General features: G+C 66.0%; 50 protein-coding genes and 1 tRNA gene (1 of these 51 cut by a window edge). 24 read left to right on the top strand and 27 right to left on the bottom strand.

Annotation, left to right across the window (positions count from 1 at the left end; genetic code table 11):
- The 3 genes from ACWGPT_RS04675 to ACWGPT_RS04665 all read right to left on the bottom strand — a co-directional run.
- A protein-coding gene (locus ACWGPT_RS04675; RefSeq protein WP_452604414.1) for a TIGR03862 family flavoprotein crosses the window boundary here: on the bottom strand, positions 1–481 show its 5' end (the start). 731 nt of this gene lie to the left of the window's left edge; only the first 481 of its 1,212 coding nucleotides appear in the window; it begins with the start codon at positions 479–481; the stop codon falls past the left edge of the window.
- Between the two features lie 176 nt (positions 482–657).
- A complete protein-coding gene (locus ACWGPT_RS04670; protein WP_452604413.1) occupies positions 658–2,388 on the bottom strand; it encodes a catalase in 1,731 nt (576 codons plus the stop codon).
- A 127-nt stretch (positions 2,389–2,515) separates the two neighbouring features.
- A complete protein-coding gene (locus ACWGPT_RS04665) occupies positions 2,516–6,130 on the bottom strand; it encodes a hydantoinase B/oxoprolinase family protein (RefSeq protein WP_452604412.1) in 3,615 nt (1,204 codons plus the stop codon).
- A 198-nt stretch (positions 6,131–6,328) separates the two neighbouring features.
- Between ACWGPT_RS04665 and ACWGPT_RS04660 the strand changes: the two genes are divergently transcribed.
- The 5 genes from ACWGPT_RS04660 (at position 6,329) to ACWGPT_RS04640 (ending at position 10,695) form a co-directional block, all read left to right on the top strand.
- Positions 6,329–6,913: a TRAP transporter small permease gene (locus ACWGPT_RS04660; protein WP_452604411.1), complete on the top strand. Its 585-nt coding sequence runs from the start codon at positions 6,329–6,331 to the stop codon at positions 6,911–6,913.
- 2 nt (positions 6,914–6,915) lie between these two features.
- Entirely contained in the window at positions 6,916–8,232 is a 1,317-nt protein-coding gene (locus ACWGPT_RS04655) for a TRAP transporter large permease (RefSeq protein WP_452604410.1), read from the top strand.
- A gap of 18 nt (positions 8,233–8,250) precedes the next feature.
- Entirely contained in the window at positions 8,251–9,240 is a 990-nt protein-coding gene (locus ACWGPT_RS04650) for a TRAP transporter substrate-binding protein (RefSeq protein WP_452604409.1), read from the top strand.
- Positions 9,241–9,294: 54 nt separating this feature from the next.
- Complete coding sequence (locus ACWGPT_RS04645) at positions 9,295–9,816, top strand: winged helix DNA-binding protein (protein WP_452604408.1); 522 nt, start codon at positions 9,295–9,297, stop codon at positions 9,814–9,816.
- Between the two features lie 186 nt (positions 9,817–10,002).
- On the top strand, positions 10,003–10,695 hold the full coding sequence (locus ACWGPT_RS04640; protein ID WP_452604407.1) for a L,D-transpeptidase: 693 nt from the start codon (positions 10,003–10,005) through the stop codon (positions 10,693–10,695).
- Between the two features lie 17 nt (positions 10,696–10,712).
- Here the strand turns inward: ACWGPT_RS04640 and ACWGPT_RS04635 are convergent, their stop codons facing one another.
- Entirely contained in the window at positions 10,713–11,537 is an 825-nt protein-coding gene (locus tag ACWGPT_RS04635) for an alpha/beta hydrolase (protein ID WP_452604406.1), read from the bottom strand.
- A gap of 219 nt (positions 11,538–11,756) precedes the next feature.
- Here ACWGPT_RS04635 and ACWGPT_RS04630 point away from each other — a divergent pair, with 219 nt between their 5' ends.
- From ACWGPT_RS04630 to ACWGPT_RS04605, 6 genes are all read left to right on the top strand, one after another.
- Positions 11,757–13,385 carry an AMP-binding protein gene (locus tag ACWGPT_RS04630; RefSeq protein WP_452604405.1) on the top strand — a complete coding sequence of 543 codons (1,629 nt, stop codon included), beginning with the start codon at positions 11,757–11,759 and terminating at the stop codon, positions 13,383–13,385.
- Positions 13,386–13,561: 176 nt separating this feature from the next.
- Positions 13,562–14,701, top strand: a complete 1,140-nt coding sequence (locus tag ACWGPT_RS04625) for an ABC transporter substrate-binding protein (protein WP_452604404.1) — start codon at positions 13,562–13,564, stop codon at positions 14,699–14,701.
- A 9-nt stretch (positions 14,702–14,710) separates the two neighbouring features.
- On the top strand, positions 14,711–15,634 hold the full coding sequence (locus ACWGPT_RS04620; protein ID WP_452604403.1) for a branched-chain amino acid ABC transporter permease: 924 nt from the start codon (positions 14,711–14,713) through the stop codon (positions 15,632–15,634).
- Between the two features lie 7 nt (positions 15,635–15,641).
- The gene (locus ACWGPT_RS04615; RefSeq protein ID WP_452604402.1) at positions 15,642–16,616 is read left to right on the top strand and encodes a branched-chain amino acid ABC transporter permease; all 975 of its coding nucleotides are present in this window, start codon (positions 15,642–15,644) and stop codon (positions 16,614–16,616) included.
- Entirely contained in the window at positions 16,609–17,358 is a 750-nt protein-coding gene (locus ACWGPT_RS04610; protein ID WP_452604401.1) for an ABC transporter ATP-binding protein, read from the top strand. Before ACWGPT_RS04615 ends, ACWGPT_RS04610 begins: the two co-directional genes overlap by 8 nt.
- Positions 17,358–18,041, top strand: a complete 684-nt coding sequence (locus ACWGPT_RS04605; RefSeq protein ID WP_452604400.1) for an ABC transporter ATP-binding protein — start codon at positions 17,358–17,360, stop codon at positions 18,039–18,041. Before ACWGPT_RS04610 ends, ACWGPT_RS04605 begins: the two co-directional genes overlap by 1 nt.
- On the opposite strand, the gene ACWGPT_RS04600 is transcribed toward ACWGPT_RS04605, so the two are convergent.
- From ACWGPT_RS04600 to ACWGPT_RS04575, 6 genes are read right to left on the bottom strand one after another with little or no spacing between them, the layout of a single operon-like run.
- Complete coding sequence (locus tag ACWGPT_RS04600) at positions 18,026–20,002, bottom strand: 3-hydroxyacyl-CoA dehydrogenase NAD-binding domain-containing protein (protein WP_452604399.1); 1,977 nt, start codon at positions 20,000–20,002, stop codon at positions 18,026–18,028. The genes ACWGPT_RS04605 and ACWGPT_RS04600 overlap by 16 nt on opposite strands.
- 3 nt (positions 20,003–20,005) lie before the next feature.
- Positions 20,006–20,401: a RidA family protein gene (locus ACWGPT_RS04595; protein WP_452604398.1), complete on the bottom strand. Its 396-nt coding sequence runs from the start codon at positions 20,399–20,401 to the stop codon at positions 20,006–20,008.
- Positions 20,394–21,593 carry an acyl-CoA dehydrogenase family protein gene (locus ACWGPT_RS04590; RefSeq protein ID WP_452604397.1) on the bottom strand — a complete coding sequence of 400 codons (1,200 nt, stop codon included), beginning with the start codon at positions 21,591–21,593 and terminating at the stop codon, positions 20,394–20,396. Before ACWGPT_RS04590 ends, ACWGPT_RS04595 begins: the two co-directional genes overlap by 8 nt.
- A 1-nt stretch (position 21,594) precedes the next feature.
- On the bottom strand, positions 21,595–22,440 hold the full coding sequence (locus ACWGPT_RS04585; RefSeq protein ID WP_452604396.1) for an enoyl-CoA hydratase family protein: 846 nt from the start codon (positions 22,438–22,440) through the stop codon (positions 21,595–21,597).
- Positions 22,437–23,228, bottom strand: a complete 792-nt coding sequence (locus tag ACWGPT_RS04580; RefSeq protein ID WP_452604395.1) for an SDR family NAD(P)-dependent oxidoreductase — start codon at positions 23,226–23,228, stop codon at positions 22,437–22,439. The genes ACWGPT_RS04585 and ACWGPT_RS04580 overlap by 4 nt, the downstream gene beginning before the upstream one ends.
- A gap of 10 nt (positions 23,229–23,238) precedes the next feature.
- Positions 23,239–25,551 (bottom strand): bifunctional salicylyl-CoA 5-hydroxylase/oxidoreductase, encoded by a 2,313-nt coding sequence (locus tag ACWGPT_RS04575; protein WP_452604394.1) that lies wholly within the window; start codon positions 25,549–25,551, stop codon positions 23,239–23,241.
- A 168-nt stretch (positions 25,552–25,719) separates the two neighbouring features.
- Between ACWGPT_RS04575 and ACWGPT_RS04570 the strand changes: the two genes are divergently transcribed.
- Together ACWGPT_RS04570 and ACWGPT_RS04565 are read left to right on the top strand one after the other, a co-directional pair.
- Positions 25,720–26,232: a MarR family winged helix-turn-helix transcriptional regulator gene (locus ACWGPT_RS04570; RefSeq protein ID WP_452604523.1), complete on the top strand. Its 513-nt coding sequence runs from the start codon at positions 25,720–25,722 to the stop codon at positions 26,230–26,232.
- An 8-nt stretch (positions 26,233–26,240) separates the two neighbouring features.
- Positions 26,241–27,170: a glutaminase gene (locus ACWGPT_RS04565; RefSeq protein WP_452604393.1), complete on the top strand. Its 930-nt coding sequence runs from the start codon at positions 26,241–26,243 to the stop codon at positions 27,168–27,170.
- A 60-nt stretch (positions 27,171–27,230) separates the two neighbouring features.
- On the opposite strand, the gene ACWGPT_RS04560 is transcribed toward ACWGPT_RS04565, so the two are convergent.
- From ACWGPT_RS04560 to ACWGPT_RS04545, 4 genes are all read right to left on the bottom strand, one after another.
- A complete protein-coding gene (locus ACWGPT_RS04560; protein ID WP_452604392.1) occupies positions 27,231–28,748 on the bottom strand; it encodes a tripartite tricarboxylate transporter permease in 1,518 nt (505 codons plus the stop codon).
- A gap of 24 nt (positions 28,749–28,772) precedes the next feature.
- On the bottom strand, positions 28,773–29,267 hold the full coding sequence (locus tag ACWGPT_RS04555; RefSeq protein WP_452604391.1) for a tripartite tricarboxylate transporter TctB family protein: 495 nt from the start codon (positions 29,265–29,267) through the stop codon (positions 28,773–28,775).
- Complete coding sequence (locus ACWGPT_RS04550; RefSeq protein ID WP_452604390.1) at positions 29,264–30,208, bottom strand: Bug family tripartite tricarboxylate transporter substrate binding protein; 945 nt, start codon at positions 30,206–30,208, stop codon at positions 29,264–29,266. The genes ACWGPT_RS04555 and ACWGPT_RS04550 overlap by 4 nt, the downstream gene beginning before the upstream one ends.
- A 223-nt stretch (positions 30,209–30,431) precedes the next feature.
- A complete protein-coding gene (locus ACWGPT_RS04545; protein ID WP_452604389.1) occupies positions 30,432–31,502 on the bottom strand; it encodes an ABC transporter substrate-binding protein in 1,071 nt (356 codons plus the stop codon).
- A gap of 107 nt (positions 31,503–31,609) precedes the next feature.
- Between ACWGPT_RS04545 and ACWGPT_RS04540 the strand changes: the two genes are divergently transcribed.
- The gene (locus tag ACWGPT_RS04540; protein ID WP_452604388.1) at positions 31,610–32,287 is read left to right on the top strand and encodes a response regulator; all 678 of its coding nucleotides are present in this window, start codon (positions 31,610–31,612) and stop codon (positions 32,285–32,287) included.
- Positions 32,284–33,669, top strand: coding sequence for a sensor histidine kinase (locus ACWGPT_RS04535; protein ID WP_452604387.1), 1,386 nt, complete (start codon positions 32,284–32,286; stop codon positions 33,667–33,669). Before ACWGPT_RS04540 ends, ACWGPT_RS04535 begins: the two co-directional genes overlap by 4 nt.
- Here the strand turns inward: ACWGPT_RS04535 and nagA are convergent.
- The 4 genes from nagA to ACWGPT_RS04515 are packed head-to-tail and all read right to left on the bottom strand — an operon-like array spanning position 33,657 to position 37,471.
- On the bottom strand, positions 33,657–34,814 hold the full coding sequence (gene nagA / locus ACWGPT_RS04530; RefSeq protein WP_452604386.1) for an N-acetylglucosamine-6-phosphate deacetylase: 1,158 nt from the start codon (positions 34,812–34,814) through the stop codon (positions 33,657–33,659). The genes ACWGPT_RS04535 and nagA overlap by 13 nt on opposite strands.
- Complete coding sequence (locus ACWGPT_RS04525; RefSeq protein ID WP_452604385.1) at positions 34,811–35,833, bottom strand: SIS domain-containing protein; 1,023 nt, start codon at positions 35,831–35,833, stop codon at positions 34,811–34,813. Before ACWGPT_RS04525 ends, nagA begins: the two co-directional genes overlap by 4 nt.
- 1 nt (position 35,834) lies before the next feature.
- Positions 35,835–36,596, bottom strand: coding sequence for a GntR family transcriptional regulator (locus ACWGPT_RS04520; protein WP_452604384.1), 762 nt, complete (start codon positions 36,594–36,596; stop codon positions 35,835–35,837).
- Positions 36,593–37,471: a BadF/BadG/BcrA/BcrD ATPase family protein gene (locus tag ACWGPT_RS04515; protein ID WP_452604383.1), complete on the bottom strand. Its 879-nt coding sequence runs from the start codon at positions 37,469–37,471 to the stop codon at positions 36,593–36,595. The genes ACWGPT_RS04520 and ACWGPT_RS04515 overlap by 4 nt, the downstream gene beginning before the upstream one ends.
- A 205-nt stretch (positions 37,472–37,676) precedes the next feature.
- On the opposite strand from ACWGPT_RS04515, the gene ACWGPT_RS04510 reads away from it, so the two are divergent.
- From ACWGPT_RS04510 to ACWGPT_RS04485, 6 genes are all read left to right on the top strand, one after another.
- Positions 37,677–38,591, top strand: a complete 915-nt coding sequence (locus tag ACWGPT_RS04510; protein WP_452604382.1) for an N-acetylmuramic acid 6-phosphate etherase — start codon at positions 37,677–37,679, stop codon at positions 38,589–38,591.
- A gap of 25 nt (positions 38,592–38,616) precedes the next feature.
- Positions 38,617–39,873 (top strand): ABC transporter substrate-binding protein, encoded by a 1,257-nt coding sequence (locus ACWGPT_RS04505; protein ID WP_452604381.1) that lies wholly within the window; start codon positions 38,617–38,619, stop codon positions 39,871–39,873.
- A gap of 188 nt (positions 39,874–40,061) precedes the next feature.
- Positions 40,062–41,012 carry a carbohydrate ABC transporter permease gene (locus tag ACWGPT_RS04500; RefSeq protein ID WP_452604380.1) on the top strand — a complete coding sequence of 317 codons (951 nt, stop codon included), beginning with the start codon at positions 40,062–40,064 and terminating at the stop codon, positions 41,010–41,012.
- Between the two features lie 10 nt (positions 41,013–41,022).
- Positions 41,023–41,862 carry a carbohydrate ABC transporter permease gene (locus tag ACWGPT_RS04495; RefSeq protein WP_452604379.1) on the top strand — a complete coding sequence of 280 codons (840 nt, stop codon included), beginning with the start codon at positions 41,023–41,025 and terminating at the stop codon, positions 41,860–41,862.
- Positions 41,859–42,923, top strand: a complete 1,065-nt coding sequence (locus ACWGPT_RS04490; RefSeq protein WP_452604378.1) for a Gfo/Idh/MocA family protein — start codon at positions 41,859–41,861, stop codon at positions 42,921–42,923. Before ACWGPT_RS04495 ends, ACWGPT_RS04490 begins: the two co-directional genes overlap by 4 nt.
- Positions 42,924–42,934: 11 nt before the next feature.
- Entirely contained in the window at positions 42,935–43,939 is a 1,005-nt protein-coding gene (locus ACWGPT_RS04485; RefSeq protein WP_452604377.1) for an ABC transporter ATP-binding protein, read from the top strand.
- Between the two features lie 8 nt (positions 43,940–43,947).
- On the opposite strand, the gene ACWGPT_RS04480 is transcribed toward ACWGPT_RS04485, so the two are convergent.
- The 3 genes from ACWGPT_RS04480 to ACWGPT_RS04470 form a co-directional block, all read right to left on the bottom strand.
- Positions 43,948–45,204, bottom strand: a complete 1,257-nt coding sequence (locus ACWGPT_RS04480; RefSeq protein WP_452604376.1) for an alpha/beta hydrolase — start codon at positions 45,202–45,204, stop codon at positions 43,948–43,950.
- Positions 45,205–45,335: 131 nt separating this feature from the next.
- Positions 45,336–45,411, bottom strand: a tRNA-Ala gene (locus tag ACWGPT_RS04475).
- Between the two features lie 150 nt (positions 45,412–45,561).
- Entirely contained in the window at positions 45,562–45,945 is a 384-nt protein-coding gene (locus tag ACWGPT_RS04470; RefSeq protein WP_452604375.1) for a TIGR02300 family protein, read from the bottom strand.
- 218 nt (positions 45,946–46,163) lie between these two features.
- Here ACWGPT_RS04470 and aroA point away from each other — a divergent pair, with 218 nt between their 5' ends.
- The 3 genes from aroA to rpsA all read left to right on the top strand — a co-directional run bounded on the left by aroA (position 46,164) and on the right by rpsA (position 50,025).
- Positions 46,164–47,531 carry a 3-phosphoshikimate 1-carboxyvinyltransferase gene (aroA, locus tag ACWGPT_RS04465; protein ID WP_452604374.1) on the top strand — a complete coding sequence of 456 codons (1,368 nt, stop codon included), beginning with the start codon at positions 46,164–46,166 and terminating at the stop codon, positions 47,529–47,531.
- Complete coding sequence (cmk, locus tag ACWGPT_RS04460) at positions 47,531–48,166, top strand: (d)CMP kinase (protein WP_452604373.1); 636 nt, start codon at positions 47,531–47,533, stop codon at positions 48,164–48,166. Before aroA ends, cmk begins: the two co-directional genes overlap by 1 nt.
- Positions 48,167–48,318: 152 nt before the next feature.
- On the top strand, positions 48,319–50,025 hold the full coding sequence (rpsA, locus tag ACWGPT_RS04455) for a 30S ribosomal protein S1 (protein ID WP_452604372.1): 1,707 nt from the start codon (positions 48,319–48,321) through the stop codon (positions 50,023–50,025).
- 87 nt (positions 50,026–50,112) lie between these two features.
- On the opposite strand, the gene ACWGPT_RS04450 is transcribed toward rpsA, so the two are convergent.
- The 6 genes from ACWGPT_RS04450 to exbB form a co-directional block, all read right to left on the bottom strand.
- Positions 50,113–51,735, bottom strand: coding sequence for a hypothetical protein (locus ACWGPT_RS04450; RefSeq protein WP_452604371.1), 1,623 nt, complete (start codon positions 51,733–51,735; stop codon positions 50,113–50,115).
- A 199-nt stretch (positions 51,736–51,934) separates the two neighbouring features.
- Positions 51,935–52,939, bottom strand: coding sequence for a hypothetical protein (locus ACWGPT_RS04445; RefSeq protein ID WP_452604370.1), 1,005 nt, complete (start codon positions 52,937–52,939; stop codon positions 51,935–51,937).
- A gap of 82 nt (positions 52,940–53,021) precedes the next feature.
- Positions 53,022–53,645, bottom strand: a complete 624-nt coding sequence (locus ACWGPT_RS04440; protein ID WP_452604522.1) for a ribonuclease D — start codon at positions 53,643–53,645, stop codon at positions 53,022–53,024.
- A 414-nt stretch (positions 53,646–54,059) separates the two neighbouring features.
- On the bottom strand, positions 54,060–54,989 hold the full coding sequence (locus ACWGPT_RS04435; protein ID WP_452604369.1) for a TonB family protein: 930 nt from the start codon (positions 54,987–54,989) through the stop codon (positions 54,060–54,062).
- A complete protein-coding gene (gene exbD / locus ACWGPT_RS04430) occupies positions 54,986–55,474 on the bottom strand; it encodes a TonB system transport protein ExbD (protein WP_452604368.1) in 489 nt (162 codons plus the stop codon). Before exbD ends, ACWGPT_RS04435 begins: the two co-directional genes overlap by 4 nt.
- Positions 55,475–55,477: 3 nt before the next feature.
- Positions 55,478–56,638 (bottom strand): tonB-system energizer ExbB, encoded by a 1,161-nt coding sequence (gene exbB, locus ACWGPT_RS04425; RefSeq protein WP_452604367.1) that lies wholly within the window; start codon positions 56,636–56,638, stop codon positions 55,478–55,480.
- Between the last annotated feature and the right edge of the window lie 117 nt (positions 56,639–56,755).

Raw genomic sequence — 56,755 nt, 5'->3', positions numbered from 1 at the left:
CAAGAAGTGCCGCGTCGGGACGGATGACGACCTGCCCCTCCGGGGTCTGCAGCAGATAGCCGTCGGCGGAAAAGCCGATCCAGCGATGCCGCGTCAGGACGCGCACGCCCTGCGCCTCCAGCCGGCGAAGCCATGAGCGGAGCAGCGGCGAGGCCTTCATCGCCTTCGGAAAGACCCGGCCCGAGGAGCCGACAAAGGTTTCCGTGCCGAGACCGGCGGCCCAGGAGCGGACGTCGTCGGGCGTGAAGGCGTCGAGCGCCGGCCGCAGCCTTTGGCCCGCGTCTCCGAAGCGCGTCCGGAAACTCTCGAAGGCCTCCGAATGGGTGATGTTGAGCCCGGACTTGCCGGCGAGCAGGAATTTTCGCCCGACGGTCGGCATGGCCTCGTAGACCGTTACCGAAAAGCCGTCCGCAGACAGCACGTCTGCCGCCATGAGGCCCGCGGGCCCGCCGCCGATGATCGCGATCGTCTTGCCGTTCATGCGGGCCCTCTACCACGCCGGTCGCGGCGAGGGCAGGCATTTTTAAACCGGCCTGGAAGCGTCGCTCCCATCGCGATCCGGTGCGTCAACCGAAAAGGCGCGTCAGCCGCATCGGCGGGGAGGGGCCACCCTCCCGGAAGGGAAAGAGCCGGCCTCGCAAAGGACCGGCCCTCGTCTTACTCGGCCGCCTGGCTCCGGGTGGCCGCCTGGCTCGGCAGCTTGCCCATCAGGATCTCCTCGGCGGAGGCCTGGTGGTCCTTCACCGAACCCGTCAACTGGCCCCAGGCAGCAGGGTCGATCCGGTCGCCGTTGTTGCCGAGGTTCTGGAGGCGGCGCTGGTCTTCGTCGGTCAGCACCTGTTTCGGCAGCGGACCGAGGTTTCTCACGTCGCCGGCGCTGATGCCGAGCTTTTCGCCGACACGGCGACCGTAGTCGTCATGGACGAGGAAGAAGTGCCAGACCATGCGCTCCTGCACGTCGCGCTCGCACTGGCCGAGCAGGTCGCCCATGTTGAAGACCAGGTCGTCGCGTTCCCAGTCCATCATCGTGCAATAGCGGCCGCGGGCCTGAACGTAGTCGTTGCGGCGCTCGAGGACGCTCCGCGTCAACCGCCCGTGAATCTCCGGCGGATTGTTCGGTTGCGCGATCGGGCTTTCCGTGAGGCCGTCGTGGATCGACGGCTCGTAGTTGACATGCGGGTTCTGTCCCGGCGCGAGGTCGCGCTGGAAGCTCATCTGCCCGCCGGAAAGGTTGGTGGCGACCTTGGCGTTCTTTGCCTGGTTGACCGGCAGCTGCAGGTAGTTCGTGCCGACCCGGTGGCGTTGCGTATCGGAATAGGAGAAGGTCCGGCCGACCAGCATCTTGTCGTCGGAGAAATCCAGCCCGTCCACCAGCACGCCGGTGCCCATGGCGATCTGCTCGTTCTCGTTGAAGAAGTCCTCGACGTTGCGGTTGAGCGTCATCACGCCGATGTGGCGGAGCGGGAAGTCGTTTTCCGGCCAGGTCTTCGTGTCGTCCAGCGGATCCCAGTCGAGTTCGGGGTGGTCGTTGTCCTCCATGATCTGCACATACATGTCCCACTGCGGATATTCGCGGCGCTCGATCGAGGTGAAGAGATCCTTGGAGGCCGAGCCGAAATCCAGGCCCTGCACGGTGGCGGCCTGCGCGGCCGTGAGGCTGGCGACGCCGGCGCGCGGGTGGAAATGGTATTTCACCAGCACCGTGTCGCCGTTGGCGTTCACCATCTTGTAGGTGTTGACCCCGAACCCTTCCATGTGACGGTAGCTCGCCGGAATGCCGCGCGGCGAGAAGAGATGCGTCAGCATATGCATGGATTCCGGCGTCTGGGACATGAAGTCGAAGATGCGGTTCGGCTCCTGGCGGAAGGTCACCGGGTCCGGCTTCAGGGAATGGATGACGTCCGGGAACTTGATGGCGTCGCGGATGAAGAAGACCGGAAGATTGTTGCCGACGAGGTCCCAGTTGCCGTCCTCGGTATAGAACTTGACGGCAAAGCCGCGCGGATCGCGGGCGACCTCGGAAGAATCGCGGCCGCCGATGACCGTGGAGAAGCGGATCGCGAGCGGCGTCTTCTTGCCGGCCTGCTGGAACAGCCTGGCACGGGTATATTTCGAGGCCGGTTCGTCGCCGATCTTGCCGGTTGCCTCGAGTTCGCCATAACAGACGAAGCCGCGGGCATGCACGACCCGCTCCGGGATGCGCTCCCGGTCGAAATGGGTGATCTTCTCGAGGAAGTGGTAGTTTTCCAGCGTCGCCGGCCCGCGCGATCCGACCGTGCGCTGCGACTGGTTGTTGGCGATCGGATGGCCCTGCCGATTTGTCAGGACCCGTTCGTCGCTGCCGGAGGGCATGTCGGTGCCGCCCTGAGACCTGTTCTTCTCATCCATGGTCTTCCCTCCATCTCCTGGATTGACGAGGGAGCGGCATGAACGCACTCCCCCGCCGGTAAACCCGCAGGGCGCCGTCGGGTTCCAGAAAGATGGAAAATCGCCGGGCGGTCCCGCCCGGGATCGATCAGTCGCGCGGCCCGTAACCGCCGCCCGTCGGGGTGACCACCGTTACAGCCTCGCCGGCCTCGAGGACCGTCTGGCCGCAACCGCCGAGATCCTCCAGGCGTCCGTTGAGCCTTCGGACGATGGTCTGGCCGAGTTCCCCGGCCTCGCCGCCGGCAAGGCCGTGGGGACGGATGGTCCGGTGGGAGGAGAGGATGGCGCAGTCCATCTTTTCCAGGAATCGGATCGTGCGCTTCGTGCCGTTGCCCGCCGACCATCTGCCCCTGCCGCCCGACGCCTTGCGGATGTGGAAGTCTTCGAGCAGGACGGGGTAGCGCGTTTCCAGGATTTCGGGGTCCGTGAGGCGGGAATTGGTCATGTGGACATGCACCGCATCCGTCCCGCTGAAGCCGGTGCCGTCGTTGAAGACGCCGGCCGGCGAACCGGAGCAGAGCGTCTCGTAATACTGGTAGGTGGCGTTGCCGAAGGTGAGGTTGTTCATCGTGCCCTGGCTGGCGGCCATCGCTCCCAGCGCGCCGAAGAGCGCATTCGTCACGTGCTGGCTGGTTTCGACATTGCCGGCGACGACCGCCGCCGGATATTGCGGCTTCAGCATCGAGCCGTCCGGGACGACGATGCGGATCGGCCGAAGGCAGCCGGCGTTCATCGGGATCGAGCTTTCCACCATGACGCGGAAGACATAGAGCACGGCGGCGCGGGTGACCGGCTCCGGCGCGTTGAAATTGTTCGGCTTCTGGGCACTGGTGCCGGTGAAGTCGACCGTCGCCTCGCGGTTTGCCTTGTCGACCGTGATCTTCACCCTGATCGTGCTGCCCTGGTCGGTGTCGTAGGAAAACTCGGAATTGCCGAGCTTCTCGACGACCCGCCGGACGCTCTCCTCCGCATTGTCCTGGACATGGGCCATATAGGCCTGCACGACGGGAAGGCCGAATTGCGCGATCATCCTGCGCATTTCGTGCACGCCCTTTTCGTTGGCGGCGATCTGCGCCCGAAGGTCTCCGACGTTCTGGGCGACGTTGCGGGCGGGATAGGGATGCTCGGACAGGAGACGGGTGATGCCGTCCTCGTCGAAGCGCCCGCGGTCGACCAGCAGAACGTTGTCGAACAGCACGCCCTCCTCGTCGACGGTCGTCGCAAGCGGCGTCATCGAGCCAGGCGCGGTGCCGCCGACATCGGCGTGGTGCCCGCGCGAGGCCACATAGAAGAGGATGCCTTCGCCCTTCTCGTCGAAGACCGGGGTCACCACGGTGATGTCCGGCAGATGGGTCCCGCCGTTATAGGGCGCGTTGAGCGCGAAGACGTCGCCCGGCCGGATCCGGCCGCTGTTCTGGGCGATGATGGATTCGACCGAGCGGTCCATCGAGCCGAGATGCACCGGCATGTGCGGTGCATTGGCGACGAGCGCGCCGTTCTCGTCGAAGATCGCGCAGGAAAAGTCCAGCCGTTCCTTGATGTTGACGGAGGAGGCGGTGTTCTGGAGCGTCACGCCCATCTGCTCGGCGATCGACATGAAGAGGTTGTTGAAGACCTCCAGCAGAACGGGATCGGCTTCCGTCCCCACGGCCTTGCGGCGGGCGAGTGCTGCGACGCGCTTCAGGACGACGTGGTCCAGCGCCGTGATCTCGAACGCCCAGCCGTCCTCGACGACGATCGTCTGGTGCGGCTCGACGATCAGGCAGGGGCCGAGCGCCCTCGCGCCCGGGCGGATGTCGGCGCGGCGGTAGACGGGCGCGTCGCGCCATTCCCCGCCGGAAAAGAAGCGCGTTTCCTCGGTCGAGGCGGGCGCTGCGTCGTCGAGCGGATGGGTCGGCTCGGTCGATTCCGCACCGCCGCCGATTGCCTCCACCTCGTAGGATTCAAAGACGATCTCGCGGTTTTCGAAGATGAAGCCGAACTGCTTGCGATGAAGCGCCTCGAAGACCTCCGTCATCTCGGCGACGGAGGAAAGCGGAACGGCAAGCGTCGTATCGGTGCCCTGGTAGCGCAGGTGGGCGCGATGCAGCACGTCGGCATCGGCGTTCGAGACGCCCTGGGCGGCCATTTCCTGCAGCACGCTCGCCGTCAGTTCGTCGCGCACCGGGGGAAGACCTTCAAGCGCCTTGCCGAGCCCGACCGACACCGTCTTCTGGCGGGTGGCGCGGATGTCGGCAAGCCCCATGCCATAGGCGGACAGGATGCCGGAGAAGGGGTGGATCATCACCGTCGAGATGCCCAGCGCATCGGCGGTGAGGCAGGCGTGCTGGCCGCCGGCGCCGCCGAAGCAGGTCAGCACGTAATTGGTGACGTCATAGCCGCGCTGCACGCTGATCTTCTTGACGGCATTGGCCATGTTTTCGACGGCGATGGCGAGGAAGCCGTCCGCCACCTCTTCAGGCGTGCGGCCGTCGCCGATCGTGGCGGCCATCTCCTCGAAGGCGGCGCGGACCGCATCCGCATCGAGGGGCTGGTCGCGGTCCGGTCCGAATATCTTCGGGAAGAGGTCGGGGGACAGCTTTCCGAGCATGACATTCGCGTCGGTCACCGTCAGCGGCCCGCCGCGGCGATAGGCCTTCGGGCCGGGATTGGCGCCGGCCGAGTCCGGTCCGACCCGGAAGCGGCCGTTCTCGAAATGCAGGATCGAGCCGCCGCCGGCCGCGACCGTGTGGATCGACATCATCGGTGCGCGCATCCGCACCCCGGCGACCTCCGTCTCGAAGGAGCGCTCCAGTTCGCCGTCATAGTGGGAGACGTCGGTCGACGTGCCGCCCATGTCGAAACCGATCATCCGTTCGAAGCCCGCAAGCCTCGATGTCTCCACCGCGCCGACCACGCCGCCGGCGGGGCCGGAGAGGATGGCGTCCTTGCCCTGGAACAGGTCGGCAGCCGTCAGGCCGCCGGAGGACTGCATGAACATCAGCCGGGCGCCGTCCTCGGCATCGGCGCCGAGTTCGCTCGCCACCTGCTCGACGTAGCGGCGCAGGATCGGCGACAGATAGGCATCGACCACGGTCGTGTCGCCGCGGCCGACGAGCTTGATCAGTGGCGAGACCTCGTGGCTGACGGAAACCTGGGTGAAGCCGATCTCGCGGGCGATCCGGGCGGCCATCTGCTCGTGCTGCGGGAAGCGGTAGGCATGCATGAAGACGATGGCGACGGCCCGAAAGCCGGCATCGAACTGCGCCTGGAGATCGCGGCGGATCGCGCCCTCGTCCGGGGCGGTCTCGACTTCGCCGTCGGCGCGGACGCGCTCGTCCACCTCGACGACGGCGCTGTAGAGGAGTTCCGGCTTGATGATCTTCTTCGCGAAGATGTCGGCGCGCGCCTGGTAGCCGATCTCCAGCGCGTCACGGAAGCCGCGCGTCGTGACGAGCAGCGTCCGCTCGCCCTTGCGCTCGAGGAGGGCGTTGGTGGCAACCGTGGTTCCCATCTTGACCGCACCGATGAGGCCGGACGGCACCGGTTCGCCGGGCGCAAGTTCCAGCAGTTCGCGAATGCCCTGGACGGCCGCATCGCGATAGGCCTCCGGATTGTCGGACAGGAGCTTGTGCGCGACCAGCGAGCCGTCCGGCCTGCGCCCGACGATGTCGGTGAACGTGCCGCCGCGATCGATCCAGAAATCCCACTTGCCGCCGGTCATGACCTGCCCCTCGTTGTCCGTCTGTCTTTACGAAAACAGTTCGTCGATAAAACGTCAATGATTGATTGACAGCAAATTGCACATTGCTGCATCATGCCTCCATAACGGGCAAACGAGCCGCCAGAGCTCGGTCCGGCCACGGCAACCGAGGGGAGCCGATGATGTTCGAATGCCGTATGCCATGCGGGAGGGCGACCTGTGTCCTCCATTGATCCGCGTCACAGCATCTTCCCCGAGTGGCTGAGGAAGTCGCTCGATGGCCTCTACCTTCTGGCCGGCTGGCTCGCCGGCGTCTTCCTCGTCGCGATCTTCGTGATCATGCTGGCGCTGTCCGCCGGTCGCCCGCTCGGGATAGACGTGCCGGCCGGCGACGATTTCGCCGCCTGGTGCATGGCCGCGACGGCATTCCTGGGGCTTGCCCATACGTTCCGCTCGGGGGAGCTGATCCGCATGGGACTGATGATCGACCGGCTCGGCGGCCTGTCGCGCAGGCTCGTCGAGATTGCCTGCACCACGATCGGTGCCGCCGCGGTCAGCTACTTCGCCTGGTACGCGATCGAGATGACCCTCTTCTCCTGGCGCTTCAACGACGTCTCCATGGGCGTGATTGCGGTGCCGCTGTGGATCCCGCAGCTCGGCATGTCGGCCGGCCTTGCCATCCTCGCCATAGCCTTCCTCGACGAGCTTCTTCATCTGCTCTTCGGGGGCGCCCCCCGCTACGAGAAGCCGAAGGCGGAGAGCGAAGAGGAAATCATCGAACGCGTCATGGAAAGCGGGGTCTGAGGATGGAAGCGGTGTCACTCGTGGAGGTCTCCGGCCTTATTCTCGGAGCCCTGCTTTTCCTGCTTATCGGCGGCGTCTGGATCGGCATCGCCCTTCTGGTCTGCGGCTTCGTGGCCATGCAGTTCGCGCCCGCCGGCATCCAGATCGGCGCAGCACTTGCCACCAACGCCTGGAGCGGCTCGGCCTCGTGGAGCCTGGCGGCCCTGCCGCTCTTCGTCTGGATGGGCGAGATCCTCTACCGCACGAGATTGTCGGACGAGATGTTCCGGGGCCTCTCCCCGTGGCTGAACTGGCTGCCGGGCCGGCTCGTGCATGTGAACGTGCTCGGCTGCGGCCTGTTCGGCGCGGTCTCCGGCTCGTCGGCGGCAACGACGGCGATGGTCGCCAAGATCACCCTGCCGGAACTCAAGAAGCGCGGCTATGACGAGATGATCAGCCTCGGGTCGCTCGCCGGCGCCGGAACGCTCGGCTTCCTCGTGCCCCCGTCGATCACGATGATCGTCTATGCGGTCGCCGCGAACGTGTCGATCATCCAGATGTTCATCGCCGGGCTCATTCCGGCCGTGATCGTCATGGCCCTCTACATGGCGGCGATCGTCGTCTGGGCATTGCTCAATCCCGACAAGTCCCCGCCGCCGGCGCCGAGGACAAGCCTTGCCAGCAAGCTGAAGGAAACCCTCAACCTCATTCCGCTGGCGCTCCTGATCATGACCGTCTTCTCGGCCCTGCTGATGGGGTGGGCGACCGCCACCGAATGCGCCGCCTGGGGCGTGCTGGGTTCGCTGGTGATCGCCGCGTGGCAGAAGGCGCTGACCTGGACGAGCTTCAAGGAAAGCGTCATGGGCGCGACGCGCATGACCGCGATGATCATGCTGATCCTCACTGGCGCCGGCTACATGTCCATCGCCATGGGCTATACCGGCATCCCCGCGGCGCTCGCCGCCTGGGTGGCGGGCTTCGAACTCAGCCCCTACGCGCTGATCGCGGTGCTGACGGTGATGTACATCCTGCTCGGCTGTGCGATCGACGGGTTGTCGATGATCGTCCTCACCACCGTCGTCGTCCTGCCGATGATCCAGCAGGCCGGCTTCGACCTGATATGGTTCGGCGTCTTCCTGGTGCTGATGGTCGAGATGGCGCAGATCACGCCGCCGGTCGGCTTCAACCTCTTCGTGCTGCAGACGATGAGCGGCCGCGACAGCCTCACCGTTGCCCGCGCCGCGCTGCCGTTCTTCTTCCTGCTTGTGGCAACCGTCGTCATCATCACGGTCTTCCCGGACATCGTGATGGTCCTGCCGCGAATGGCGTTTCCGGGGTAACGTAAAAGGGGAATGACAATGGACTTTCACATGCGATCGATCGCCCGCTGGGGAATGACCGTGGCAGCGCTTGCCCTGGGAGCGGGCGCGGCGATGGCCCAGACCGCCTGGGTTCTGCCCTCGGCCTATCCTCCGGCGAACTACCACACCGAGAACCTGATGCAGTTCGCATCCGACGTGGACGCCGCAACGAGCGGCGCGCTGAAGATCACGGTGCATCCGGGGGCGGCGCTCTTCAAGGCGCCGGAAATCAAGCGCGCCGTGCAGACGGGCCAGGCGCAGGCGGGCGAGGTGCTGATCTCGCTGCACGAAAACGAGAACCCGGTCTTCGGCATCGACGTCGTGCCCTTCCTCGCCACCAGCTTCGAGGATTCAAGGAAGCTCTGGGAGGCATCGAAGCCGACCGTGGAAAAGGCGCTCGACGAGCAGGGCCTGAAGCTTCTCTACACGACGCCGTGGCCGCCGCAGGGCATCTACACCAAGAAGGACGTCAACAGCGTCGCCGATCTCCAGGGCCTGAAGTGGCGCGCCTATAACGTCGGCACGTCGCGCATTGCCGAGATCGTCGGCGCCCAGCCGGTGACCGTGCAGGCGGCTGAACTGCCGCAGGCGCTGGCGACCGGCGTGGTCGACGGCCTGATGACCTCCAGCGCCACCGGCGTCGATTCCAAGATCTGGGAATCGCTCACCCACTATTACGACACGCAGGCGTGGATCCCGAAGAACGTCATCTTCGTCAACAAGGACGCCTTCGCCGCGCTCGACCCCGCCCTCCAGACCGCCGTCACGGAGGCTGCCGCAGCAGCCGAGGAGCGCGGCTGGAAGCTCGGCGTCGAGAAGACTGCCGCCTACATGGAAACCCTGAAGCAGAACGGCATGCAGGTGATCGCGCCGAGCGACGAGCTGAAGACCGGCCTGGCGGACGTCGGCGCCAAGCTGACCGAGGACTGGCTCTCCAAGGCCGGCGACGACGGGAAGGCAGTCATAGACGCCTACAGGAAGATGTGATCAACAGGCGCCGCCGGGATATCCGGCGGCGTCTTTCGTTCGGGAGGAGACATCATGGCGGCTGAAAAGGATGAGCTGGGACCCATCGTTTCGTCGGGGCATCTCGCCACCGGCGCCCTGCCGGCGCTGTCGGAGATCGAGTTCGGCCTGATCATGCTGAACCATGCCTTCAACCGGTGGATGGTCCGCTGCATGGCGGCTGCCGGCGTGCCGGACCTCTCGCCGGTCGATATCATCGTACTTCACAACATCAACAGCCGCGACAAGCCGAAGACGCTTGCCGACATCTGCCTCGTGCTCAACATCGAGGACACCCATGTCGTCACCTATGCACTGAAGAAGCTGGAGCGGCTGAAGCTCATCAGGTCCGGGCGCCGCGGCAAGGAGAAGCTCGTCATGGTGACGCAGGAAGGCGCCGAAGCCTGCGCCCGCTACAAGGCGATGCGCGAGAGCCTGCTCGTGAAGTCGGTGCTGGCGACGGAGGTTTCCGCCGACAACCTTTCCGACGTTGCGGCCCGACTGAGGGCGCTCTCCGGGCATTACGACCAGGCGGCGCGCGCCGCGGCTTCTCTCTAGGCCCGGCCATCCTCACCAGGGGTGCGGCCACTGGACCGCCAGTCACCTGTGCCTTTCCCGCAACAGCGGGCGATATTGGCGCTCTGACCACAGGATCGGCAAGAAGCGACACAATTGGGACAGCACTTTGTGGTGCTCCGGGGGCGGGAGGTCATCCAGCGATGTGCCTAGCGCACGGGAAGAACCATGAAATTGAATAGCTTGCGCCAGCGTAGTCTGGCATTCCTGCTCCTCGTTGCACCGCTTTCCGCCTGCACCACCCTCTCGACCCAGCCCGCTCCTCCTCCCGCCGTTGCAGCCCCTTCGTTCGAAGCTCCCGTCGAAGCGGAGGAGCCCGCAGATCCTGCCATCATGTATGGCGAGAAGCTGGATCACGGCTTCCGGATCGACGCCATCGACGTGTCGAAGCTGCCGGACGAGCGGCGCCGCCAGGAGGTCGATTACGCGACCACCGAGGCTCCCGGCACGGTCGTTGTCGATCCGTCCGCCCGCTACCTCTACTTCGTCATGCCTGGGGGCAAGGCGATGCGCTACTCGGTTGCCGTCGGCCCTGCCAGCCGCAACTTCACGGGCGAGGCGATCATCGACCGGAAGGCGGCATGGCCCAGATGGACACCAACGGACAACATGATCAAGCGGAGCCCCGAACACTACGGCCGGTTCAAGGATGGCGTGGACGGCGGGCCGGGCAACCCGATGGGCGCCCGGGCGCTATACATCCAGAAGGACGGCGTCGACACCTACTACCGTGTCCACGGCACGAACGACCCATCCTCGATCGGCAAGGCCGTATCGGCCGGCTGCATCCGCCTGCTGAACCAGGATGTGATGGATCTCTACAAGCGGGTGAATATCGGCGCGCGGATCGTCGTGCTCTAGGGTCGCGGACTCCGGCTCTAGGAGAGGAGCGCCTGCGTCAGCGGGTGGTGGGGGTCGGCCAGTCCGTCGAGGATGTTGAAGTGATGCCGGTCGGGCTCCTCGACCGCGTCCGTTTCCGCGCCGAGCCCTTTCCAGATATTGGCGAGCAAGGCGTTCTGGCGGAGGAATTCCGAACGCTCGGCGGCGCCCACCCAGCAGGTGAGCCGGGTCCCCGGGATCGGCTCGAGAAGCGCCGGGCTCTCCCGCCACGCTTCCTGCCGGTCGATGTGGAGCTGCCGGTTCATCGCCGTATGCATAAGCGGCCTCAGGTCATGCAGTCCGGAAAGGGAGACGGTATTGACGATCCTGCTGCGCACATCCTCGGTGAGCGGCGAGGTAAGGGTGATCATCCGCGTCACCAGATGGCCGCCGGCGGAATGTCCGACGAGACGGATCGGCCCCGCAACCTCCCCAGCCGCCCGCGCGATCGCAGCCGCGACTTCCAGGGTTATGCCGGCGATGCGGGTGTCCGGGCAGAGCGTATAGGACGGGATCGCAACGGCATGGCCCTGTTCCACCGCACCGCGGGCGAGATGGGACCAGTAGGACTTGTCGAGCCTCAGCCAGAAGCCGCCATGCACGAAGACGACGAGTCCTGCAGGCTTCGTGGCCGGCAGGAAGAGATCCATCCTGTTGCGCTCGGCCTCGCCATAGCGGATGTCGAGTTCCGCATGGCCGGCTTCGTGCAGCGCCTGCCGGTATTCCCGCGCCGGATCGACCCACAGTCCCGGCCAGCGCTCGCCTCCCGGAATGTTCGGGCCATTCGCATAGGCATCGTCCCAATCGGAAATCCGGTGTCGCATCTGGCCCTCGGCATTGTCATGACGTGCCGCATAGTCGCATCCGCCGACCGGCAACGGAAGGGGTGAATGACGGCGCGCCCAAAATTATTACAAACTTAAAATTTCTCTCTTGCCAGCACGCAGGCGCGGTGCTTTTCTGGTGAAAAGGCAAAAATGCCACGGCCGCCGCACCCGGAAACCTCGGGGTGGCGGACCAGAAGAACGCATGGGAACATCGTGATGAAACTGGGACCGACAGGCCATCTGGATACGTTTGCGCGCGACCATCTTCCGCCACCGGATCAATGGCCGGAGCTTCTGCTCAACGGCTTCGACTATCCCGAGTGGCTGAACGCCGGCGTCGAGCTGACCGACCGCATGGTCGAGCGCGGCTTCGGCGATCATACGGCGCTGATCGGCAACGGACGCCGGCGCACCTACAAGGAACTCTCCGACTGGACGAACCGCATCGCCCGGGCGCTGACGGAGGACTATGGCCTCAAGCCCGGCAACCGGGTGCTGATCCGCTCCGCGAACAACCCGGCAATGGTCGCCTGCTGGCTGGCGGCGACGAAGGCCGGCGCCGTGGTGGTCAACACCATGCCGATGCTTAGGTCCGGCGAACTCGCCAAGGTGGTGGACAAGGCGGAAGTGTCCCTCGCCCTCTGCGACACCCGCCTGATGGACGAACTGGTGGCGGTCGCCAAGGAAAGCCGCTTCCTGAAGCAGGTGATCGGCTTTGACGGCACCGCCAACCACGACGCCGAACTCGATCGCGCCGCCCTCGACAAGCCGGTGCGGTTCGAGGCGGTGCGGACCGGGCGCGACGATGTGGCGCTCCTCGGCTTCACGTCCGGATCGACCGGCGTGCCCAAGGCCACCATGCACTTCCACCGCGACATCCTGATCATTGCGGACGCCTATGCGAGGGAAGTGCTGGACGTCACGCCGGACGACGTCTTCGTCGGCTCGCCGCCGCTTGCCTTCACCTTCGGGCTCGGCGGCCTGGCGGTGTTTCCCCTGCGCTTCGGTGCGGCGGCGACGCTGCTGGAACAGGCGACGCCCGCCAAGATGATCGAAATCATCGAGAACTACCGGGCAACCATCTGCTTCACCGCGCCCACCGCTTATCGCGCGATGCTTTCGGCGATGGACGAGGGGGCGGACCTTTCCTCGCTGCGCGTCGCGGTGTCGGCCGGCGAAACCCTGCCCGCCCCGGTCTACGAGGACTGGGTCCGCAAGACCGGCAAGCCGATCGTCGACGGCATCGGGTCGACGGAAATGCTGCATATCTTCATCTCCAACAGGCTCGACGATTCCAGGGCGGCCTGCACCGGCAAGCCGCTTTCCGGCTACCAGGCGATCGTGGTGGACGACGACATGCGCGAAGTGCCGCGCGGAACGGTCGGACGGCTCGCGGTCAAGGGGCCGATCGGCTGCCGCTATCTCGCCGACGACCGGCAGCCGGACTATGTCCGCGACGGCTGGAACCTGACCGGCGATTCCTTCGTGCAGGACGAGGACGGCTATTTCCACTTCGCGGCCCGCTCCGACGACATGATCGTATCGGCTGGCTACAACATCGCCGGACCCGAGGTCGAGGCCGCCCTCCTGAAGCACGAGGCGGTCGCGGAATGCGCCGTGATCGGCGTGCGGGACGAGGAGCGCGGCCATATCGTGGAGGCGCATGTGGTCCTGGTGGATCGCGACACCGCCTGCGATGCCATGGCCCGGCTCCTGCAGGACCACGTCAAGACGGTCATCGCGCCCTACAAGTACCCGCGCTCCATCGTCTTCGCCGACGCGCTGCCGAAGACCGAATCGGGCAAGATCCAGCGCTTCCGCCTGAAGCAGGCGGGCGCTGCGTGAACGTGTGCGCAGATGCTGCAAAAGCGCATTCCCGGGGCTTCGCCAGTGGACGTTCTTTTGCAAGTGTGGAAGGTATCGCGAATACCCGCAGGCGCTGATGCCGACGCGGATATCCGGCTGCGAGATCAAGGGGTCCGTACCGGGGACGGGACGATAACAACAACTGGGAGTTCGACATGAAGAAACTGGTTTCTGCAGCCACATTGGCGCTCGGCATGAGCGTCTCGAGCCTCGCATTGGCCGAGCCGGTGAAGATCGGCATGATCACGACGCTGTCCGGCGGCGGTGCCGGCCTCGGCATCGATACCCGCGACGGCTTCATGCTGGCGGTCAAGCAGTCCGGCAACAGCGAGATCGAGGTCGTCACCGAGGACGATGGACAGAAGCCGGAACTGGCCGTCCAGATCGCCGACAAGATGATCCAGAGCGACCAGGTCGACATCCTTACCGGCATCGTCTGGTCGAACCTGCTGATGGCGGTGGCGCCGAGCGCGGTCGCACAGGGCAAGCTCTACGTCTCGACCAATGCGGCCCCGGCGGCGCTTGCGGGCGCAAACTGCAACCCGCTCTATTTCAATGCCGCCTACCAGAACGACAATCTTCATGAAGCCATGGGCGAATACGCCAACAAGGACTACAAGAAGATGTTCATCATGGCGCCGAACTATCCGGCCGGTAAGGACTCGCTGACCGGCTTCAAGCGCTTCTACAAGGGCGAGGTCGGCTCCGAGGTCTACACCCAGGTCGGCCAGACCGACTATGCCGCCGAGATCGCCCAGATCCGCGCGTCGGGCGCCGACGGCGTCTTCGCCTTCCTGCCGGGCGGCATGGGCATCGCGTTCATGAAGCAGTATGCGCAGTCGGGCGTCGAGATCCCGATCATGGGCCCCGGCTTCTCCTTCAGCCAGGACGTCCTGCCGGCGATCGGCGATGCCGCACTCGGCGCCAAGGCCTCCGGCCAGTGGGCGCCCGACTTCGACACCGAGGTCAGCAAGAAATTCGTTGCCGACTTCAAGGCCGAATACGGCCGCCTGCCGTCGATCTACGCCGTCCAGGCCTATGACGCCGCGCAGCTGATCCTGTCGGCAGCGGCCAAGGCGGACGTGAAGGATACCGAAGCCTTCCGCGCCGAACTCGTGAAGGCGGACATCCAGTCGCCCCGCGGCGACTTCAAGTTCAACACCAACCAGCATCCGATCCAGGACATCTATCTCACGGAAGTGGTCAAGCTGGACGACGGCACCCTCACCAACAAGACCATCGAGAAGATCTTCGACGATCACGGCGACGCCTACGCCCAAGACTGCAAGATGTAAGGCTGCCTGGTGACACTCGCACTCGCTCTTGAGCAGTTGCTCAATGGCCTTCAGCTCGGCGTCATGTTGTTTCTCATGGCTGCCGGGCTGACGCTGATCTTCGGCGTCATGGGCCTCATCAATCTCGCTCACGGTTCGCTCTACATGGTGGGCGCCTTCGCCTGTGCCGCGGTGGCATCGGCGACCGGTTCCTTCTGGATCGGGCTCGTGGCCAGCCTCGCCTGCGCGGCGGCGGCCGGGGCGATTGTCGAGCTTCTCGTCATCCGCAGGCTCTATGACCGCGACCACCTAGACCAGGTGCTGGCGACCTTCGCCCTCATCCTGATCTTCTCCGAGGGGACGCGCTGGCTGTTCGGTTCCTTTCCTCTCTATCTCGATATTCCGCCGCTGCTGCAGGGCGCCGTGGCGCTGCCCGGTGGCGCGCAGTATCCGCTCTACCGCCTGGCGATCATCGCCGCCGGCGCGCTCGTCGCCTTCGGCCTTTACCTGCTGATCGGCAAGACGCGGCTCGGCATGCGCATCCGCGCCGGCGAAAGCGACCGCGAGATGATCGGTGCGCTCGGCGTCGATATCCGCACGCTCTATACGGTCGTCTTCGCGCTCGGCGCCGCGCTCGCGGGCCTTGCGGGGGCGATGGTCGGCGCGCTGCAATCGGTGCAGGTCGGCATGGGCGAGCCCGTGCTCATCCTTGCCTTCGTGGTCATCGTCATCGGCGGGATCGGCTCCATCAAGGGGGCGCTCCTCGGCGCGCTGCTGGTGGGCGTCGTCGATACGATGGGACGTTTCCTCCTGCCGCAGATGCTGGCGCTCTTCGTCCCGCCGTCGCAGGCGGGCCTGATCGGCGGTGCTGCGGCCTCCATGCTCATCTATGTCATGATGGCGATCATCCTTGCGGTGAAGCCGCGCGGGCTCTTTCCCGCAGCCCATGCGTGAGGCCGCGATGCTGACCCGCGAAAATCTCGTCAATCTCGTCCTGGCCGTGCTGCTGCTCGTGGTACCGCTCGCAGCCTATGCCTCCGGCCAGCCGTTCTACGTCACGCTCGCGACCCGCGTCGCGATCCTGGCGCTCGCCGCGACCGGCCTCAATCTCGCGCTCGGCCTCGGCGGACTGGTCTCCTTCGGGCATGCCGCCTTCTTCGGCATCGGCGGCTATGCCGCCGGCATCCTCGCCACCCATTCCTTCTCCGGGGAGCCGGTGCTTCTCGGCCTGCCCGGCACCAACCAGATGCTCGTGATCTGGCTGGTGGCGATGCTGGTGGCCGGCATCACCGGACTGCTGATCGGCCTGATCAGCCTCAGGACCTCCGGCGTCTACTTCATCATGATCACGCTCGCCTTCGCGCAGATGGTCTACTACTTCGCGATCTCCTGGCCGGCCTATGGCGGCGAGGATGGCCTGTCGATCCTGGTGCGCAACCAGTTCCCGGGCGTCAACACGATGAAGCCCCTGAGCTTCTTCCTGATCTGCTACGTGGTGCTGATCGCAGCGCTCGCCTTCTTCGTGCTGATCCGCAATTCGCGTTTCGGCTCCGCCCTGCAGGCGGCACGCCAGAACGAGGTCCGCGTGGCGACCGTCGGGATCGCGCCCTATCGCATCCGTCTCGTGGCCTTCGCGATCTCCGCCGCCATGACCGGTCTCGCCGGCGCCCTCTTTGCCGATCTCAACCGCTTCGTCAGCCCTTCCATGCTGTCCTGGCACATGTCCGGCGAACTGATCGTGTTGATCATTCTCGGCGGGACGGGCCGGCTTTTCGGGCCGCTCGCGGGCGCAGCGCTCTTCGTCGTCTTCGAATACCTGCTGGGCGGCCTCACCGAGCGCTGGCAGTTCTTCCTCGGCCTCATCCTGCTCGGCACCGTGCTCTTCGCGCGGGGCGGGCTTCTCGGGCTTCTGGCCGGAAAGGCGCGTCATGGCTGAGCCGGTCCTCCAACTTTCGGATGTCGTCAAGAGCTTCGGGGCCCTGCGGGCGACCGACCATGTGTCGCTTGACCTGAGGCCCGGCGAGATCCACGCCCTGATCGGGCCGAACGGCGCCGGCAAGTCGACGCTGATCCACCAGATCTGCGGAACGCTCCGGCAGGATTCCGGCACCATCCGGCTGGGGGGACGCGACATCGGCCACCTCGGCGTCGCCGAGCGCTCGCGTCTCGGGCTCGGACGCACCTTCCAGGTGTCCTCGCTGGCGCCGGAATTCTCCGCGCTGCGCAATGTCATGCTGGCGGTGCAGGCCGAGCAGGGATCGAGCTTCCGCTTCTTCAAGCCTGTCATGCGCGACGCGTCCCTGATCGACCGGTCGATGGCAATGCTGGAGCGGGTCGGCCTCAAGGACAGGGCCCGCATCCCCGCGGCCGAACTGTCGCACGGCGAGCGTCGCCAGCTGGAGATCGCCATCGCGCTGGCGCTCGATTCCAAGGCCTTCCTGCTCGACGAGCCGATGGCGGGAATGGGGCCGGAAGGCTCCAAGGCGCTGACCGGCTTCCTCGACGGGCTGCGCCAGGAGGCGCCGATCCTGCTCGTGGAGCACGACATGGACGCGGTCTTCGCCCTGGCGGACCGTATTTCGGTGCTGGTCTATGGCAAGGTCATCGCCACCGGAACGGTCGAGGAGATCCGCCGCGACCCGACCGTTCGCAGCGCCTATCTCGGAGATCACGCCTGATGCTGCTCGACGTTTCGAAGATCGAAGCTTCCTACGGCGCAAGCCAGGCGCTGTTCGGCGTGGACCTGACGGTTGGCGAGGGCGAGGCGGTCGCGCTCATGGGCCGCAACGGAATGGGCAAGACGACGACGATCCGCGCGATCTGCAACCTCAATCCTCCGCGTTCAGGCTCGGTCAGGCTGGCGGGAACGGACCTGAGGGGCAAGCCGTCGCACAAGGTCGCGAGACTCGGTATCGGCCTCGTCCCGGAAGGGCGGCGCTGCTTTCCGAACCTCACCGTGCACGAAAACCTCGTCGCGGCCGCGCGGCCCGGGCCCTGGACGCTTGCGCGCGTCAACGACCTCTTCCCGCGCCTTGCCGAGCGTCACGCGCAGATGGCGCGTTCGCTTTCGGGCGGCGAGCAGCAGATGCTCGCCATCGGCCGGGCGCTGATGACCAACCCGCGCCTCCTCATCCTCGACGAGGCGACGGAAGGACTGGCGCCGGTCATCCGCCAGGACATATGGGCGGCGATCCGGAAGCTGAAGGCGGAGGGCCTGTCGATCCTGGTCGTCGACAAGACGCTGTCGGAACTCCTGCCGGTGGCCGACCGCTGCGTCGTCCTGGAGAACGGCCGCAGCGTCTGGCAGGGAACCCCGTCAGACCTGTCCGCCGACCTGCAGGATCGTTATCTCGGCGTCTGAGCCGAGGCGAACATCGGCCCGCCCTTGTGGGCCGGGAAGCCGTAGCCGCTGATCATCACCAGGTCGATGTCGCTCTCGCGCGCGGCAATGCCTTCCTCGATGAGCCTGCGGCCTTCCGTGGCCATCGCCGCCAGAAGACGGGCGAGAATCTCGGAAGCCTCAAACGTTCGCGGGACGATGCCCTTGCCCCGGCGGCACCGGGCGATGATCTCCGTCACCTCGGGGTCCACCTGCCGCCTGCCGTCGGGATAGGCATACCAGCCCCGTCCCGACTTCTGGCCGAGGCGGCCGGCTTCGCAGAGGCGGTCGGCAATCTCCACGTAACGTTCGGCCGGATCCCGCCTGGCTGCCTGCCGCTTGCGACGCGCCCAGGCGATCTCAAGCCCCGCCATGTCGTAGACGGCGAACAGCCCCATCGGAAAGCCGTAGTCCTCGAGGGCCGCATCGATCTCGTGCGGCAGAGCGCCGTCCTCCAGCAGGAATTCGGCCTCCCGCCGATAGGCCGAGAAGATGCGGTTGCCGATGAAGCCTTCCGTGACGCCGGTGACGACCGCGAGCTTGCGAAGCTTCCGTGCGACGGCAAGGCCCGTGGCGAGGACATCCGGCGAGGTCCGCGCGCAGCGGACCACCTCGAGGAGCCGCATGACATGGGCGGGCGAGAAGAAATGCAGGCCGAGCACGCGGTCCGGATGCGCGGTGGCCACGGCGATCTCGTCCGGGTTCAGGTAGCTCGTATTGGTCGCCAGGATCGCGTCGGGCCGAAGAACCTTGTCGAGCCGACGGAAGAGATCGACCTTGACGTCGAGATCGTCGAAGACGGCTTCGATCACGAGGTCGCAGGGCGAGAGATCCTCCTCGCGGGCCGTCACCGAAAGCCGCGCCTTCTGCGCCTCGAATTCGCTCCTGTCGATCCGGCCCGTCGAAAGGCTGCGCTCCAGAAGACCGACGATGCGATCGTGGCCACGTGCCGCGGCGTCCTCGTCACGGTCGAGCCCGATGACGCCGTAACCGGCGGCGAGGGCACAGACCGCGATGCCGCTGCCCATCAGGCCGAGACCGGCAATGCCGATCGTCGCGATCGGGCGTGGCAGGATGGCCTCGATACCCTCCACCCTGGAGGCCTGCCGCTCGGCGAAGAAGACGTGCCGGAGGGCTGCCGCCTCTTGACCGTCCCGCAGTTCAAGGAAGGTCGCGCGCTCGTCCGCAAGGCCCTCGGCGAGCGGTCTTGCGGCGCTCTCGACCAGCCGGACGGCCTCTGCCGGCGCACGCTGGCCGCGGGCCTTCGCCAGAACCTTGTTCCTCGCAGCCTCGATGGCCGCGGGCTCCGACGCCGGGACCTGCAATGCGCCGGTGCGGCGGGAAGGGGAGGCGGCGAGGCGACGGGCGCCGGCGATAGCCGCATCCCGTAATCCGGTGTCTGCGATCTCGTCCGCCAGCCCGAGGCCAGCCGCTTCCTGCGCCTTTATGCTGCGCCCACTGCCGATCAGGTCGATAGCCTGCGGAACGCCGATCAGCCGCGGCAGGCGCTGCGTGCCGCCGGCGCCAGGCACGATGCCAAGTTTCACTTCGGGGAGCCCAAGCTGCGCTGCGGGCGAGACGATACGGTAGTGGGAGCCGAGCGCGACTTCGAGCCCGCCCCCGAGAGCCGCGCCATTGATGGCGGCGACCACGGGCTTCGCGAAATTCTCCATCCGATCGATCACCGCGGGAAGGATCGGCTCCGCGGGCGGCTGGCCGAACTCCCGGATGTCGGCGCCGCCGATGAAGGTCCGTCCCGCCCCGGTGATGACGAGCCCGCGAACCGTCTCGTCGCCGGCCGCCCGGTCCAGCGCGACCATGAGGCCGCTGCGGACATCCCGGGACAGCGCATTCACCGGGGGATTGTCGATGGTGACGACGAGGATGTCACGGTCGATCTCGCCGCTGACGGTGTCGGAGAAGGAAAGCGCGCCGCCGGTCATCGTCTATTCCGGCACGACGGCGATGGCCTGGATCTCGATCTTCGCCCGGTCCTCCAGTAGAGCTCCGACCTGCATGGCCGCCATGGCCGGGAAATTACGGCCCATGACCTCGCGATACGCCTGTCCGATCCCCTTCAGGTTGGCGAGATATTCGGCCTTGTCGGTGAAGTACCAGGTCATCGTCGTCACGTGCTCGGGGCCGGCGCCGGCCGTCTCCAGGATGGCGACGACGTTTTTCAGCGTCTGGCGCACCTGTTCCACGAAGTCGTCGGTCTCGAACAGGCACTGTCCGTTCCAGCCGATCTGGCCGCCGACATAGATCTGCCGGCCGCGCGCCGCCACGCCGTTGGAATAGCCGATGGGCTTTGCCCAGCCCTCGGGCTGAAGGATGTCATGCATGCGTCTTCTCCGGAGGCGCGCTCTTCAGCAGCTCGCGCGCGATGATGAGTTTCTGGACTTCCGTGGCGCCCTCGTAGATCCGCAGCGCGCGAATCTCCCGGTAAAGGCTCTCGACGATTTCGCCGCGCCTTACGCCGCGCCCGCCGAACATCTGCACGGCGCGGTCGATCACCTGCTGGGCGTTCTCGGTCGCGACCATCTTCGCCATCGCCGCTTCCCTTGTCGTCGACAGGCCCTGGACGTCGCGACGCCAGGCGGCCCGGTAGGTGAGAAGGGCGGCCGCGTCGATCTCCGCCGCCATGTCCCCGAAGGCGGCCTGCGTAAGCTGCAGGTCGGAGAGATGGCTGCCGAACATTGGCCGGCTCCGGGCATGGGCCAGCGCCTCGTCGAGCGCCCGCCGGGCAAAGCCGAGTGCTGCCGCTGCGACGGAGGAGCGGAAGATGTCGAGGGTGCGCATGGCGATCTTGAAGCCCTCGCCCGGTGCGCCGAGCAGGCGGTCGGCCGGGATGCGGCAGTTCTCGAAGCGGATCGTCGCGAGCGGGTGCGGGGCAATCACGTCGATCCGCTCGGCGATCGAAAATCCCGGATCGTCGGCATAGACGACGAAGGCCGAGATGCCGCGGGTTCCGGGTGCTTCGCCGGTCCGCGCGAAGACCGTGTAGACATCGGCGATCCCGCCATTCGAGATCCACGTCTTCTCCCCGTCGAGCACGTAGTGCCCGCCATCGCGGCACGCGGAGCAGGCCATGGCGGCGACATCGGAGCCGGCCTCCTCCTCGGAGAGCGCGAAGGCGGAGATCCACTCGCCGGACCGCGCCTTCGGAAGGACCGCGCGGCGAAGTTCGGCCGAGCCCGCAAGCCCGATCGCGCCGGTGCCGAGGCCCTGCATGGCGAAGGCGAAGTCGGCGAGGCCGTCATGCCAGGCAAGCGTTTCGCGGGTGAGGCAGGCTTCGCGGGAATCGATCGATCGCTCTCCGCCCGCACCGGTCGCCGCGTCGAGGAGGCCGGCCTCGCCAAGCGAGCGGACGAGGCTGCGGCAGGCGCGATCCGTATCGGCATGGTCGATGCCGGAAAGGGCACCGGAGGCGGCGTAGCCGTCCAGCCGGGCTGCGAGCGCCCTGTGGGTCTCGTCGAAGAAGGGCCAGTCGAGGTGTTCCCGCGTCGGCCCCGGCAGCGTCGTCGGATGGGCCATGTCAGTTCCCCTCGAAGACGGGCTTGCGCTTTTCGGCGAAGGCTTCGAAGGCACGGCGGAAGTCGTTCGTCGCCATGCAGACCGCCTGCGCCTGGGCTTCCGACTCGATCATCTCGTCGATCCCCATCGCCCATTCCTGGTTCAGCATGGTCTTGGTCATGGTGTGGGCGAACCATGGTCCGTCGGCCAGCGACCGCGCGAGCTTCGACGCCTCCGCCTCGATCGTGTCGGCGGGATGGAGGGCGTTGTAGAAGCCCCAGGCGTGACCTTCCGGGGCGCTCATCGAGCGGCCGGTATAGAGAAGCTCCGCGGCGCGGCCCTGGCCGATGATCCGCGGGAGGATCCCGCAGGCGCCCATGTCCGCGCCGGCAAGTCCGACCCGGGTGAACAGGAAGGCGGTCTTGGCCTCCGGCGTTGCGAGCCGCATGTCGGACGCCATGGCGAGGATGGCGCCGGCGCCGGCGCAGATGCCGTCGACCGCAGCGATGATCGGCTGCGGGCACTTCCGCATCGCCTTGACGAGATCGCCGGTCATGCGGGTGAAGGCCAGAAGGTCCGGCATCGCCATCTGCGTGAGCGGTTCGATGATCTCGAACACGTCCCCGCCGGAGGAGAAATTGCCGCCCGCGCCGGTCAGCACCACGGCGCGAACGTCGGAGGCATAGGCGAGATCGCGGAAGAGGTCGCGCAACTCGGCATAGCTTTCGAAGGTAAGCGGGTTCTTACGTTCCGGTCGGTTCAGCCGGATCGTCGCCACGCGTCCGTCGTCGCTGACGTCCCAGAGGAAATGCCGCGCCTGGTAGTCCCTGAACGGGCGCAGGTGCCCTGCCATCGAAACCGTGCTCATCCTGCCAGTACCTCCCCGCCGGCGATAGCAATCGCCTGGCCGTTGATCGATCCCGCAGCCGGCGATGCCAGCCAGAGAACCGCGTCCGCGACTTCCTCCGGCCGGACCAGCCGGCCCTGCGGATTGCATTTGGTGAATTCCCTCGTCGCCTCCTCCCGGCTGCGGCCGGTCTTTGCGACGATCGTCTCGATCGCCTGCGCGACGAGCGGCGTGTCGGTGAAGCCGGGGCAGATCGCGTTGACGGTAATCCCGGTTTTCGCAAGCTCGAGCGCCAGCGAGCGGGTGAGCCCGATGACGCCGTGCTTCGCCGCCGTATAGGCGGAGACATAGGCATAGCCCGTGAGGCCTGCGGTCGAGGCGATGTTGAGGATGCGGGCCCCGTCGCCGCGGAGCTTCAGGTCCGGAAGGACAGCCTGCGTGACCTGGAAGACACCCGTCAGGTCGACCGCGAGCACCCGGTTCCAGACATCCAGCGAGGTCTTCTCGAATGGCGCGCTGGGCGCCTCGCCGGCATTGTTGACGAGGATATCGACGGGGCCGAAGGCCTGCCGGGCGCCGGCCAGACCCTCGTCGATCGCCGTCCGGTCCGTGACGTCGAAGCCTGCGGCCACGTGGACGCGCTCGCTCCCGAGCGTCTTCGCCAGATCCTGCAGCGGTTCGGCCCGCCGTCCGGCCAGCGTCACCCGGGCACCGGCGGCAACGAGGGCCGTCGCGATGGCGGCACCGATGCCGCTTCCGGCACCGGTAACCAGTGCGTGGCGCCCCTCCAGCTTGCGCGTCTGATACATCAGGCGATCCTCACTTCGCTGCCGCGGCGCGCGCGAGATTGGTCTCGTACTGCTGCTTGCCGGAATGGTACTGTTTCGGCCATGCGACGTCCGTCAGCCCGATGCGCGCCGCCTCGTGCAGCACCCAGGCGGGATCGGCCAGATGCGGGCGGGCCACGGCGCAGAGATCGGCGCGGCCCGCGGCGATCACAGAATTGGCGTGGTCGGCCTCGGAAATGGCGCCCACCGCGATGGTCGGAATGCCGATCTCGTTGCGGATCTTGTCGGAGAACGGCGTCTGGAAGAGGCGGCCGTAGACGGGCTTTTCTTCCTTCCAGACCTGGCCGGACGAGCAGTCGATCATGTCGGCGCCGGCATCCTTGAACATGCGGGCGAAGATCGCCGCATCGTCGGGCGTGTTGCCGCCCTCGAACCAGTCGTGGCAGGAGAGGCGCACCGAGATCGGCCTGTCGGCGGGCCAGACGGCGCGGATGGCGCGGAAGACCTCCAGGGGGTAGCGGGCGCGGTTCTCATGGTCGCCGCCATAGGCGTCGGTGCGGGTGTTGGTGAGCGGCGACAGGAAGCTGGAGAGCAGGTAGCCGTGGGCGCAGTGAAGCTCCAGCCAGTCCGCACCGGCGGTGACGGCAAGTTCGGTGGCGCGCACGAAATCGGCGGTCACCCGATCCATGTCGGCGCGGTCCATCGCCTTCGGCACCTGGCTGTTTTTCAGGTAGGGCAGGGCCGAGGCCGAGATCAGCGGCCAGCCGCCGTCATCGAGCGGCTGGTCGATCCCCTCCCAGGCGAGCCTGGTGGCACCCTTGCGGCCGGCATGGCCGAGCTGGATGCCGACCTTCGCGTCGCTGTTGCCGTGGACGAAATCGACGAAGCGCTTCCATCCTGCCGCCTGTTCCTCGTTCCAGAGGCCGAGGCAGCCGGGCGTGATGCGGGCATCGGGCGAGACGCACGTCATCTCGCCGAAGACCAGACCGGCGCCGCCGAGAGCGCGGGCGCCGAGATGGACGAGGTGGAAGTCGTCGAGCATGCCGTCCCTGGCCGAGTACATGGCCATCGGCGACATGACGATGCGGTTCTTCAGCGTCACGCCTCGCATCGTGTAGGGCGTGAACATGGGCGGCGGCACACGCCGTTCCGCCGAAGGCGTCGCTCCGGCCTGGGTCGCGAACCAGCGCTCGTATCCCTCCAGCCATGTCCGGTCGCGCAGCCTGAGGTTCTCGTGGCTGATGCGCTGCGAGCGGGTCAGCATGGAATACATGAACTGTTCGGGTGGCAGCGTGTCGGCATAGCGCCGCCCGACCACCTCGAACCATTCCATGGCGTTGCGGGCGGCATTCTGGATGCGGGCGACGTCGACCCGGCGGATTTCCTCGTAGGTTTCGAGGACAGCCGGGATGTGCTCCTTCGCGTGGCCGTGCCGGTTGAACTGGTTGGTGAGCTCGATCGCGTCGTCGATCGCAAGCTTCGTGCCGGAGCCGATGGCGAAGTGCGCCGTATGGGCCGCATCGCCCATCAGCACGACATGCGACTGGCCGTTGAAGTGGCTCCACTTGCCGCAGATCAGGCGGTTGAAGTTGAGCCAGGCGGAACCGCGCAGGTGGCGGGCATTCGTCATGAGCTCGGCGCCGTCGAGCACCTCGGAAAACAGGTCCTGGCAGAAGTCGATCGAGCCCTGCTGGTCCATCTGGCCAAGGCCGTGCTTCTCGTAGGCCTCCTCGGTGGTTTCCACGATGAAGGTCGAGGTCTTGTCGTCGAACTTGTAGATATGGGCCTGGAACCAGCCGTGATCCGTCTTGCGGAAGTCGAAGGTGAAGGCGTCGTAGAGCTTGTTCGTACCGAGCCAGATATAGCGGTTGGGCCGCGTCACCAGGTCCGGCTGGAAGACGTTCGGATAGCGGTTGCGGATCTTCGAGTTGAAGCCGTCCGAGGCGATGACGAGATCGGCGTCCGGATAGTCGAGGTCGCTCGCGACGTCGGTCTCGAAGACCAGTTCGACGCCCAGCGCCTCGCAGCGACGCTGCAGGATGTTCAGGAGCTTCTTGCGGCCGATGCCCACGAAGCCGTGGCCGGAAGTGCGCTGCCGGGTCCCCTTGAACCAGACTTCGATGTCGTCCCAGTGGTTGAACGCATCCTCGATCTCGGCGGCACTTTCCGGGTCCCAGGCGCGCATCGCCTCCATCGTGGCATCGGAGAAGACGACCCCCCAGCCGAAGGTATCGTATGGCCTGTTGCGCTCGACGACGGAGATCGTGTGCCCGGGGTTCTGCTTCTTCATCAGGAGCGCGAAATAGAGCCCGGCGGGGCCGCCGCCGATGCAGACGATGCGCATGAAAAAGATCCTCCTGATGTTCCCGCTTTATTATTTTAAGTTTAAACTATAAGCGGGGCGGGAGAGGCGTCAAGCTCTTTCGGGTCGCACAGTCGACCAAGGGAGCCTTTGACAATTCAAATATCGCTTCGTAACAGTTCGGGCAGGGGGCGGTGCCGGATGGATACCATGGAAAACGATGCCTTGAGCGCGGATCTGGAGCTGATCGTGCATGGCCCTGCCGGCACGAGCAAGCCGGAGACGCGGCTGTGGCTCCGCATGCTCTCGACCACCAAGCTGATCACCACCGAGATACGCCGTCGGCTGCGAACGGAGTTCGGCGCGACGCTGCCGCAGTTCGACCTGATGGCGCAGCTCTACCGGGAGAAGAACGGTTTGCGTCTCGGCGAACTGTCCCGCCGGACCATGGTCACCAACGGCAATGTGACCGGACTGGTGGAGCGTCTCGAGACGGACGGCCTCGTCAGGCGGGTGACGCCCGATCGCGACCGCCGCGTGACGGTCGCGCAGCTCACGCCCGCGGGCGCGAAGCTTTTCGCCGCCATGGCGGTCGCCCACGAGGCGTGGCTCCGCGACCTGATGGCGGATGTCGACAGCGACGTTGTCGCCGCTCTCTGGTCCGACATCGGCAAGGTCAAGACCTCGGTACGCAATCATCTCTCCGGCTCGGAATTCGAATAGCGGTCTCAATGGAAAATCTTCAAGCCATCGTGGACGAGATCCATCAGGCCCTCCTGCCGCGGCTGGGAGGCGGCAAGGTCGCCGACTACATCCCGCAGCTGGCGCATATCGATCCGAGGAAGTTCGGGATCGCAGTGATGGACGTCGATGGCATGGTCGCCAAGGCCGGCGATTGCGACGAACCCTTCTCGATCCAGAGCATATCCAAGGTCTTCACCCTGACGCTGGCGCTCGGCAAGCACGGGGAGAATGTCTGGAAGCGGGTAGGGCGGGAGCCGTCCGGATCGGCCTTCAATTCGATCGTCCAGCTGGAGCACGAAGAGGGCAAGCCGCGCAATCCCTTCATCAATGCCGGGGCGATCGCGGTCAGCGACCTCGTTCTTGCGGGGCATACGCCGCGCGAGGCGATCGGCGAGATCGTCCGCTTCGTGCAGTATCTGGCCGACGACGAGAGCATCGCCATTGACCCTGCCGTCGCAAAGTCGGAGGTGGCGACCGGCTATCGCAACATCGCGCTCGCCAACTTCATGCGCGGCTTCGGAAAGCTCGACCACCCGGTCGACCATGTCCTCGGGGTCTACTTCCACCACTGCGCGCTCGCCATGACCTGCACGCAGCTTGCCCATTCGGGTCTCTTCCTCGCAGCGGCCGGCCGCAACCCGCTGACCGGCCACACGGTGGTTTCCCGGCAGAGAGCCCGGCGCATCAACGCCCTGATGCTGACCTGCGGCCACTATGACGGATCGGGCGATTTCGCCTATCGTGTCGGCCTGCCCGGGAAGAGCGGTGTCGGCGGCGGCATCCTCGCCGTCGCGCCGGGAAAGGCGTCGATCGCCGTCTGGTCGCCCGGTCTCAACCACAACGGAAACTCGTTGCTCGGATCACTGGCTCTGGAAATGCTGGCGCACCGGACCGGCTGGTCCGTCTTCGGTCCCTGACAAAAAAAAGGGGGCGCGGCCGAAGCCGGCGCCCCCCTTCCGTCCTGGGAGGACTTGGCTCTAGTCTTCGCTCGCCGCCATCTGCGACAGCACCGCACCGCGACCGCGTATCCTGAGGATCAGCGGCACGATGAAGGCGAGTGCCGCGACCAGGAAGAGGACGGCGGCGATGGGTGACGTGAAGAGATAGGTGACATCGCCCTGGCTGATCGCCAGCGCGCGCCGCAACTGCTGCTCGGCGAGCGGTCCGAGGATGAGGCCGACGACCACCGGTGCGATCGGATAGCCGAAGACGCGCATGACGTAGCCGAGAAGCCCGAACGCCAGCAGCATGCCGAGTTCGAACACCGACGGGTTCGCCCCGATCGTGCCGAGCGTCGCGAAGACGAGGATGCCCGCATAGAGCCAGGGCTTGGGGATCGTCAGCAGCTTCACCCACAGGCCGATCAGCGGCAGGTTGAGGACGAGCAGCATGGCGTTGGCGATGAGGAGCGAGGCGATCAGGCCCCAGACGAGCTGCGGATTGGTGGCAAACAGAAGCGGGCCTGGCTGAAGCCCGTACTGCTGGAAGCCGGCAAGCATGATCGCCGCCGTCGCCGTCGTGGGCAGGCCGAGGGTGAGCAGCGGCACGAGCGTGCCGGCGGCCGAGGCATTGTTGGCAGCCTCCGGTCCGGCGACGCCTTCGATCGCGCCGTGGCCGAACTCCTCCGGGTGCTTCGTCAGCCGCTTCTCCGTCGCATAGGAGAGGAAGGTGCCGATTTCCGCGCCGCCGGCCGGCATGGCGCCGATCGGGAAGCCGATCGCGGTGCCGCGAAGCCAGGGCTTCCACGAACGGGCCCAGTCCTGCGCGCTCATCCAGACCGAACCCTTCACCGCCTCGACCGTCTCCGGCCCCCGGGGGCCCTGGGCGGCGACGAAGAGCGTTTCGCCGATGGCGAACATGGCAACCGCCATCGTCGTCACTTCGACGCCGTCCAGAAGGTCCGGGACGCCGAAGGAAAGCCGGGCCTGGCCGGTCAGCTGGTCGATGCCGACAATGGAGAAGGCAAGGCCGATGAAGAGCGCCGTCAGGCCGCGGAGCGCGGAATCGCCGAAGGCGGAGGAAACGGTGACGAAGGCGAGAACCATCAGCGCGAAATATTCACGCGGGCCGAACTTGATGGCGATCTGGACGACATAGGGCGCGAGGAAGGCAAGCAGCAGGGTGGCGGCAAGCCCGGCGACGAAGGAGCCGATGGCCGACGTGGCAAGCGCCGGCCCGCCCCGGCCGGCCTTCGCCATCTTGTTGCCCTCGAGCGCGGTGACGATGGAAGCGCTCTCGCCGGGCGTATTGAGAAGGATCGACGTGGTCGAGCCGCCGTACATGCCGCCGTAGTAGATGCCGGCGAACATGATCAGCGAACCGGTCGGATCCAGCCGGTAGGTGACCGGCAGAAGGAGGGCGACCGTCAGCGCCGGGCCGATGCCCGGCAGCACGCCGACGGCCGTCCCAAGGGTGACGCCGATCAGGGCGTAAAGGAGGTTCATCGGCTCCATGGCCGATGCCAACCCCTGCAAGAGAAACTCGAATGTGCTCATGAGCGGGATATCCCGGTGTTCTCGTCAGAGGAACAGTTGTTCCAGTGGCCCGGCAGGAAGGGACAGCTGAAGCAGTCCGGCGAAGATCAGGTAGATTCCGAGACAGAAGGCGATGCCGATCGGGATCGTCAGCCACAGCTTCCTGCGGCCGAAGCCGGCGGCAACGAAGGCGAAGAGGATGCCCGTGGCGATCGAGAAGCCCGCGCGGTGGAGGAGCAGCATCTGCGCGGCAAGGCCTGCGACGACCCAGACGACGGGTCCGAGCTCCTGCCTGTCGCGCTGAGGAAACTCGCCGCGAAAAGCCTCGATCGCGGTCCAGATCGCAAGCCCGACTAGGGCGAAGGAAATCCACTCGGGAACCGTCGCCGGCCCGACCTGCGAATAGCCGGCGGCACCCTTGACGCGTGCGACATCGAAGAAGATTACCGCTGCGATCGCGATGAGGACGACGGCAATGGCAAGCGCCGCCCAATCGGGGCGGCGCTGCTCTTTCACGGAGTTCTGCTGGTCGAGGCTCATTTGACCAGTCCGATGTCCTTCAGCACGGTTTCGGTCGCGCTGACGTCCTTCTGAAGCTGTGCCTCGAACTCGTCGCCGGCAAGATAGGTGTCGGCCCAGCCCTTGGTGCTGAGCGTTTCCTGCCAGGCTGCCGACTTGGCAAGCTTTTCGATATCGGCGAGCACGGCTGCCTTCTGTTCATCGGTAAGGCCCGGAGCGGCCGCGACCATGCGCCAGTTCTGCAGCACGACGTCGTAGCCGGCTTCCTTCAGCGTCGGGGCATCGACGCCCTCTACCCGCTCTTCGCTCGAGATCGCCAGCAGGCGCAGCGTGCCGGCCTCGACCTGCGACTGGAATTCGCCGTAGCTGGAAATGCCGGCCGTGACCTGGCTGCCGAGAATGGCGGCAAGCGCTTCCCCGCCGCCGGAATAGGCGATGTAGTTGATCTTGGTGGGATCGACGCCGGCCGCCTTGGCGAGAAGCCCGACGGCGATATGGTCGGTGCCGCCGGCAGAGCCGCCTGCCCAGGAAACCGAACCCGGATCCGCCTTGAGCTTCTCGACGAGCTGGTCGATCGACTGGATGTCGGAAGACGCCGGAACGACGATGGCTTCGTATTCGCCGGTCAGGCGCGCGATCGGCGTGACGTCCTTCAGGGTGACGGGCGACTGGTTCGTCAGGATGGCGCCGACCATGACATAGCCGCCGACGATCAGGGCGTTCGGGTTACCCTTCTGCTGGCTGGCGAACTGCGCGAGGCCGATCGTGCCGCCGGCGCCGGGAACGTTGACGACCTGCACGTTGGAAGAAATCCCTTCTTCCTGAAGAGCGGTCTGCAGCGAGCGGGCTGTCTGGTCCCAGCCGCCGCCGGGCGCTGCGGGCGCCATGATCGTGTAATCGGCGGCCGCGGCCGGCAGCGCGAGTGCTCCGGCGAGAATCGAAGCAAGAACGTATTGTTTCAAGGGTCTGTCCTCCAAATTGCGCACTCCGGCGCATGATCCTGTTTGGGAAGGAAGGACAACAAGCCGCGGCAGATGCCGCGGGGCGCTCCTCCCATCCACATCGACACTCCCCTCCAGGAGCGTGGAACGCCGTAAGCGATTTCACATCAAGCTGACATCTACCTGACATTTCGCCTCCCGTTCGCAATTGGCAAGAGGCCAGTCACCAGTCACAAGTCACAAGTCACTGCAGCCGCAGCACCTCGTTCCATCGCGAGATCAGCCGCGCCCGCTTCACCTGGTCCAGGTAGACCATCAATCCGAGACTGACCGGCACCGGTTTCAGCTGCCCGCCCAGCATCTCGCGCATGGTGGTCGCGGTATTGTTGCCGGAGACTTCCGGGCTGACGGCCGGGATCTGCAGTTCCCGCGCCATGATCGTCTGGCCCTGCCGCGACATGAAGAACGACAGGTAGCGGCGGCCGAGCTCGGGCGATGCGGCAGCCTGCGGCACGAGGCCGATGCGGGACATGACGACGGTGTAATCCTTGGGAAGAACGATGCCGACGTCCGGATGCCGCGAGGCCCAGTCGGCCGCGTAGGAGCCGAGGATGTTGTAGCCGAGCGCGAAACGCCCGTCGGCGACGCGCTCGAGGATCGCCTGGCTCGTCGAGTAAAGCTTCACTCCGGCCGCCCCCATCGCCTGGATCACCGACCAGATGTCGCCGAACTGCTCCTGGTCGCGCGACATGAACAGAAAGCCGACGCCCGACCGCTCGATGTCGTAGGTACCGATCCGGCCATAGTAGTCGTCGCCGTGCTGCGACAGGAGCGCTATCAGTTCGGCGCGGGTGGAGGGTGGCGGCTGATCCTTGAAGCTCGGCTTGTGATAGACGAAGACGGCCGGTTCGAAGGTCAGGGCGTAGGCGGTGTCCCGCCAGTTCGCCCATCCCGGCCAGCGCTCGCTCATCGGTAGTTCGCTGAGCTGCGCGTAGCCGTCATTGGCAAGCTTCACCTGCAGGTCCATGGCCGACGAGAAGGCGAAATCGGCGGTCTTCTGCCCGGCATCCGTCTCCTGCACGATCCGGTCGTAGATCTCGCCCGTCAGCATGTCTTCGTAACGGATGGCGACGTCCGGATTGGCCGCCTGGAAACCTGCGATCATCGGCCGCGCCAGCGGCTCGTCGAGCGAGGAGTAAACAACCAGCACCGGTGCATCCGCGGCCCCGGAGAGCGCGGGAAAGAACGTGGTCGCGGCGGAGGCGGAGCTGGGCAGCAGGGAGAAAAGCAGCGGGAGGATGAAGAACGGCCTCATCCCTCGACCATGCACCGGCGGGCGCCGCAGCACAAGTCGGCGATCCCGCGCCGGCTTCCGTGACAACCGGCATCGCAGGCGATAATCTGCGTCCAGAGGGGGACAAGGTGCGAATTCTTCTGGTGGAAGACAATCAGGCGCTGGCCGAGGGCCTGTCGACGCTCCTGCGCGGCAGCGGCTATGCCGTCGACGTGGTGGCTGACGGCGCCTCGGCGGAGGCGGTCGCGGCTGCCGAGGCCTATGATCTCGTCATCCTCGATCTGAACCTGCCGGAAATGGACGGTCTCGACGTCCTGCGCTCGATGCGATCCAGGCAGAACAAGGCGGCGGTGATGATCCTCACGGCACGGGGCGCGCCGGAGGAGCGCGTCCGCGGGCTTGATCTCGGCGCCGACGACTACATGATCAAGCCCTTCGACATTTCCGAGTTCGAGGCGCGGATCCGCATGCTGCTTCGCCGGCACGCGGGGCTGAGGAGTTCCGTCGTCCAGTTCGGCGGCGTGACGCTGGACCTCACCTCGCGGACATTCACGAGCGCGGGTGTCCCGCTCGATATCCCGGCCCGCGAGGTCGCGCTTCTGGAACTCCTGTTCCTGCGGTCGGGAAAGGTGGTCTCCAAGGATGCGATCGTCAGGTCGCTTACCGGCTTCGACGAGGACCTCTCGGCCAATGCCATCGAGCAGTATGTCAGCCGGTTGCGCCGGCGGCTCGCTCCGCACGGGCTGACCGTCCGGACCGCGCGCGGGATCGGCTACTATCTCGAAAGCATGGCCCCCAACCCATGAGCCATCCCTATTCCCTGCGACGCCGGCTGCTCGCCTGGCTGCTCCTTGCCACCGCGGTCCTCGGGGCCCTGGCGCTCGCGGATACCTGGCGCGAGGCCGAAAAGACCGCGGACGAGGTCTCCGACCGCGTCCTGATGGGCTCGGCACTGGCGATCGCCGAGCGCGTCGTGGTCTCGGAGGACGGCAGGCTGGAGGTCGACATCCCCTATGTCGCCCTCGAAATGCTGACATCGGCGGCGCAGGACCGCGTCTTCTACCGGGTCGACGGGCCGCCCGGGACCTTCATCACGGGCTACCAGAACCTGCCGTCCATCCCGCGCGCGGAGGGACAGGCCGCCGCCTTCGAGGACGCCACGTTCCGGGGCGAGCCCATCCGGGTGGCGGTGCTGGCACGCTCCGCTTCGACGGGCATCGATTCCGTGCCCTTCAACGTCACGGTGGCCGAAACGACCATGGCCCGCCAGCAGTTGATGCGGACCATCCTGTTCCGGTCCGCGGCCCGGCTGCTGTTCATGATCATCGGCGCCGCGGTGATCGTCTGGATCGCGGTCACCATCTCGCTTCGGCCGCTCTACCGGTTCAGCGAGGCGATCGCCGAGCGCAGCCCCGATGACCTTCACCCGATCGTGGAGCGCGTCCCGAGCGAGGTCCAGAGCCTCGTCGACACCGTCAACTCGTTCATGGTGCGGCTGGAATCGGCGCTCGAGGCCCTGCGGCACTTCACGGGGAATGCCAGCCACCAGCTGCGCACGCCGCTTGCCATCATCCGCACGCAACTCGCGCTCGCGTCGCGGGCCGGCGACATCGAGACGGCCCGGGCCGCGGTCCGCAAGGCCGATCTGGCGGTCGCCGACGGCGAGCGGCTGCTTGCCCAGCTGCTCCTGATGGCGAAGATCGACGCCGCGACGCGCTCGACCTCCTTCAGGGACGTGGATCTGTCGGCGCTGGCCCAGGGCCTGACCGCCGACCACGTGCCGCTCGCCGCCGAGGCCGGTATCGATCTGGGCTACGAGGGCGCCGGGACGGTGACGATAGCAGGCGAGCCCATGCTCCTCGGAGAACTGCTGAAGAACCTTCTCGCCAACGGGCTCCTTTATGCGGGTCGGGGCGCGGACATGACGGTCCGCATCAGGAGGGAGGGGCAGGAAGCCATCCTGGAGGTTGAGGATAACGGGCCGGGCATACCCGTGGAGCGGCGAAGCACCGTCATGCAGCGTTTCGACCGCGGCACGCGTGCCGATTCATCCGGCTCGGGCCTCGGCCTGCCGATCGTCGAGGAGATCGCCGAACTCCATCATGGCCGGCTCGAACTTATGGACGGGCCGGGCGGGCACGGGCTGTGCGTCCGGATCAGGTTTCCCCTCAAGGATCATTCCGAATAGACGCAGGACCCGCCGATCCAGGTGCTCTTCATCCGGAGGTCGTCCGTCAGGGCCACGAAATCCGCATCCAGGCCGGGCGCAAGCCGGCCCTTGCGGTCGGCGACCCCTGCCGCCTCCGCCGGATAGGCGGACACCATTCGCAGCACCTCCTCGATCGCAAGGCCGAGCGTCCCATGCAGGACACGGACCGAGGCCAGCATGTCGATATCCGCGCCGGCGAGCGTCCCGTCGGCGAGCGTCAGCCGCCCGTCGCGCCTCAGGATTTCGCGACCGTTCAAGGTGAAGCTCGTGAGGTCGGTGCCGATCGGCGACATGGCGTCGGTGACGACGAAGATGCGGCCCGGACCCTGTTTTGCCTTTATCGCGATCGCCATGGCGGCGGGATGGACGTGGATGCCGTCGGCGATCAGCCCGGCATGCAGGCCGCCGACATTCAGCGCGGCGCCGACCATGCCGGGTTCGCGGTGGCCGAGCGGGCTCATGGCGTTGAAGAGATGCGTGACCGTGCGAGCCCCGGCCTCCGCGTAGCGCAGGGCCGTCTCGAATGCCGCGTCCGTATGCCCGAGACTGACGACGAAACCGGCTTCCGCCAGGCACGAGACCTGCGCTTCGGTCGCGTTCTCCGGCGCCACGGTGATCATCATTGCCGGGAAGGCGCCGCGGCAGGAGAGGAGAAGCTCGAGGTCGGCCTGTTCCATCGGACGGATCAGCGATGGGTCGTGTGCTCCCTTGCGGCCGAGCGAAAGGTGGGGGCCTTCCAGATGCAGCCCGAGAAATCCCGGAACGCTCGCGGCGACGGCCTGCCGTCCGGCGGCGATGACGGCTGCGGTCGTCTCCGGCGTGTCGGTGATCAGCGTAGGCAGGAGCGCGGTCGTGCCGAAGCGCGCATGGGCGGAGCAGATGGTCCGCAACCCCGCGACCGTCGGCGCGTCGTTGAGCATGACACCGCCGCCGCCATTGACCTGGAGGTCGACGAAACCGGGGACGATCAGCCCGCCGGCCGCGTCGACGATCTCCGACCCGGCAGGAATCCCGGTATCCGCAACGATGGCTTCGACGCGCCCGCCGGAGAGCAGAAGCGCGGAGCGCTCGTGCCAGGTCTCGCCGTCGAAGATGCGGGCGCCTCGGATGGCCTTTGGAGTCATTTCGTTTCCGTCACTTTCTTGAGCGCCGCCGGCCTGTCCGGATCGTAGCCGCGGGCGCGCGACCAGGCTTCCACGAAGCCGTAGAAGGGCAGGATGAGGCAGAGTGCGTCGGTCAGCGGATGGCCGGTGGGGATGAACGGCAGCGTCGCGGCCTTTCCGGCGCGCTTCGAGGTCACGAAGGCCAGCGCCCCCTTTCCGGCGAGATCGTCCGCGATCCCCGCCACCGAACTCTCGGCGGCATCGCGGGCAGCGAAGGCGATGATCGGAAAGCGATGATCGACGAGCGCCACCGGTCCGTGCAGGACTTCCGCCGAGGAATAGGCCTCCGCGTGCATGTTGGAGGTTTCCTTGAATTTAAGCGCGGCTTCGCTGGCGATCGCAAGCGCCGGGCCGCGTCCGAGCATGAAGAGCGAATCCGCGTCGCCCAGCTGGCCGGTAAGATCGGTCCATTCGACCGCGACCGCGCGGGCGGTGATCTCGGGAAGGTCTCGCAGAGCCCGCCGCAGGTCCGCATCGTCCAGCCATTCGGCGAGGATCGCAAGACCCGCCACGATCGAGTTGAAGTAGGATTTGGTTGCCGCCACCGCGACTTCCGGGCCCGCCTCTATATCGATCGCATGAGAAGCGGCGAGCGCCATCGGCGAGCCGGCCGTATTGGTAAGAGCAAGCGTGAGCGCTCCCGCCTCCGCGGCCGCCTCGGCCATTGCGACGATGTCGGGGCTCTTGCCTGATTGCGAGACGGTGATCGCGGCGCTGCCCGCGAGCTTCATCGGCGCGTGATAGATCGACGCAAGCGAGGGTCCGAGCGAGGCGACCGGGCGTCCGGTCGTAAGCTCGATCGCGTACTTGATATATGTCGCCGCGTGGTCGGAGGAGCCGCGGGCAATGGTCACGAGGAAGGCCGGGTCACGCTCCCGCAGGGCCTTGCCGGCCCGGGCAAGATCGCCCGCCGATCTCTCCAGCAGCCTGGCGACCGCCTCGGGTATCTCGTCGATCTCGCGCCGCATATGCGTCTGCATGTCAGTCCCCCAGGGTCAGTTCGGCCACGAAGTCGTAGGTGTCACCGCGATAGAGCGAGCGGGTGAATTCCACCACCCGTCCGGAGGCAAGGTAGGAAATGCGCTCGATCGAAAGGCCCGCGGCCCCGACGGGCACGGCAAGCAGTCCCGCTTCCGGCTCCTTGACGTTACAGGCCGAGATGCGCTGGATCGCGCGCACCGGGCGGGCGCCCTTCTTTTCCAGTTCCGCGTAAAGCGAGGTGGTCACCGATTCCGGATCGGCCAGGAATTCCGTCGACAGGCTCGCGCGCTCGATCGCCAGCGGCATGTCCTTGGCGATGCGCAGCCGGCCGATGCGGGCGACCATCGTGCCGGCCGGAAGCCCGAGCATCATCATTTCCTCGGGTGACGGATGGAACAGGCCGCGCTCCAGCCATTCCGAACGCGTGTCCAGTCCGCGCCGCGCCATGTCCTCGGTGAAGGAGGTAAGCCGTGAGAGCGGCTGCTGCACGCGCGAGACGGGCTTCTTGACGAAGGTGCCGGAACCCTGCCGGCGCACGAGCAGACCGTCGCGGACGAGATCATCGACCGCCTTGCGAACCGTGACCCGGCTGACGCTCAGGAAATCCGCAAGATCCCGCTCGGCGGGAAGCGCGTCGCCATGGCCGAGCTTGCCCGACTGGATTGCCTCTTCGAGCGCCTGCCGCAGCCTCAGATAGAGCGGTCCGCCGCCGGATCCCGGAAGCCCGTCGAGCGGGAGCAGAGAGGCGAGCGAGGCGGTCATGACGTTTCCGTCCCCAGCGTCTTGACGGCAAGCGCCACGGCCCCCGTCAGCGCATCGGCAAGCGGCGGCGCGAGCCGGGTGCGATGCCGTTCGGCCAGATAGGCGGGATAGACCTCCGCCAGCCCACCGAGCAGGCAGAGGCGCCCCGTGCCCCCGTTGATCCGGATGATGGCATCGAGCGCCTCGTCGACATGCGACACCGCTTCCCGCATCAGCCGCAGCGCGGTCGGATCGCCCTGATCGGCAAACCGGATGACGACGGGTGCATATCGGCCGAAATCGCCCGGCCGGGCCGCGCGGGCGAAGTCCACGACATTGCCCGGGTCGCCGGCGAATTCCTCGAGGATCGAACGGGTAAGGTCGCTGGCAGGCCGGATGCCGTCATGCGCGAGAAGGCTCTCCTGCAAGGCCGCATGGCCGAGGCGTGCGCCGCCTCCGAGGTCCCCCACCTGGAAACCCCATCCGCCGAGATAGTGGATCGCGCCCGCGTGACGCAGGATGAATATGCTGCCGGTGCCGACGATGCCGATGGCACCGTCCTCGTCGCCCAGCGCGCCCTGAAGGGCGATCAGCCCGTCGGAAACGATCTCCGAACGCCGGAAGGGCAGGCGAGCCTGGACGTAGGATACGGCGTCGCCGACATTGTTGCCGGCCACGCCCAGAAGCGCGGATGCCTGCGACAGGTCGGCCGCGATCCCCGCCGCGCCGAATGCAAGCCGCGCTGCCTCCTCGATGTGCCGGAGGGCGGTGTCGGGGTCGGTCAGGATGTTGGACGCACCGCTTCGGCCGCGCCCCAGGATGCGTCCCTGCGCGTCCGCAACCGCAGCCCTGCAACTCGTGCCGCCGCCGTCGATGCCGATGATGTAACCGTCCATGTGCAACCTCTGCGGATATGATACCAAAAAAATACCAATTACCAAGTGGGAAAGCTGGGTGGTCTAGCCTAAGACGCTCAAGGCCTTTGTAAGCTAGGCGTTTCATCGCGCACTCGCAGAATTTGCCGCCGAAGCACATTTATCGATTTGCCTTCTGGACAATTGGTATTTTTTTGGCATCATTTTGCCGCAGAGGGAGAAACGGATGAGCGGAACCGCCACCGAAGCCAGACATGGGCAAGCCGTCGGGCTTGATACCCGGTCGCCGCGCGACATCCTGAGCCTCCTGGCGTCCGGCCAGCAGGCCGCGGCTGCCGCAGTCGATGCGGCAATTCCCTCGATCGACACTGCCGCCGAAAGCGTGGCGAACGCCCTTCGCTCGGGTGGGCGGCTCGTCTATGCGGGAGCGGGCAGTTCCGGCCTGATGGCCATGGCGGACGCGCTCGAACTGCCCGGCACCTACGGGATCGATAACGACCGGATCGTGGTACTGCTCGCCGGCGGTGTCGCAAGCCTCAGCGACCTGGCGGGCTCGCCCGAAGACGATGTCGCCCAGGCCCGCGTCGATGCTTCGATCATCGGGCCGGCCGATTGCGTCGTCTGCGTCTCCGCGAGCGGCTCCACCCCCTATGCGCTCGCCGTCGCGGAGACTGCGAAGCGTCGCGGCGCCCAGGTGGTCGCCATCGCCAACAATCCGGGCGCTGCCCTGTTTGCCCATGCCGATGTCGCCATCCTTCTGGAGACTCCGCCGGAAGTGATCGCGGGCTCCACCCGGATGGGCGCCGGGACGGCACAGAAGATCGCCTTCAACATGCTGTCGACGCTTGCCGCCGTCAGGCTCGGTCATGTCCATGACGGCCACATGGTCAACCTTTGCCCCGACAACATCAAGCTGCGGGTGCGCGCGGCGCGCATGGTCGCCGATATCGCCGGCGTGGCGGAAGACGAGGCGGCGAGACTGCTCGACGGTGCGGGAGGGTCGGTCAAGGTCGCCGTCCTCCTCGCGGCCGGAATGCGGGACGCGGACGCCGCCCGCCAGGCGCTCGCCCGAAACCAGGAGGTGCTGCGCTCCGCCCTCGCCGAATTCAAGACGACAACCGGGTTCCACAAACGCGCCTGAACGCGCGAACAAGAGGGAGAACATCATGACCCGCATTCTCACAGCCATGCTCATGACCGGCACGGTGCTCGCATCCGCCGGCGGCGCGTGGTCGCAGGAAACCCAGCTCACCATCGAGAGCTGGCGCAATGACGACCTGCCGATCTGGCAGGAGAAGATCATACCGGCCTTCGAGGCCAAGCATCCCGGTATCAAGGTCACGTTCGCGCCGATGGCGCCGACCGAATACAATTCCGCCGTCAACGCCAAGCTGGAAGCGGGCACCGCCGGCGACCTCATCACCTGCCGACCGTTCGACCTGTCGCTCGCCATGTTCGAGAAGGGGCAGCTCGCCGCGTTGAACGACCTGGCGGGCATGGAGAACTTCTCCGACGTCGCCAAGTCCGCCTGGACCACCGACGATGGCGCCACGACGTTCTGCGTGCCGATGGCCTCGGTCATCCACGGCTTCATCTACAACAAGGCGGCCTTCGAGGAAGCCGGCGTCGAGGTGCCGAAGACCGAGGAGGATTTCTTTGCGGTCCTCGAGAAGTTCAAGGAAGACGGCAACTACATTCCGCTCGCCATGGGCACCAAGGACCAGTGGGAAGCGGCGACCATGGGCTACTACAATATCGGCCCGAACTACTGGAAGGGCGAGGAGGGGCGCAAGGCGCTGATCGCCGGCACCCAGAAGCTCACCGATCCGCAGTGGGTCGAGCCCTATGCGACGCTTGCGAAGTGGAAGGATTATCTCGGCGACGGTTTCGAGGCCCAGACCTATCCGGACAGCCAGAACCTCTTCACCCTCGGCCGCGCCGCCATCTATCCGGCCGGATCGTGGGAGATCGCGCCGTTCAAGAGCCAGGCCGACTTCGAGATGGGCGCCTTCCCGCCGCCGGTGAAGGCGGCAGGAGACAAGTGCTACATCTCCGACCACAACGATATCGGCATCGGCCTCAACGCCAACAGCAAGAATGCCGAAGCCGCCAGGACCTTCCTCTCCTGGGTGGCCTCTCCGGAATTCGCGGATCTTTATGCGAACTCCGCACCGGGCTTCTTCAGCCTGAACTCCACGCCGGTCACGATGCAGGATGAACTCGCCCAGGAATTCGTGTCCTGGCGCGAGAACTGCGAAACGACCATTCGCCCGAGCGCCGCCATCGTCGGCCGCGGCGATCCGAACCTCGACCTGGAAATGTGGAAGGTTTCGGCCAACGTCATCAACGGCACGATGACGCCGGAACAGGCCGGCGAGGAAACCCAGAAGGGTCTCGACAGCTGGTACAAGCCGAAGCAGTAAGGGCGAGCCCTCCCGGGCTTCGACCTCACCCTTTCCCCGCAGGCGGGGGAAGGGTGAGGTGCCCCCTTAACGATCGAGCGCTGCGTAAGCGTTGCGGGATATCCCGTCCCGTTGCGGCGCAGAAGTGGTCTTCCTCTCCGGAGGCCGTGCTGTAAGATCGACCACCCCGCCGTTCCGGAAGTGAACCCATGAGCCAAGCCGATCGTGCCGAAACGGAGACAGCCACGCCCCGGCGCGCCGTCCGTTGGCATATCCTCGTCTTCCTGGCCCCGGCGTTCGTGGTCTACACGGCCGTGATGATCCTGCCGCTGATCGAGACGCTCCGGCTGTCGCTCTTCAATGTCGTGAACGGCGAGATGGCCTTCGTCGGGCTGGCAAACTTCAAGCGACTGTTCGGCGACCCGCGGCTCGCCGCCGACTTCTGGAACGCGCTCTGGAACAACACGATCTTCTTCCTCATCCACATGGCCGTGCAGAACCCTATCGGCATCGCGCTTGCCGCCATGCTGTCGCTGCCGGGCCTGCGGTTCGCCGCCTTCTACCGGAGCGCCATCTTCGTCCCGACGCTGCTGTCCTTCGTCATCGTCGGCTTCATCTGGAAGCTCATCCTCTCGCCGATCTGGGGAATTGCTCCGGGGCTGATGGACATGGTGGGCCTGAAGTCGCTGTTTTCCCCCTGGCTCGGAAGGCCGGACAGCGCGCTGATCACCGTCTCGCTGATCTCCGTCTGGCAGTATGTCGGCATTCCGATGATGCTGATCTACGCCGCGCTCCTCAATATCCCGGACGAGGTGCTCGAGGCAGCCGAGATAGACGGGATTACCGGCTGGAGCCAGTTCTGGAAGATCAAGCTGCCGCTGATCCTGCCGGCGATCGGCATCATTTCGGTGCTGACCTTCGTCGGCAACTTCAACGCCTTCGACCTGATCTACACCGTTCAGGGGGCGCTGGGCGGGCCGGACGGCTCGACGGATATCCTCGGCACGCTGCTCTACCGCACATTCTTCGGCTTCCAGAACCAGATGGGCAACCGCCCGATGGGGGCGACAATCGCGACCGTGATGTTCCTGATCATCCTTGCCGGCGTCTCGCTCTACCTCTTCGTCATCCAGCGCCGCATCCGCCGCTACCAGTTCTGAGGGAGGAAGCATGTCGAAAGCCCGCTCGTCCCTCCTGCGCTCCGGCCTGATCCACCTGGCGCTGATCACCTATACGGTGATCGCGCTCTTCCCCGTCTTCCTGACGCTGGTGAATTCACTGAAGAGCCGCAACGCCATCTTCCGCGAGCCGATGGCGTTGCCGACGCCGGAGACTTTCAGCCTGATCGGCTACCAGACGGTTCTCGCCCAGGGCGATTTCCTCGGCTATTTCCAGAACAGCCTGATCGTCACGGTCGCCTCGATCGCGCTCGTCCTACTGTTCGGCGCCATGGCGGCCTTCGCGCTGTCGGAATACCGCTTCCGCGGCAATACGGTGATGGGGCTCTACCTGGCGCTCGGCATCATGATCCCGATCCGGCTGGGCACGGTCGCCATCCTGCAGGGCATGGTGGCGAGCGGGCTCGTCAACACGCTGACGGCGCTGATCCTCGTCTACACCGCGCAGGGCCTGCCCCTTGCGATCTTCATTCTCTCGGAATTCATGCGCACGGTCTCGCACGACCTGAAGAATGCCGGGCGCATCGATGGCCTGTCGGAATACGCGATCTTCTTCCGCCTCGTGCTGCCGCTCGTGCGGCCCGCCATGGCGACGGTCGCCGTCTTCACCATGATCCCGATCTGGAACGATCTCTGGTTCCCGCTCATCCTTGCCCCCGGCGAGGCGACGAAGACGATCACGCTCGGCGCGCAGATGTTCATCGGCCAGTACGTCACCAACTGGAACGCGGTCCTTTCGGCGCTCTCGCTCGCCATCCTGCCCGTTCTGGTCCTCTACGTCATCTTCTCGCGGCAGCTGATCCGCGGCATTACTTCCGGAGCCGTCAAGTGAATACCCATGACAAGCCCATCCGCGTCCTCGTCGCCGGCCTCGGCAACATGGGCCGCAGCCATGCGCTCGCCTATCACAACAATCCCGGTTTCGAGATCGTCGGCCTCGTTAACCGCTCCGAGGTGGCGCTGCCGGACGAGTTGCAGGGCTACGCGATCCATCCCTCGTTCCCCGAGGCACTCGCGGAGCTGAAGCCGGACCTCTGCTCGATCTGCACCTACTCCGACAGCCACGCCGATTATGCCGTCATGGCCTTCGACGCAGGCTGCCACGTCTTCGTCGAAAAGCCGCTTGCGACCACCGTCGCCGACGCGGAGCGCGTGGTGGCGGCGGCGAAGGCGGCCGACCGCAAGCTGGTCATCGGCTATATCCTGCGCCATCACCCCTCCTGGGTGCGGCTGATCGAGGAGGCCCGCAAGCTGGGCCCGCCCTATGTCTTCCGCATGAACCTCAACCAGCAGTCCTCCGGCCCCACCTGGGAGACGCACAAGGCGCTGATGCGGACGACCTCGCCGATCGTCGATTGCGGCGTTCATTATGTCGATGTCATGTGCCAGATCACCGACGCCAGGCCGGTGCAGGTGCGTGGCATGGGGCTGAGGCTCTCGGACGAGATCGCGCCGGACATGTACAATTACGGCCACCTGCAGGTGATGTTCGATGACGGCTCGGTCGGCTGGTACGAGGCCGGCTGGGGACCGATGATTTCCGAGACCGCCTTCTTCGTGAAGGACGTCATGTCGCCCAACGGGTCGGTCTCGATCGTCATGGACCCGAACGCGAAGTCCGACGACATCGACACCCATACGAAGACCTCGCTGATCCGCGTTCACAGTGCCGAGACCGGTCCTGACGGCCGCTTCCTGCGCCCGGACGAGGATCTCGCCATGGCCGGCGAACCCGGACACCAGGATCTATGCGACATGGAGCAGGCCTACGTGCTGAAGGCGATCCGCGAGAATATCGATCTCGACCGGCACATGAACGACGCCGTGCAGTCGCTGCGCATCTGCCTCGCCGCCGACCAGAGCGTGCGCACCGGCGCACCGATCATCTTGTAAGGAAGACGCCCTTGGGTTCTCTGCAACTGTCCTCCATCCGCAAGGCCTTCGGAAGCCACGAAGTGCTGAAGGGCATAGACCTCACGGTCGAGGACGGCGAGTTCGTCATCTTCGTCGGCCCCTCCGGCTGCGGAAAATCGACGCTGCTCCGGGTGATCGCAGGGCTCGAGGACGCCACCTCCGGAAGCGTGCGGATCGACGGCGCCGAGGTCATAGACACGCCCCCGGCAAAGCGCGGGATCGCGATGGTCTTCCAGTCCTACGCGCTCTATCCGCACCTGACGGTGAAGGACAACATGGGCCTCGGCCTCAAGCAGGCGGGCGAGCCGAAACCGGTGATCGAGGAGCGTGTCGCCAGGGCTTCCGGCATGCTGTCGCTCGACCCCTACCTCGCCCGCCGCCCGGCCGAACTTTCCGGCGGCCAGCGCCAGCGGGTCGCGATCGGTCGCGCGATCGTGCGCGAGCCCAAGCTCTTCCTGTTCGACGAGCCGCTGTCGAACCTCGACGCCGCATTGCGCGTCCAGACGCGGCTGGAAATCGCCGCCCTCCACCGGAGGCTCAAGGCGACGATGATCTACGTCACCCACGATCAGGTGGAGGCCATGACGCTCGCCGACAAGATCGTCGTGCTGAATGCCGGCGCGATCGAGCAGATCGGCTCGCCGATGGAACTCTACAACCGCCCGGCGAACCTCTTCGTCGCCGGTTTCATCGGATCGCCCCAGATGAACTTCATCCCCGGCGAGCAATTGGGAGAGGCGGGGACCGTGACGGTGGGGATACGCCCCGAGCACATCAGGCTGTCGCGCGAAAGCGGGACGTGGAAAGGGAAGGTGGAGCATGTCGAGCACCTGGGCGCGGACACGATCGTCTACCTCTCGGCGGAAGCGACGGGGCTGCTGACGGTCCGCCTCTTCGGCGAACATCCCTACGCTCCCGAAGACGTCGTCTTCGCCACGCCAGATGCCGCCGGCATGCATCGCTTCGATGCCGACGGCAGGGCGATCCGCGGCTGAACCGCGCCCTATTGGGGAATGGTGGAGATGACCGTGTTCTCGAGCGAGCGCCCCACCCGGCGAAGCTGTTCGTCGTAATTGCGGCGGGTATTGGCGTCGAAGACGGCGATCGGCGCGTTGACGGTGGCGCTTGCCACGCCTCCGACGGTCTGCGCCGTACCGAGCGCCACCGCCCCGATCCGGTCGCCCAGGCCGACATTCGAATCCGTGATCGTCTGCCCGGTGAGCAGCCGCGTCCCGATCAGCTGCACGACCTGCGGGCTTTGCGCGAACTTGCCGTGGTTCAGCGGATCGCCGCTCTTCAGCGCCGTGAGGTCGATGATGGAAATTCCGGCCGCCTCGAACTCGGTCCGGTACGGCTCGACGCTGGGGTCGATCTGGCCGAGCCTGTCGATATTGCCCGAGATGCGGCGCGACAGCTGCAGCGCACGATCGTCGCGCGAGACGAACAGCGTGAAATCCGGACGGCCCGGCCCCAGTGCCTTGTACTGCTGGCCGAACACGTCGACGTCGAGATCGGGCGAGGCGAGAATGACGTTCTGGATCTTCGGCGAAACCCGGCCGTGGCGGATCGCCATCTGCCGCAGGGCCTCGACCGTCAGCCATGACCCCATGGAATGCGCCATCACGGTCACTTCGCGGACCTTGGGATTGTCGGCGATCGCGTCCAGCATTTCCTCCAGCGCGTCGCGCGAATAGTTCGTGCTTTCCTTGTCGTAGTTGTAGTCGAAGATCGAGGCGCGCGAGGGCCAGGTAAACAGGATGGGCGCCACATCCGCCTTGGAATCGTGGACGATCTGGGCGAAGCGGTAGACCGCATCCTCGTAGCGGTTGTTGAAGCCGTGGACGAACACGAGCACCCGCCCGCTCGGTGGCAGGTGGCGGACGAGCCAGGTTCGCGCCTGCGCCGTATCGACCGGCACGACGCGCGCGGTGGCGAATTCCCGCGACGGGTCCGGCGGCAGCCTTTTCGGCCACTGGACCTCCCCAATCTTGCGATTAACGTCTGGAGGTATGGAAACGGCAATCTCGGTAATCGTGAGGTCGCTGCCGCGCTCCCCGGAAAACAGGATGCCGGGGTTGGCGGAGGGAGACCGCGTCGTGGCGACCAGCATGTCGACCTGCGTTCCGGGCGCGGTCGCCGCCGCCGCCGTCGGAACGAGGACACCCTCGGGTCGCCCGGCGCAGCCCGACAGGCTTGCTGCGAGAAGCAGGACCACGGAAACCACTGCAAGGCGGTAACGATCGGAAACGCCAGACATCATCCCGCCATTCAGCGGGAATGGAAGGGGTTGTCAATGATCGCGAGGCCCTGCACGGTCAAACAGTGCGCAATCAGGACCGTCGCACGAGAGGTGCCATATCTATTCAACAGCTTTGGTGGGAAGGAAGGATTTGGTGGAGCTAAGCGGGATCGAACCGCTGACCTCTTGCATGCCATGCAAGCGCTCTCCCAGCTGAGCTATAGCCCCATCAGGGTGGTCCGGCATTCAGTCCGGTCCTGGGAACTCCGTGCTGTTCGCTGCGGAGTGGCGGCTTATTACTTCCGGTTTGGGGAGAGTGCAAGCCGTTTTTGGATGGCCCGCCGAAATTTTCGTTTCGCCGGGCCAAAGGTCGTCGGATCAGGCTTCGTCGTCGTCGCCGGTGACGCCGATGATGCCGGTCATGTCGTCGTCATCGTCGTCTTCGTCGGCTTCCAGGAACGTGTCGTCGTCGTCGCCTTCGATCTCGACATCGTCATCGCCCATATCCGGAATGTCGTCGCCGCCGGTATCGTCGCCGTCGTCGCTCGAAGCCAGTTCGACGTCCGTGTTCTCGGTGTCGACTTCCTGGATCTCTTCCTCCTCGGCCTGCTCCATCTTCATCTGGGCCGTGTTTTCCTCGAAGAAGGAAAGCGGCCAGGACTTGCCGGTATAGGGGGAGACGACCGGGTCGCGGTTGAGGTCGTAGAACTTCTTGCCGGTATCGGGGTCGGTGCGTTTGGTTCCGAGTTCCGCTTTTGCCACTGTGAAAGCCTCGTGAGTCTGGCCGATCAGGTCGGCTTGCCGCCGGAGCGGCTGTCAACGGGTGAGAAAAAACTAAGCCGGTCCCCATAAGGCCTGCGCCGTTTTCTGTCAAAGGTAAACTTGACCGGGTCCTCAAGGCCAAATTAGCCGGATGACCGGCTTTCCGCTTTGTGCTAACGACGCCGGCAAAACCAGGGACAAGAACAGAAGGACAAGCCATGTCGCATGGTGTCGCGTTGAAGCCGGCCAGATCGCTCAAATCCGCCGATCTGAAGGGCACGGTCCGTATTCCCGGCGACAAGTCGATTTCGCACCGGTCCTTCATGTTTGGCGGACTTGCCGCTGGCGAAACGCGCATCACGGGCCTTCTCGAAGGCGAGGACGTCATCAACACCGGCAAGGCCATGCGCGCCATGGGCGCGAAGATCGAGAAGATCGGCAACGAGTGGATCATCCAGGGGACCGGCAATGGCGCGCTGCTGGCGCCTGACGCGCCGCTCGATTTCGGCAATGCCGGCACCGGCTGCCGGCTCACCATGGGTCTCGTCGGCGTCTACGATTTCGACAGCACCTTCATCGGCGACGCTTCGCTCACCAAGCGCCCCATGGGCCGGGTGCTCAATCCGCTCCGCGAGATGGGCGTCCAGGTCAAGGCTGCCGAGGGCGACCGCCTGCCGGTAACCCTGCGCGGACCGGCCATACCGAACCCCATCACCTACCGCGTGCCGATGGCCTCCGCGCAGGTGAAGTCGGCGGTCCTGCTTGCCGGCCTCAACACGCCCGGCATCACCACGGTGATCGAGCCGGTGATGACGCGTGACCATACCGAGAAGATGCTGCAGGGCTTCGGCGCCGACCTCAGCGTCGAGACGGATGCCGACGGCGTGCGCACGATCAGGCTGGAAGGTCGCGGAAAACTGGTGGGCCAGGTCATCGATGTTCCCGGCGATCCGTCATCGACCGCTTTCCCGCTTGTCGCGGCCATCCTGGTACCGGGTTCCGACGTCACGATCGAAAACGTGCTGATGAACCCGACGAGGACGGGCCTTATCCTGACGCTCCAGGAAATGGGTGCGGATATCGAGATCCTCGATCCGCGACTGGCCGGCGGCGAGGATGTCGCGGACCTGCGCGTGCGCCATTCCGAACTGAAGGGTGTTACCGTGCCGGCCGACCGGGCGCCCTCGATGATCGACGAATATCCTGTCCTCGCGGTCGCCGCGGCATTCGCCGAGGGCACCACGACCATGCTCGGGCTGGAGGAACTGCGGGTGAAGGAGTCCGATCGGCTGTCCGCCGTTGCGGACGGGCTGAAGCTCAACGGCGTCGACTGCGACGAGGGAGAGGAAACCCTGGTGGTTCGCGGCAGGCCCGATGGCCGGGGCTACGGGAACGCCTCCGGTTCCGCGGTCGTCACGCATCTCGACCACCGCATCGCGATGAGCTTCCTCGTCATGGGCCTCGTGGCCGAGCATGCGGTCACGGTGGACGACGCCGGCATCATCGCCACGAGCTTCCCCGAGTTCATGGACCTGATGGCGGGCCTCGGCGCCCGGATCGAACCCGTGGAAAGCAGGGCGGCCTGATGGGCTTCGTCATAGCCATCGACGGGCCCGCGGCCGCCGGCAAGGGCACGCTGTCGCGACGCATCGCCGAGATCTACGGGTTCCAGCATCTCGACACCGGCCTGACCTACCGGGCGACCGCCAAGGCGCTGCTCGATGCGGGCCTGCCCCTCGATGACGAGGCGGTCGCCGAGAAGATGGCGCGCGATGTCGATCTCGGCGGGCTCGATCGCGCCGTGCTTTCGCGCCACGAGATCGGGGAGGCGGCCTCCAGGATCGCCGTCATGCCGTCGGTGCGCCGGTCGCTGGTGGAGGCGCAGCGGACGTTCTCGCTGCGCGAGCCCGGCACGGTCCTCGACGGCCGCGACATCGGGACCGTGGTTTGCCCCCGGGCGCCCGTCAAGCTCTACGTCACCGCGTCGCCGGAAGTGCGCGCGAAGCGCCGCTTCGACGAGATCGTCGCCGCCGGCGGCGAGGCCGATTTCGAGGCGATCTTCGCCGACGTGAAGAAGCGCGACGAGCGCGACATGGGCCGCGCCGACAGCCCGCTCAAGCCCGCCGACGATGCACACTTGCTAGATACGTCGGAAATGAGTATAGAAGCCGCGTTTCAGGCCGCGAAGAGCCTTATCGACGCTGCCCTGAAGAAAGATTGATGGCCTGCCGGTTCCGCCGGCACGTCCCTTAAGCTCGCAGACCAGTCCTTGCGCCGGATAGCCTCTTAAGATGAGGCGGACTTGGCTTCGAGCGTGTTCAACACGAACCACCGGCGCGCATGTGTCCGACACGGACACTCTCAGGAGATTTCATGGCAGTATCTAACCCCACGCGGGAGGACTTTGCAGCCCTCCTCGAAGAATCCTTCGCACAGACCGATCTGGCCGAAGGCTATGTGACCAAGGGCATCGTCACCGCGATCGAAAAGGATATGGCGGTTGTCGACGTCGGCCTTAAGGTCGAAGGTCGCATCGCGCTGAAGGAATTCGGCGTCAAGGGCAAGGACGGTTCGCTGAAGGTCGGCGACGAAGTCGAAGTCTATGTCGAGCGCATCGAAAACGCCCTCGGCGAAGCTGTTCTGTCGCGCGAGAAGGCTCGCCGCGAAGAAAGCTGGGTCAAGCTCGAAGCCAAGTTCGAGGCCGGCGAGCGCGTCGAAGGCATCATCTTCAACCAGGTCAAGGGTGGTTTCACCGTCGATCTGGACGGCGCCGTGGCCTTCCTTCCGCGTTCGCAGGTCGACATCCGTCCGATCCGCGACGTCACCCCGCTGATGCACAACCCGCAGCCCTTCGAAATCCTCAAGATGGACAAGCGTCGCGGCAACATCGTCGTTTCGCGCCGTACCGTTCTCGAAGAGTCCCGTGCCGAGCAGCGTTCTGAAATCGTTCAGAACCTCGAAGAAGGCCAGGTTGTCGACGGCGTCGTCAAGAACATCACCGACTACGGTGCGTTCGTCGACCTCGGCGGCATCGACGGCCTGCTGCACGTCACCGATATGGCATGGCGTCGCGTCAACCATCCGTCGGAAATCCTGTCCATCGGCCAGTCGGTCAAGGTACAGATCATCCGCATCAACCAGGAAACCCACCGCATCTCGCTCGGCATGAAGCAGCTCGAGTCGGATCCGTGGGATGGCATCGCGGCCAAGTACCCGATCGGCAAGAAGATCTCCGGTACGGTCACGAACATCACCGACTACGGTGCGTTCGTCGAGCTGGAGCCGGGCATCGAAGGCCTGATCCACATCTCGGAAATGTCCTGGACCAAGAAGAACGTACACCCCGGCAAGATCCTGTCCACGACGCAGGATGTCGACGTTGTCGTTCTCGAAGTCGATCCGTCCAAGCGCCGTATCTCGCTCGGCCTCAAGCAGACGCTGGAAAACCCGTGGCAGGCATTCGCCTACTCGCATCCGGCCGGCACTGAAGTCGAAGGCGAAGTCAAGAACAAGACCGAGTTCGGCCTGTTCATCGGCCTCGAAGGCGACGTCGACGGCATGGTCCACCTCTCCGACCTCGACTGGAACCGTCCGGGCGAACAGGTCATCGAGGAGTACAACAAGGGCGACGTCGTCAAGGCTGTCGTTCTGGATGTGGACGTCGAGAAGGAGCGCATCTCGCTCGGCATCAAGCAGCTCGGCCGCGACTCGGTCGGTGATGCTGCCGCTTCCGGCGACCTGCGCAAGAACGCTGTCGTTTCCTGCGAAGTCATCGGCGTCAACGATGGCGGCATCGAAGTGAAGCTCGTCAACCACGACGACATCACCTCGTTCATCCGTCGTGCCGACCTGTCGCGCGACCGCGACGAACAGCGTCCGGAGCGTTTCTCAGTTGGTCAGGTTGTCGACGCACGCGTCACCAACTTCTCCAAGAAGGATCGCAAGGTCATGCTGTCGATCAAGGCTCTCGAGATCGCCGAAGAGAAGGAAGCCGTCGCTCAGTTCGGCTCGTCCGACTCCGGTGCGTCGCTCGGCGACATCCTGGGCGCAGCCCTGAAGAACCGCGGCAACAACGAGTAATCGCTGTTACCGAACAGAACGAAGGCCGTCGGACGAAAGTCCGGCGGCCTTTTTCGTTTCCGGGACCAGGGGCCCGGTTAGCTCAGGTCAGGCGAGATCGGCCATGCGGCGGTAGAGATCCTGGGCGTTGTCGAGCGAAGGGTCGCCCTCGCCCTCGTCACCGTCGTCGTCACCGTCCTTGTCGCCGGGCGCACCATCGGCCGGATCCTCGTCCTTGCCCTGCGCGTCCTGGTGGGAAGAGCGGCCGTCGCCTTCGTCATCGATGGCGGAGAGCCTTTCGACGTCGCGCTCCTCTTCCTCGGGTGCTTCCGGCGCCGGTGGATAGGTCACCAGAATCTGGGCAAGGCCTTCGCGCGCAAGCATGGGCGCCGCAAGGATAAAGGCCGCAGGATCGGTGAGCGGCTGGGCTATCGCGACCATCTGGGCGACCGCCCTGCTGCCGGAGGGTTGTGCTTCCGCGGCAGGAATGCCTTGGAGGTCGGCGGGACGGGCCAGGGCCGTCTCCCCCTGCCCGGGCAGGGAAGCGCCAGCCGGCGGACGGACGGGTTGGGCGGCGCTCTCGGCGATTGGCTGATCTCCCCCGGACGGGGGGAGGGCCCGCAGGCCGGAAACCCTGCCGGTACTTGCAGCCTCCCCGGATTGGCTGACGGATGCCGGGCCCTGGAACAGCACATCCTGCAACAACCTGCTTTTTGAATCCGCGACCGCCTGATGGGCGAGCCGCGCCAGCGCCGGGCCATCGTATATGGCGGGCGCTCCAGCAGTCGCACGCCTTGCCGACGGAGGCTGGAGTGCGGCGTCTGGGCGGGATGTGGCGGGGTTTGCGGCGACCGGCGAACGGCTGCCACCGGCCTCTTCCGGCTGCAGATCGTCGGGACCGGCCGGAAGCGAACCTTGACCGGAAGCCGGAGCAGGCGCCGTGCCGCGGGTCGTGGCCGGTGCCGGGTCCTGCGTCGCAAGCAAGGCAGTCCGCGGTTCCTGAGCGGTGACCGCGACCGGCAGGGCCGGCGACGCGGAGCCTGTGGTGGCCGGCAGGGACGTCGGGGCGGCTGTTGGCGGAGAAGGCGTTGCCTCGCCTCGACCGGATGCGGGCGGAATCGCAGCGAGCTCGCCTGCAACGGTCTTCGCGAAAATCGGCGCGCTCGCGTTGCCTCCGGCCTCTCCTGAGATCGCCGTTCGGTGCACCGGCGCGCCGGGCGAAGCCGCTGCGGCGTCGTTCTGCCGGTAGGAGCTTACGACGGCCCGGGCGGCTGCATCGCGACCGGCTGCCGGCGGACCTTCCAGAGAGGCGGTGAGCCTTGCCGCCTCAGGGCCGGCCGGATTGTTCAGGATGTCGATGAGAACGCGAAGGGTGATGCCGCGCACAAGCTGGGCGATGCTCTGCTCGACCGCGGATCGCTGGGACGGGCTCAGCGACTTCAGGGCATCCGCCAGCCTGCTCGTGTAGTCTTCAAGGCTCTCGCCTTCACGCCGGCTGATCTTCAGCAAGGTTCCCACGGTCTCGGCGAGAAGGGAGAGACCCTGGGCCATCTGGACCTGGCCGGAGAGCGAAAGTGTGTCGATCCGGCCGCCGCCGAGAAGGTCGGCGGGAAGAGGGCGGGTCGCAACGGGGCTGCCGCTCGGAACGGCGGGCGAGGGGCGCATCGTCGGCCGGCTGGTATCCTGATGATCTGCGGAGGCGCTCAGTCCAGCACCAACAGGCGGCAGCATGATCTGCTCCATGTCTTCGCGATGGGCAAGACAGATCGGCTACTGCTGGGAAACTTCCTCGCAGCGCCTCGCGCCGCGGCCCGCGACGCCTCATGGCGCAACCATTGCCGATTGATGGACTAGGAGTGCAGCAAATTGGTTAACGCATGGTTAATGCGCCCGCGGCGCGCCGCCGATCGTCAGATTGCGGGGAGCGGTGTTACGCCCACGGCCTCTTCTTCAGAAGCGCGTAGAGGCCGATCTCATCGACGGTGACGGGGATCATCGTTGCGGCCTCGCCATCGATCGCAGCACTTGCGGCCAGTTCTTCGGCTGCCTCTGCGTTGACGGCGGTCACGTCAGCGAGCGGTGCCGGAGCGACGCCGTTTGCCGGCAGCGGTGCGTCCTGAGGGACCTGGGTCTCTGGGCCGACAGTCTCGGCCAGTTCGACGGCCGCCGCCAGGACCAGCAACTCATCCGGTCGGGTATCGGCCTCCGCCGGTTCGGCCGTGGCCCGCTCGCTGTCGACTTCCGACGCCGCTTCCTGCATCTTCTGCACGGCTTCAAGCCCCGACGAGGCCTCCAGCATCCGGATGTCGCCCTGCCGCTCGGCCTGCGCCTGCGCATCGTCGACGCGCGTCGGATCATAACCCTGCGGACCGAGCTTGAGTTCTTCCAGTGTTTTCGGAGCGGCGACTTCCTCCAGGCGCTGGAGGACCCGCCGGACGTCGAAGCCGTTCGTGCCGCTCGCGGCGTTGGACAGCCCCTCCATCAGGCGCTGGTTGTCATCGCCGTGCGGGTTCTTGATCGCGGCGACGAGGGTATCGAGCGTGATCCCCATCGCGCGCAGCCCGAGGTCTCGCTCGAGCTTCATGAGCTCGACCGGATCGAGTTCCTTCAGCGCATCCTCGATCGCCTTTCCGAGTGCGTAATTGGATCTGTTCTCTTCGAGATCCATGCCCAGCTTTCCCACCAGGCGCTCGATAAGCTCGATCTTCAGCTGGTTCGGGTCGACGTGGTTGAGGCTGAACAGGGCCTCGGCGATCTTGTCTTTCGCGCGCTTGGCCTCTGTGCTGGCGCTGACACGGGCCTCGGCCACCATGTCCCGGCGCTTGCCGGTCGCCGCTTCCTCGTCTTCCCGACGCCGCTCCTCGATACTCTCGAGCACCGAGTGCATCAGGTTCGTCGCGACTTTGCCGAATGCTGCGTCTGTGGGAAGTATCATGATCCACCCGTGCCGGTCGCACGTGAGGATAGGATGACCGTCTTAATTGCACGTTAACCGGGCATGCCCGGAACCCGCGCGATCAGCTGTGGGCGAAGATGTCCGTCTCTTCCCAGCCCAGGAGGTCGAGCTTCGCCCGCGTCGGCAGGAATTCGAAGCAGGCCTGCGCGAGTTCAAGTCGATTGTCGCGCGTGAGACGCTGCGTGAGCTTATCCGCAAGCGCGTGAAGGTAGAGGACGTCGGACGCCGCATATTCCAGCTGGGCGGGCGAGAGCGTGTCGGCTGCCCAGTCCGACTGCTGCTGGGCCTTGGAAACGTCGATGTCGAGCATTTCCCGCAGGTTGTCCTTCAGCCCGTGGCGATCCGTATAGGTCCGTGTCAGTCGCGAAGCGATCTTGGTGCAGAAGACCGGCGTGGTGGTGACGCCGAACGTGTGAAACAGCACGGCGATATCGAAGCGGCCATAGTGGAAGATCTTTCGGCGCGACGAGTCGGCGAGCAGGCCCACGAGGTTCGGCGCATGCTTCTGCCCGGCAGCGATGCGGATGACATCCGCCGTCCCGTCGCCGGGCGACAGCTGCACGACGCAGAGGCGGTCGCGGCGCGGAACAAGCCCGAGCGTCTCGGTGTCGATCGCGATGTCGCCGGTGTAGCGGGCGGCATCGGCCGCGGAAATGTCACCTTCGTGGTAGCGAATGCTGCTCATCGTCTGCCCCATGGATTGCTCCAGTGGCAATGCCACAGAGCCGGCCCCGCGGCAAGGCGGAGCACCGGCTTCGGCCAACTTGGCCCTGACCGAGAGCTCTGCGCCGCATGCATTGCTGCAATGCACTTTAGCTCTTGGCAATGCATCAGGCGCACCCTATATGTCTGGCATCGAAGCGACGCACTCCTCCTCCCAGCGTCGTTAGATGAGATCGGCAATCTCCTCCTCCTCCCAATTGCCGATCAAGTTTAAAGCCCGACGCACCTCCTCCCGCGTCGGGCTTTTTCCGTTTCAGGACGTCGTTTTTACGTCTCGTCCGGGAGCTTCGACCTCAAGCGCATGGCGTTGCATGGCGTAGCTAAAGGAAATAGAGGCGTGCCGCCGAGCGCAGTGCGCCCGGCTACGCAGCCGATCTCAGTTGCATTCCAGCCCCTGGTCGAGATAGCCCGCAACCCCCTCAGGCGGTGCCGGAATCGGCGACGCGCGGCGAACGGCGCCGACAATGTAATTGTCGATCGCAGAGTTCCCCGAAGACCTCGAGAGCGAGACATTGGTGATATTGCCCTTGCCGTCGAAGCTGAAGCGAACGGCGGCAGTCCCCGTATCATTACCGGGGCACCTGCGCGTGTTGCGCATGATCTTTGCCCGTACGCGGGACCTCCATTTTGCGGGCGATACGGACGACTGCGTGGAGCCAACGGTCGTCTGGCTGGCCGCCGTGCGTTCGGAGGGCTTCGTCTGGAGCTTGGCCTGCTGCGTCGCCTTGGAGGCCTGGGGCTGCTTCTGGACGCGCTTCGGGGGCTGCTTCTTCGGCTCCGGCGGTGGAGGAGGTCGCGAGACGGGCAGGGGGACTTCCACATTCTCCAGCGCCGCGATCATCTGCTCTTCGATCGGGTCGATTTCCTCTACGGGCTCCAGCGGCGGCTCGGGAATGGTTTCGGTGATCTCGGGCTCCGGTCGAACGGGCTCGGGTTCCGGGGTCGGTTCGATCGGCTCGGCGATCTCTTCCGGAGGCGGAGGGTCCACAGGCTCGGGCAACGGTTCCGGCAGTGGTTCGGGCAGCGGCTCCTCGACGGGCTCGGTCTGGTTGCTGGCGACCTCCCGGGTATCTGTCTCGTCCGTCGCGACCTGGTCCTCTTCGGTGTTCGCAGCTTCCGGCTCGGCCGCAAGCTCGATCATGATCGCGGCAGGCGGTCCCTGGTCGGCCGCTGCCTCGGGCTCCTGGCGCAGCAGGACTGCGGCCCCTGCAATATGCGCCGTCAGGACGATGATTGCCGCCGACGACCAGAGCGCCAGTTCTCCGAACCGGCCGGCGCGGCCCGGCCGGGGGGCGAGGAGCGTCATTGCGTTCCTCCGCTCGCTGGAGAAACTGCCGGGGCCGCCTGCGCCGGCGCGGCGGGCGCTGCACCGGGGAGCGTCTCCAGGCCAACAAGCGCGATCTTGAGGTAGCCGGCGTCGCGCAGCAGGTTCATGACTTCCATGAACTGGCCGTACTCGATCGCCTTGTCGGCGCGCAGGAAGATCCGCGTGTCCTTGTCGCCTTCGGTCACCCGGTCGAGGGTCATCGCCAGCTGCTCGCGCTGGACCGGGTCATTTCCGAGATTGAGGCCGAGGTCTTCCTTGACGGTGAGGTAGAGTGGCTCGTCCGGCCGCTCGGCCGGCTGCGCCGAGGAGGCGGGAAGGTCGACGTTCACGTCCACCGTTGCAAGCGGCGCCGCCACCATGAAGATGATCAGCAGCACCAGCATCACGTCGATGAACGGCGTTACGTTGATCTCGTGGTTCTCGGCGAGTTCGTCACCGTGGTTTTCGCGGATGCCGCCGGCCATCGATCATTCTCCCGCCACGAGGGAGACGGTCGCCTTGCGGCTGCCGGGCGGCACCTTGCGGAAGTCGAGGTCGCGGCTGACCAGCCGCTCGACGCCTGCGGCCGCATCAGCCAGGAGCTGGCGGTAGCCGGTGATAGAACGGGCAAAGACGTTATAGATGACGACGGCCGGGATCGCGGCGACAAGGCCGATGGCGGTCGCAAGGAGGGCTTCGGCGATGCCGGGTGCCACGACTGCGAGGTTCGTCGTCTGCGATTCCGAGATCCCGATGAAGGAGTTCATGATCCCCCAGACAGTGCCGAACAGGCCGACGAAGGGAGCGGTGGAGCCGATCGTCGCAAGAACGCCGGTGCCGCGCGACATGCGCCGGCCGGCATAGGATTCGATGCGGGAGAGCGAGGAGGCGACCCGTTCCTTCACCCCGCCGTTATGGGCGTGATCGAGCGCTGCTTCGGAAAGGCGTACCTCGTCGGCTGCCGAACGCAGCATCAGGGCGGCGGGACCGCCGCGCTTGCCAAGCTCGTTGATCGCGTCGGCAAGGGTCGCGGAGCCGCGGATGATCTTCAGCGTGCCGCCTGCACGCGCCCGGGCACCGGCAAGCTCCAGCGTCTTTGCCAGCCAGACGGTCCAGGTTACCAGCGAGGCGAAGGCAAGACCGATCATCACGGCCTTGACCACCCAGTCGGCGGCCATGAACATTCCCCATGGCGACAGGTCGTGCGGGATGTCGGAGCGTTCGCCGGCCGGCAGCAGATCCTGCATCATTGCCGGGACGCCGACAGCCGGGGCCTCGGTCGCGTCCGGCGCTCCGGTCGCGGCCTCTGCATTCGTGGAAGCTGTCGCGTCGACGGGGCCCGGCAGCCCGGGTGCCGCCGCGGGTGCCGGCTGATCGGAAGCGGGTGCCGGCGCCTGCGCAGCCGCGGCCGGAGGTGCAGCTTCTGTGGTGGTCGCCTGATTGCCGCCGGCTTCGGGGGCGGGCGCGACGGCCGGGGCCTGTACCGGGACGGGCGGCGTCTGCGCTGCGGGTTCGGCGGGGCTGGCCTGCGAGGCCGCCGGCGGCGGCGCGACGTCCTGCGCCTGCGCGGGCAGGGCGAGCAGCAGGGCGCCGAGGAAGGCAGGCGCCAGCAGGGGGCGATGTGGAAGACGGGCGGGCGCTATCGACATTTTCAGGCTCTCCGGAATGCGAGCCTGGTCGTTCACGACGACCCGGGCTCCGGAACGGAAGACCGGATTGGCCCGATCTCTTTCACGGCCACTCGATAATAAACATGAGTTTGGTTG

This window comes from Pseudorhizobium sp. NPDC055634 (assembly GCF_053618655.1).
This window is presented reverse-complemented; position numbering and strand designations above follow the sequence as displayed.

Excerpts from the sequence above, each read along its gene's own strand:
- ACWGPT_RS04670 (WP_452604413.1), bottom strand. The coding sequence starts at position 2,388 with ATGGATGAGAAGAACAGGTCTCAGGGCGGCACCGACATGCCCTCCGGC.
- ACWGPT_RS04665 (WP_452604412.1), bottom strand. The coding sequence starts at position 6,130 with ATGACCGGCGGCAAGTGGGATTTCTGGATCGATCGCGGCGGCACGTTC.
- ACWGPT_RS04655 (WP_452604410.1), top strand. The coding sequence starts at position 6,916 with ATGGAAGCGGTGTCACTCGTGGAGGTCTCCGGCCTTATTCTCGGAGCC.
- ACWGPT_RS04650 (WP_452604409.1), top strand. The coding sequence starts at position 8,251 with ATGGACTTTCACATGCGATCGATCGCCCGCTGGGGAATGACCGTGGCA.
- ACWGPT_RS04645 (WP_452604408.1), top strand. The coding sequence starts at position 9,295 with ATGGCGGCTGAAAAGGATGAGCTGGGACCCATCGTTTCGTCGGGGCAT.
- ACWGPT_RS04640 (WP_452604407.1), top strand. The coding sequence starts at position 10,003 with ATGAAATTGAATAGCTTGCGCCAGCGTAGTCTGGCATTCCTGCTCCTC.
- ACWGPT_RS04635 (WP_452604406.1), bottom strand. The coding sequence starts at position 11,537 with ATGCGACACCGGATTTCCGATTGGGACGATGCCTATGCGAATGGCCCG.
- ACWGPT_RS04630 (WP_452604405.1), top strand. The coding sequence starts at position 11,757 with ATGAAACTGGGACCGACAGGCCATCTGGATACGTTTGCGCGCGACCAT.
- ACWGPT_RS04625 (WP_452604404.1), top strand. The coding sequence starts at position 13,562 with ATGAAGAAACTGGTTTCTGCAGCCACATTGGCGCTCGGCATGAGCGTC.
- ACWGPT_RS04615 (WP_452604402.1), top strand. The coding sequence starts at position 15,642 with ATGCTGACCCGCGAAAATCTCGTCAATCTCGTCCTGGCCGTGCTGCTG.
- ACWGPT_RS04610 (WP_452604401.1), top strand. The coding sequence starts at position 16,609 with ATGGCTGAGCCGGTCCTCCAACTTTCGGATGTCGTCAAGAGCTTCGGG.
- ACWGPT_RS04605 (WP_452604400.1), top strand. The coding sequence starts at position 17,358 with ATGCTGCTCGACGTTTCGAAGATCGAAGCTTCCTACGGCGCAAGCCAG.
- ACWGPT_RS04600 (WP_452604399.1), bottom strand. The coding sequence starts at position 20,002 with ATGACCGGCGGCGCGCTTTCCTTCTCCGACACCGTCAGCGGCGAGATC.
- ACWGPT_RS04595 (WP_452604398.1), bottom strand. The coding sequence starts at position 20,401 with ATGCATGACATCCTTCAGCCCGAGGGCTGGGCAAAGCCCATCGGCTAT.
- ACWGPT_RS04590 (WP_452604397.1), bottom strand. The coding sequence starts at position 21,593 with ATGGCCCATCCGACGACGCTGCCGGGGCCGACGCGGGAACACCTCGAC.
- ACWGPT_RS04585 (WP_452604396.1), bottom strand. The coding sequence starts at position 22,440 with ATGAGCACGGTTTCGATGGCAGGGCACCTGCGCCCGTTCAGGGACTAC.
- ACWGPT_RS04580 (WP_452604395.1), bottom strand. The coding sequence starts at position 23,228 with ATGTATCAGACGCGCAAGCTGGAGGGGCGCCACGCACTGGTTACCGGT.
- ACWGPT_RS04575 (WP_452604394.1), bottom strand. The coding sequence starts at position 25,551 with ATGCGCATCGTCTGCATCGGCGGCGGCCCCGCCGGGCTCTATTTCGCG.
- ACWGPT_RS04570 (WP_452604523.1), top strand. The coding sequence starts at position 25,720 with ATGGAAAACGATGCCTTGAGCGCGGATCTGGAGCTGATCGTGCATGGC.
- ACWGPT_RS04565 (WP_452604393.1), top strand. The coding sequence starts at position 26,241 with ATGGAAAATCTTCAAGCCATCGTGGACGAGATCCATCAGGCCCTCCTG.
- ACWGPT_RS04560 (WP_452604392.1), bottom strand. The coding sequence starts at position 28,748 with ATGAGCACATTCGAGTTTCTCTTGCAGGGGTTGGCATCGGCCATGGAG.
- ACWGPT_RS04555 (WP_452604391.1), bottom strand. The coding sequence starts at position 29,267 with ATGAGCCTCGACCAGCAGAACTCCGTGAAAGAGCAGCGCCGCCCCGAT.
- ACWGPT_RS04545 (WP_452604389.1), bottom strand. The coding sequence starts at position 31,502 with ATGAGGCCGTTCTTCATCCTCCCGCTGCTTTTCTCCCTGCTGCCCAGC.
- ACWGPT_RS04535 (WP_452604387.1), top strand. The coding sequence starts at position 32,284 with ATGAGCCATCCCTATTCCCTGCGACGCCGGCTGCTCGCCTGGCTGCTC.
- nagA (WP_452604386.1), bottom strand. The coding sequence starts at position 34,814 with ATGACTCCAAAGGCCATCCGAGGCGCCCGCATCTTCGACGGCGAGACC.
- ACWGPT_RS04525 (WP_452604385.1), bottom strand. The coding sequence starts at position 35,833 with ATGCAGACGCATATGCGGCGCGAGATCGACGAGATACCCGAGGCGGTC.
- ACWGPT_RS04520 (WP_452604384.1), bottom strand. The coding sequence starts at position 36,596 with ATGACCGCCTCGCTCGCCTCTCTGCTCCCGCTCGACGGGCTTCCGGGA.
- ACWGPT_RS04515 (WP_452604383.1), bottom strand. The coding sequence starts at position 37,471 with ATGGACGGTTACATCATCGGCATCGACGGCGGCGGCACGAGTTGCAGG.
- ACWGPT_RS04510 (WP_452604382.1), top strand. The coding sequence starts at position 37,677 with ATGAGCGGAACCGCCACCGAAGCCAGACATGGGCAAGCCGTCGGGCTT.
- ACWGPT_RS04505 (WP_452604381.1), top strand. The coding sequence starts at position 38,617 with ATGACCCGCATTCTCACAGCCATGCTCATGACCGGCACGGTGCTCGCA.
- ACWGPT_RS04500 (WP_452604380.1), top strand. The coding sequence starts at position 40,062 with ATGAGCCAAGCCGATCGTGCCGAAACGGAGACAGCCACGCCCCGGCGC.
- ACWGPT_RS04495 (WP_452604379.1), top strand. The coding sequence starts at position 41,023 with ATGTCGAAAGCCCGCTCGTCCCTCCTGCGCTCCGGCCTGATCCACCTG.
- ACWGPT_RS04480 (WP_452604376.1), bottom strand. The coding sequence starts at position 45,204 with ATGATGTCTGGCGTTTCCGATCGTTACCGCCTTGCAGTGGTTTCCGTG.
- aroA (WP_452604374.1), top strand. The coding sequence starts at position 46,164 with ATGTCGCATGGTGTCGCGTTGAAGCCGGCCAGATCGCTCAAATCCGCC.
- cmk (WP_452604373.1), top strand. The coding sequence starts at position 47,531 with ATGGGCTTCGTCATAGCCATCGACGGGCCCGCGGCCGCCGGCAAGGGC.
- rpsA (WP_452604372.1), top strand. The coding sequence starts at position 48,319 with ATGGCAGTATCTAACCCCACGCGGGAGGACTTTGCAGCCCTCCTCGAA.
- ACWGPT_RS04450 (WP_452604371.1), bottom strand. The coding sequence starts at position 51,735 with ATGCTGCCGCCTGTTGGTGCTGGACTGAGCGCCTCCGCAGATCATCAG.
- ACWGPT_RS04445 (WP_452604370.1), bottom strand. The coding sequence starts at position 52,939 with ATGATACTTCCCACAGACGCAGCATTCGGCAAAGTCGCGACGAACCTG.
- ACWGPT_RS04440 (WP_452604522.1), bottom strand. The coding sequence starts at position 53,645 with ATGAGCAGCATTCGCTACCACGAAGGTGACATTTCCGCGGCCGATGCC.
- ACWGPT_RS04435 (WP_452604369.1), bottom strand. The coding sequence starts at position 54,989 with ATGACGCTCCTCGCCCCCCGGCCGGGCCGCGCCGGCCGGTTCGGAGAA.
- exbD (WP_452604368.1), bottom strand. The coding sequence starts at position 55,474 with ATGGCCGGCGGCATCCGCGAAAACCACGGTGACGAACTCGCCGAGAAC.
- exbB (WP_452604367.1), bottom strand. The coding sequence starts at position 56,638 with ATGTCGATAGCGCCCGCCCGTCTTCCACATCGCCCCCTGCTGGCGCCT.